Below are 56,460 nucleotides of genomic sequence, written 5' to 3' on the forward strand. Positions count from 1 at the left end.
GGGGCGGCGACGTTCGACTCGCTGAGCTTCAGCGTGGCGACCGGGATGACGTTCCTGCTGATCGGCACGTCGGGGGCGCTGCTGCGGATCGCGCGGCAGGAGGCCAGACAGCTGGTCAGCTCAGCCAGGTGACCAGGCTCCTCCAGGCGGGGGCGGAGAACGCGAGAACGTCGCCTCCGGCGTTCTTGGAGTCGCGGACCAACGCGTCGTGGGCCAATGACACCTCGACGCACTCGCCGTTGCCGTCACCGTTGCTGTAGGTGCTCTTGCGCCAGGTCCGTTCGCGGCTCATGGTGATCCTCTCGCAGTGGGCCGACGTACTCCGCCAGCTTCCTTCGAGATTGTTGCTCATCCAAAGCGACCGCTTCCAGGCGCCGGAAGAGTGTCCTGGTCTGGGCGATGGCAGCGCTGTCCTGGGCGAACACGTTGGCCAGGTCGGACTCGGTGTAGGCCACGGGAGGGGCTTTGTCGAACTCGAACAGCGTGCATTTCGACAGGTGCGCCGCGCCCCTGGCCTCAGCGGGCACGATTCGCAGCACGTGGGTGGTAAAGAGCAGGCGCCGGTACTGGTCCCTCATGACCTGGTCATCGCCCAGTCCCATCCGAAGCGCGAGCTCGTGCACGAAGAAGGTGCACTCCGGCCGGTAGGGCCGCCGCCAGATCACCTGGCGCTCCATCCTCAGCCGGACGAACTCCTCGATCTCCGCCTCGGCGACGCGTCCCGTCTCCGTGAACAATGCGTGGGCGTAGGACCTCGTCTGCACAAGGCCGGGCACGGTCAGGACGTCGTAGGCCGTGATCTTCGTGGCCATCGACTCGGTCATCGCGAGGGTGCGGAGGTTGTTCGAAACCTGCGCGAAGCACATGTCGAAGGCGTGCCGGTAGCGGTTGCGGAAGTCGTCGAGGAAGTCGAAATCCTTGCCGCACGTCGCCAGGTACTGCGCAAGATCGATGTCGGACGCGCGAGCCTTGCCGTTCTCGATGTTCGAGACCTTGCTGGGATCCCACCCGAGCTGGGCGGCCATGGCACGGCCGCCCAGCTTGGTGCAGGTCTCCCGCAGTCTGCGGAGCTCGTCGCCCAGGTCCCTGCTGTAGGCGGTGGAGATGATCGCGGTCATTCCCGCGACGCTAGGTGTAGAAGCGACTCCAACCGACAGCTCGTTCGGGTGAAAACGGCGTTCAGACCGCCTTCAACCCGTCCGGGGTCTGCTCGTGCCGAATGCCGCACTCCGGGCACGACAGGTCGTCCGAGAGCCGCGCCCCGCAGGCGCAGACCCAGCCCTTCACCACGGCCGGGTTGCCCGCCACGAAAGCGTGCGCGGGCACCGAGCGCGTGATCACCGACCCGGCGGCCGCGAAGGCGTGCTCACCGATCTCCGTGCCGCACACCACGACCGCGCCGGCGCCGAGGGTGGCCCCGCGCCGGACGAGGGTGGTCTCCAGGGCGTCGCCGGTCTTCTTGACGTGGGCGCGGGGGCGCAGGTCGTTGGTGAAGAGCACGTTCGGGCCGAGGAACACGTCGTCCTCGCACGTCACGCCGTCGAAGACGAGTGTGCCGTTCTTGACCGTCACGTTGTCGCCCAGCACCGCGCGCGACTCGACGAACGCGCCGTCGCAGATGTTGCAGTCGCGGCCGATGCGCGCGCCCGGCAGGACGTGCGCGAACGCCCACACCCGTGTGCCGTCGCCGACGTCTGAGGACTCGCAGAGGCCGTGCGGGTGCACGCGCACGCCGGTCATCGCAGGGCCTCCGCCAGCGCCTCGACCACGCGGGTCTGCTGCGCCTCGGTGATCTCCGGGAACAGCGGCAGCGACAGGATCTCGTCGGCGGACTGCTCGGCCACCGGGAACGAGCCGGACAACGAGGAGAAGGCGCCGGTCCTGTGCAGCGGCGTCGGGTAGTGGATGCCTGCGCCGATGCCTGCGGCGTGCAGTGAGGAGAGCACGCGGTCGCGGTCCGGGACGCGGACGACGTAGAGGTGCCAGACGGGCAGGTTGCCGTCCAGGACGACCGGAACCCGCACGTCCTCCACGGAAGCGAGCATGTCGCTGTAGCGCTGGGCAGCCGCGCGACGGGCCTGGTTCCAGCCTTCCAACCTGCGCAGCTTCGCGGACAGCACCACGGCCTGCAGCGTGTCGAGGCGGCTGTTGAAGCCCAGGACCGGGTGCTCGTACTTGCGCGGTGAACCGTGCTCGCGCAGCAACCGAACCGACTCGGCGATGGCGTCGGACGTCGTCAGGACCGCGCCGCCGTCGCCGTACGCGCCGAGGTTCTTGCCGGGGTAGAACGAGGTCGCGGCGGCGACACCGAGGCCACCGACGGCGACGCCGTTGCGGCGCGCGCCCTGGGCCTGGGCGGCGTCCTCGACGACCGGCAGGCCATGGGGCAGCAGCTCGACCGGGGCCGCCTGTCCGTAGAGGTGCACGGGCACGATGGCCTTCGTACGCGAAGTGACCACAGAGGACACTTGTGAGGCGTCGATGAGCAGCGTGTCGTCGACGCAGTCCACGAGCACAGGCGTCGCGCCGCAGCGGGCGACGGCCTCGGCCGTGGCGATGAACGTGTTGGCGGGCAGGACGACCTCGTCACCGTGGCCGACGCCCAGTGCGCGCAACGCCAGCTCGATGGCGTCGGTGCCGTTGCCGACACCGATGGCGTGCGGAACCTCCTGGTAGGCAGCGAACTCCGACTCGAAGCGGGCGACCTGGGGGCCGTTGATGAAGGCCGTCGTCTTGAGCACCTCCGCCCAGCCGTCGGCGACCTCCTCGGCCACCTGCTCGTGCTGGGCACGCAGGTCCACCAGCGGAATCTCGATCACGCGCTCTCCCCACGCAACGGGCGGGCCGGCACGCCGGCCCACGTCTGGCCTGCCGGAACGTCCCGCAGGACAACGGCTCCCATGCCGACCACGGCACCGGCGCCGATCTTCACACCCTCGCGCACCAGGGCTCCCTGTCCCAGGTACGCGGACTCCCCCACGACCACTCCCCCGCCGAGCGAGGCGCGGCCGGCGAACGTGACGCCGTCCGACACCTCGTCGTCGTGGGTGATCAGCACGTGCGGCATCGCCACGACGTGCCTGCCGACCGAAAGCGGGGTCGTGATCACGACGCCCGCGAGCAGAACCGTGCCGGCGCCGATGGTCGCGCCGGACGTGACGGCCGCCGGATGCACGATGGTCGCCCACCGCTCGTCCGGCAGCCCGAGCTTCGACACGAGGTTCAAGCGGGACAACGGCCGCCGCGCGTTGGCGATGCACGCCACGACGGCCGCGTCCGGGTGGTCACCGAGGCCGTCGAGCCCGCCCAGCACGGGCACCCCGTCGATCAGGGTGCCGTGCAGGGCGGCGGAGTCGTCGAGAGCCCCGATCGGGTTCCAGACGTCCGGGAGGAGGCGGACCGCCGCGATCACCTCGCGGGCGAGTCCCCCTGCTCCGATCAGCAGCAACGGCCTTGTCACTGGAAGACCACGTCCACCCAGTAGTTGCCACCGTTGTAGGACGACGTCGGGAACCCGGACCCGGCGGTGAACACACCGGCCGAGGCAGTGGCTGCCAGCGGCGGTGAGGTCACGGAGCCGAAGTAGCCCGCGTTCACGGCGTAGTGACCCGTGGTGGTCGTGTACGAGGCCACGTACGTGGTCCCGGCCGTGATCGACACCGGCGTCGTGAACACCAGCGTCTGCCAGCCCGACTCCGTCTCGTTCTGGAACGTGCCGGTCGCGACGCGCTGCCCGTCCGCGGACCAGAGCGACCCGGTGTGGGTGCCGGTGTTGCCGGCTCCCTTGTAGAACTTCACGCCGGTGACCTGGCCGTTCGTGCTCGACGTGAACTTCACGCCCAGCTCGTACGGGCTGGTCTCGTCGGACGAGGTCGTCGTCGGCACCGTCGCCGCGCTGAACAGCGAGCACGGGCACGTCTGCGTCGTCGCCGACGTGAACGACCACGTCTGCGGGTTCGCCATCATGTTTCCGAACGTGTCCGAGATCCTGACGCTCACCGAGTAGACGGTGGACGCCGCGAACCTCGCCGCCGGTGTGAACGTGACCATCCGCGAGTCCGGTGAGAGCGCCAGCGTGCCGGCGATCTTCGCGCCACCGGGGTCGGTGACGGTGAACTGCGCGTCGCTCAGGTCGACCGCCTCGTCGAACGACGCGGTGACCACCGAGGTCAGGTCCACTTCGGACGCTCCGGGCAGCGGGGTGCGGCCCTGGAGGACGGGAGCGTCGTTGTCGGCGTTGGGCTGGTAGACGACGTCGACCCAGTAGTTGCCGGAGCCGTACGTCATCGTCGGGAACCCGTTGCCCGGCCTGAAGACGCCGTTCTGCTCCTGCGGTGCCGTCAACGGTCCCGAGTTCACCGGCCCTGTCGAGAAGTACCCGCCGTTCGCCGCGTAGTGGCCGGTGGTGGTCGTGTACGAGGCGGTGTAGGTCTGCCCGGCGCTGACGACCAGGGGCTGCGAGAACGTCAGCGTCTGCCAGCCGGTCGCGGTCTCGTTGCCGAACGTGCCGGTCGCGAGCCGCTGACCGGAGGCGTTCCACACCGAACCCGTGTGCGTGCCGGTGTTGCCCGTGCCCTTGTAGAAGCGGACACCGGTGATCTGGCCGGACTGCGTCGGGCTGAACCGCACGCCCAGCTCGTACGCGCCGCTGTCGTCGGAGGAGGTCTCCGCCGGCACGGTGGCCGTGCTGAACAGCGAACACGGGCAGGTCGGCGTGGTCGTGGTGGTGAAGCTCCACTCCGCGGCCGCCGGCATCGCGATGCCGTTGACGTCCGCGATGCCCACGTGCGCCTTGTACTGCGTGCCGACCACGAGCTTGCCGGACGGCGTCCACGTGACCGTCTTCTGGTCGCCGGACAGCGACACCGAGCCGGAGAGCTTGGCGCCCTTCGGGTCCGTCAGCCAGATCTGCGCCGACGCGGGGTCGACCGGTTCGCTGAACGTCGCGGTCAGCGCGCTCTGCAGGCCCACGTTCGTCGCGTTCACGGACGGCGTGCGGCTCGTGATCGCCGGCGGCGTGGTGTCACCGTTGAGGCCGTTGCGGTAGATGACGTCGACCCAGTAGTTGGTGGCGTTGTACGAGTTGTCCGGGAAACCCGAGCCGTACTTGTAGATGCCGTTGCCGCCGTCGGCACCGTTCTGCAGGGCGTGCAGCGACTGGTAGCTCGCCTCCTGGCCGTTGAAGTGGCCGGACGAGACCGAGTACCGGCCGTTGGGCGCGTTGTACGAGACGACGTACGTCGTGTTCGCCTGCACCTGGACCGGCGAGGTGAACATCAGCTTCTGCCAGCCGGACGTGGTCTCGGCGTTGAACGTCCCGGTCGCGAGGAGCAGGCCGTTGGACGTCCACAGCGAACCGGTGTGCGTGCCGGTGTTGCCCGTGCCCTTGTAGAAGCGGACGCCGAGCACCTCGCCCTTGCCGTCGAAGCGGACCTTGGTGCCCACCTCGACCTGGCTCGTGTCCCCCGCGTCGAGGACGGCGGGCGCCGCGAAGTCGTCCCAGATCGTGCACGGGCAGGCGGCCGGTCTCGGCGAGCCCGTCGTGAACGTCCAGTTCGCCTGCGAGGACAGGTTGCCCGTCGCGTCCGCCGCCCTCATCGTGACGGTGTAGGCGGAGGCGGCCACCAGCGGCGCGGACGGCGTGAAGGTGATCGTGCGGGCGTCGTTCGAGATCGTCTTGGTGCCGGTGACGGCGCCGGACGGACCGGTCACCGTGACCTGCGCCGAGCTCAGCGTCACGTTCTCGTCGAACGTGCCGGACACCGCGGTGCTCAGTGCGACGGAACCGGCGTTGGACACCGGGGACATCGCGGACTGGACCGGTGCGCGGGTGTCGGGACCGGGGTCGGTCGCCCAGACGACGTCGACCCAGTAGTTGGTGTGGTCGAACGTGTTGTTCGGGAAGCCGGCGCCGAAGCGGAACACGCCGTTCGGTCCGTCCACACCGGACTTGAGGCCGGTGACGGGTTCCATGTACGCCTGCTGCTGGTAGAACCCGCCGGTGTCGTAGGAGAAGTGCCCTGTCGGCGTGTAGTACGAGACGACGTAGGTCGTGTTCGCGTTCACGGCGATCGGGGACGGGAACAGCAGCGTCTGCCAGCCGGTCGTGCTCTCGTTGATGAACGTGCCGGTGGCGAGCAGGTCGCCGGTGGAGGACCAGAGCGAACCGGTGTGCGTGCCGGTGTTGCCCGTGCCCTTGTAGAACTTCACGCCGCGGACGTAGCCGTTGCTCGCGGCCTTCCACTTGACGCCGAGCTCGAGCTTCGAGCTGTCGTCAGCAGAAGCGACCTTCGGGACCTCCTGGCCGGAGAACATGCCGCACGGGCAGGTGCGGGTGCCGACGCCGGGCGTCGCCGTCACGGGCGTGGAGAGGTTCAGCGAGTCGTCGACCGCGCGGACCCTGAGCGACGCGGTGCCGGACTGCGACGGCGTGTAGGTGTAGCTCCACGTCGTCTGACCGGCCTGCCAGGTGGCGTAGTGCCAGCGCGTGCCGCCGTCGGTGGAGACCTCGACGCCGGCCACCTTGCCCGCGGCGTCGATCACGGTGCCGCCGAAGGTGTAGGGCTGGCCGACCGTCGACTGCGACGGCAGGCTCGTGATCTGCACGCCGGGTGCGGCGTTGTCGCTGATGGTGCCGGAGATCGTGAGCTGGTCGGGTCCCCACAGCTGGTAGGGCTGCACGCCCATGTCGGCGAGGAAGTTGACCGTCGCCTGCTTGATCCGCTTGTCCGACGTCGGGGTGTTCGTGAGGAACGCGTGTTCGTCGTCGACGCCCCAGGCCCACTGGACCGTGCCCGCACCGAACACCAGCGCACCGGACGGGGCGCGGTAGTAGGTGATGGCGTGGGTCTCGGGACCGCCGCCGTACTCGTCGCCGTAGTTCTTGAGGCCGTAATAGCCTTCGAGGTTCACCGTCGTGCGCGACATCTGGGCGACGCCGGCGGGCTGGAAACCGTTGTCGTACACGGTGTTCCACTCGTAGCCCAGCGTGCCGGGCTGGAACGTGTACGTGGTGCCGGAGGCCATGCCCTGCAGGTCGGTGTTGCGCCAGAGCCGCATCTTGCCGTACGCGGCCGGCACCTGCAGCGCGTCGTCACGCCGGCCGTTGACCGTGAACATGTTGCCCAGCAACGCGTTCTCGGGTCTTCCGCCGTCCTGCGGCGGACTGTAGCGCGGGTCGCGCCACGTGCCGGTCCAGGTGTTCTCGTTGTCGTTCTGGGTGCCCTTCGTCTCCTTGAAGCAGACGATGGTGCGCCAGTCGGTCTGGGAGGAGTCGGTGCTCTTCTCCCACTTCGTCTTCCAGAAGATCTCGTTGCCGGTCAGGAACGCCATGTGCACGCCCGCGTCACGGGCGGCCATCACGTTGTTCCACTGCTCGTTCGACCAGTACTCGTCGTGGCCGACGGCCATGAAGACCTTGTGGTTCTTGATCAGGTTTCCGCGCCGGGCGGAGTCCACGTCGGTCGTGTAGCTGAGGTCGTACCCGTTGCGCTCCAGGAACCTCAGCATCGGGTACTCGGCGTTGAAGATGAAGTTCTCGTCGCCGTCACCACCGGTGTACGGACGGTTGTAGCTGACCTTGTAGGAGCTGCCTCCCTGACCGGGGCCGTCACCGAAGTAGAGGCTGTTGCCGCCGTAGCGGTTGTAGGCGACCCAGGTGGCGTCGGAGGTCTGGAAGAAGACCTTCGAGGTGGAGCTGTCGTCGCGGACGACGAACGCCATCTCGTTCTCGGCGCCGGTGTCGTTGCGCGTCATGCGCACGTAGTAGAGGCCGGAGACCGCGGTGGACGGGATGTTCCACGTCAGCGACACGGCCCAGTTGCCGCAGTCGATCAGCGCGGTCGGCCCGTCCCTCAGACAGGGTGGCTGGTTCTGCGGTGTGTTGCGCTGGACCGTGCCCATGTACCGGGCACCCTTGCCGTTGTACCAACCCATCCGGTAGATGTCGAGCTTGTACGACGACGCGGACGTCAGCATCTTGAAGCTGACGGTCTGCCCGACGTTGTAGCTGATGTCCGTCGTGTACCCGAGGATCGTGTCGTCCCGGTACTGGGCCTGCCAGTCGTCGGCGCCGGTTTCCGTGTTCTCACACGCGACCTTGTTGGTGACGGGGAAGGAGCACGGGGCCGCGCTGGCGCTCGGGGCGTTGAAGACCCCGAGCACGAACATCGTCGATGCGATTAACGCCGTGATCACAAGCACCCGCACGAGACGCGACTGCTGAGCCACCATTGGGTTCTACCTCTCGAGCGGAGTTACCGTGTGTGATCCGCGCACTACGCTGGACAGCACAGGGCTGCTACTCCGAACGTCGGCGATCTGGTTGAAGCTGTTACGTGTCAACACAAAAAAGTTCCACCACACGCGGAATCTTTATGTTTCAACCACGCACGGTCAGCTGGGGTGCGTGGAGAGTTTCCGACAACGCTGACACGACCTGGTCCTGTTCGGACTCCGTCATGTCGTGGAACAGCGGAAGGATCAACGTCCGGGCCGTGAAAGCCTCGGTCACGGGCAGCGGGGCGCTGTCGTGGCCGTAGTAGGCGGGTTCGAGGTGTGACGCCATGATTCCGCGCCGTGCGCTCACACCGCGTTCGGCAAGTCCGGAAAGGACTTCCTGGCGGTCCGGCCCGCCTTCCGGCAACCAGATCCAGAACGACTGGTAATTCGTCGTCCCGTGATCGGGGTCGGTCACGGCGGTGACGCCGGTGCCTTTCAGCAACTCGTGGTAACGCGCGGCCAACTCGCGGCGACGGGCGATGATCGCGTCCAGTTTGGACAGCTGCACCAGGCCGACGGCGGCCTGGATGTCGGTCATCCGGTAGTTGAACGCCGTCTCCAGGTACTGCTCGATGACGGCACTTCCGCCGTTGTGGCGGTCCGCGGCCGAGACGCTCATGCCGTGCTCCCGCAGACGCCGGAGCCGGACGGCCCAGTCGGGGTCGTCGGTGGTGACCATGCCGCCCTCACCGGTGGTGAGCAGCTTGCGCGGGTGGAACGACCAGGCGGCCAGCAGCGCGTCGGTGCCGACCGGCTTGCCCTTGTAGGTGGAGCCCGCCGCACAGGCCGCGTCCTCGATCAACGCGATGCCGCGCCGGTCGCACAGGGCCTTGAGCGAGTCGACGTCCGCGGGCACGCCGGCCTGGTGGACGACCATGACCGCGCGGGTGCGTTCGGTCAGCACCGCTTCCACCGTGGACGCGCTGAGGTTCCCGGTCGCGGCCTCGACGTCGGCGAAGACGGGAGTCGCGCCGGTGTAGCGGACGGAGTTGGCCGTGGCGATGAACGACAGCGACGGCACGACGACCTCGTCACCGGGGCCGATGCCGAGCAGGTGCACGGCCAGGTGCAGGCCGGTGGTGCACGACGACACGGCGACACCGTGCTGGGCGCCGACGGACGCCGCGAAGGCCTCCTCGAACTCGCGCACGCGCGGACCCTGCGCCACCCAGCCGGACCGGACGGCCTCGGCGGCAGCGAGCGCCTCTTCTTCACCGAGCAACGGCCGCATAACCGGAATCACAGCTCTACCTCTTCGCTGGCGTGACGAACGTGCGTACTTGCAGGTGCGGCCGCGACGCCGCTGACCTGGGGGTGTCGGCGGCGGCGCGGCCGCGGCTTCGGGGTGGGGCCGACGGCTATGAACGAGCCGTCCGGCTTTCCACGGCTGTCAGGCGTTCTCGGCTGCGGTCTTCTCGGCCGCGGCCTTCTCGGCACGCCACCACGCGACGAGGTCGCGCAGACCGCCGTCCATCTCGATCTCGGGCTTCCACCCGAGCTCGGTGGCCGCGAGGCTGATGTCGGCGAGGCGGCGCGTCACGCCGTTCACCTTGCGCTCGGGGCCGTGTTCCAGTGGCAGGTCGGAGTCCATCGCGGCGAGCAGCGCGAGGGCGAGCTCCTTGAGCGAGGTCTCCTGGGAGGACGCGATGTTGTAGACGGTGTCCGTGACCGGCGCCTTGGCGGCGAGGATGTTCGCGCGGGCGATGTCATGCACGTGCACGAAGTCCATCGTCTGCGCGCCGTCGCCGAAGATGAGCGGCGACTTGCCGTCGACGATGCGTTCCATCCAGCGGATGAGCACCTCGGTGTACAGGCCGTGGACGTCCATCCGCGGGCCGTACACGTTGAAGTAGCGCAGCGCCACGTAGTCGAGGTCGTACATCGCCTTGAAGCTGCGCAGCATGCCCTCGTTGAACGCCTTCGCGGCGCCGTAGAAGGTGTCGTTGTTGTACGGGTGGTGCCGTTCGTTCGTGGGGAACGACTCCGCGAGGCCGTAGATCGACGCCGACGACGACGCGATGACCTTCTTCACGCCGGCCGCCGCGGCGGCCTCGATCACCGTGAACGTGCCGTCGACCAGGCACTCCAGCGCCAGGCGCGGTTCCTCCGCGCACTGCGTGATGCGGATGGCGGCGAGGTGGAAGACGAGGTCCATGCCCTCGGTCAGCTCACCGACCAGGGCCTTGTCGTTGATGTCGCCCTCGACGACGCGGACGACGCCGGATGCCAGGGCGGAGGCCAGGTTCTCCCGGCGGCCGCGCACGAAGTTGTCCAGCACGACGATTTCGGCCGCGCCGGCCTCGACGAGCTGGTCCACCACCGCGGAGCCGATCGTGCCGGCACCGCCGGTGACGAGAGCGCGCTGCCCGGTGATCGGCTGCGCGAGCTCCTTCTGGCCCAAGTCCTTCTGGCCGGTCATCAGGAGATCCTGCTTTCCACTTGGTGAACGGGGACGAACAGCCCGCCGGAGCGCAACGACTCCGACGCGGCCTCCAGCACGGCCAGCACGCGCAGACCCGCGCGGCCGTCGGTCAGGGGCGGGCGCTTCTCGATGATGGACGCCGCGAACTCGGCCATCATCGTGCGCAGCGCCTCGCGTTCCACCAGCGCCGGCGCCACCATGTCGCCGGTGCGGTAGGAGATCTTCTGCTGCTCCACGGAACGGTCGACCCCACGGTCGTAAATGGACAGTCGCTGCGCCGGGTTGTTGTCGTCCCACACCACCGTGCGCTGCGAACCGCCGATGACCATCGTGCGGATCTTCGTCGGCGACAGCCAGTTCACGTGCACGTGCGTGATGGCGCCGTTCGACAGGCGGACCGTCAGGTGCCCGACGCACGCGACGCCCGCGCCGATCGGGTCGGAGCCGTGCGCCGCGACCTCCACCGGGCGGACGTCGTCGGGCAGGATCGCCTCGAAGATCGACAGGTCGTGCGGGGCGAGGTCCCACAGCACGTCCACGTCCGGCTGCACCAGACCGAGGTTGATGCGCACCGAGTCGATGTACTGGATTTCGCCGAGCTCGCCGGCGCGGATGATCTGGCGCAGGTGCTGCACGGACGACGTGTAGGCGAACGTGTGGTCCAGCATCAGCGTGAGGCCGCGCTGTTCGGCGGTCTCCACGAGCTTGAGGCCGTCCTCCAGGGTGGCCGCGAGCGGCTTCTCCACCAGGACGTGCTTGCCGGCCTCCAGCGCCGCCAGTGCGACGGGCAGGTGCGTGGCGGCGGGTGTCGCGATGGCCACCGCGTGCACCTCGGGGTCGGCGAGCACCTCGTCGAGCGACGCCGTGGCGCGCACCGTCGAGTACTCCCCCAGCACGCGCCGGGCCTTGTCGACGTCGAGGTCGCAGAGGTACCTCAGGCGCAGCGAGGGCGTCGCCTGTGCGTTGCGGACGAGGTTCGGGCCCCAGTACCCCGCACCGATGACAGCGATTCCAACCACAGGAGAGGTCCCCATCAGTAAGCCCCCTGGCCGCCGAAGACGGCGCGGAAGGTCTTCCACATGATCACGAGGTCGAGTGCGAGCGACCAGTCCTCGACGTAGCGCAGGTCGAGCCGGATCGACTCCTCCAGCGAGAGGTCACTCCGTCCGCTCACCTGCCACAGACCGGTCAGGCCGGGCTTCACCAGCAGGCGGCGCCGCACGTCCGAGGAGTACTTCGCGGTCTCCTCCGGCAGCGGCGGGCGCGGGCCGACGAGCGACATGCTGCCCGCGAGGACGTTGAACAGCTGGGGCAGCTCGTCGATCGAGTAGCGGCGCAGGAACGTGCCGACCTTGGTGATGCGCGGGTCCTTCTTCATCTTGAACAGCAGACCGTTGCCCTCGTCGGACGAGGCGAGCCTGGCGCGCAACGCGTCGGCGTTGGTCACCATGGTGCGGAACTTGATGATCGTGAACGGCACGCCGCTCTTGCCGACCCGCTTCTGGCGGTAGAAGACGGGGCCGCGGCTGTCGATCATCACGAAGGCGGCGACGGCGAACATGAGCGGTGCCAGCAGGAGCAGGAGGGCGAACGCGCCGACGCGGTCGACGACGTCCTTGACCAGACGCCGGAACCCGCTCAGTGCCGGTTCGCTCACGCGCAGCAGCGGCATGCCGAGCACAGCGCTCATGTGCAGGCGCGGGCCGGCGACCTCCATCAGGCCGGGCGAGACGACCATCTCGGCACCGGTACCCTCCAGCGCCCACGCGAGCTGCTGGAGACGGCGAGGTGTCCAGTAGGCGTCGGGGGTGACGGCGACGATGCGGTACCCGCCGCGGCGGACGTGATCGGCGAGCTCGCGCAGCTGGCCGACGACGGGCACGCCGCCGACCTCGGTACCGGAACGGCCGCGACCGTCGATCGTGCAGATCGCGTCCACGCGCCAGCCCAGGTGGGCGACGCGGCGCGTGCGGTGGATGAGGTCCTCGACCGTGTCCAGGTTGCCGGCGGCGAGGACGGAGAGCAGGAAGCGCCCTTCACTGCGCCCGCGGTGCAGCGGGCGGCGCAGGAGGTAGCGCAGGGGGAACGCGACCAGGGCGATCGCGGGGACCACGACGAAGACCCACAGGCGGGCGCCGGGGATGTCGACGGCGAGCGCTCCGAGACCGAGCGCCACGACGGCACCGAACAAACCCCGGCCGAGTCTTCGGAACTCCTCGGCTCCCTGACCGAGGACCGTCGGCGTCCACACGCGGTTGATCGCGAGCGAACCGACGACGACGACCACTGTGAGTATGTCCAGCAGTGCAAGGGAAAGCGGGCCGAAGGCCGTGTGGCGCATGCTCATGACAGCACCGGTGGCGATGACGACCAGGGCGACGGCCAGCACATCGGCCGTGATCACGGCATAGCGGTAGCGACTTTCCCAGCGGGCGACCGGTGGGTGCGTCTGTCTGTGATCGGACAGCGGATTGAGCGTGGAGCGCGGGCCGTCGACATCCCGGGCAGCGCGGACCTGCTCACTCATCGTTCTGATCTCCCCGGCTCAGCGGCGATTCCGGACATGCACGTGCGCAGGTCACCCCGAGGACCCGTGAAGTCAGATCTCCGGCATGTCCGCAGATGGATCGGACGCCGAAGCTCGCAACCGGTGATTCGCCCCGTCAGGCATCGGCGTTACAGACCCCGGAAAAAACTTTCCCGAAGTCCCAATACCGGAGGTGACCCAGGTCTCATCACGTGGAAAACCGTGGCCGCACAAGACGATTCCCCATGTCCAAAAGGGACGTGAAAGGTGGGTGTGCGACGCGGAATTCACCGCAGGACAGGCCTTCGGACCCTAGACCGATCGACTGCGATTGTGCATGTACTTACCGCTGAACGGAGTAGTGTGCTACGACCGAACGGAAATGCGTACCTCGTCACCGTTGACAACCACCACGTCGCCCCCGCGCAGCTGTGCGCCTCGACGCAGCTCCACAGCGCCGTTGACGTGGACTTCCCCGTCCTCGATGAGCTCCTTCGCGTGCCCGCCGTCCTCGGCGAACGCCGCCAGCTTGAGGAACTGCCCTAGCCTGATCGGCTCTTCGGAGATCTCCACCGTCCGCATGAGTCCCATCATCCCAGTAGGGCGCACCCCACCGCGCGCTCGGGTGCACTCCCCAGCGCGATCGAGTGAAACCGTTGACAGGCTCGGAGCATGAAAACTTCGTGGGGGTACACCGCCTGGTTGGCGGTGTCGGGATTGGTCTGCGTAGCCATAACGATCTTCGCGGCGAGCGCGTACGTCACGCTGGACATCGACCAGGCACGGCCGCCGCTGCACGGAGCCGTGCATTACGGGCTCCTGGTCGCGCACATATTCACCGGAACGGTCGCGATCCTCACGGGTGTATCGCAGTTCTGGCCGGGTCTGCGCGCACGCCACCCGAGGGTGCACAGGGTGATGGGCCGCGTCTACTTCGCGGCGGTGCTGCCGTCGTCGGTCCTCGGCGTCGTGTGCGCGCAGCTCTCACTGGCCGGGCTCGCGTCGTCGGCGCCGTTGACGGTGCTGTCGGTGCTCTGGTTCGTCACCGCGGTGTTCGGCCTGCGAACGGCCAGACGGCGCCGGTTCGGCGCGCACCGCGTCTGGATGATCCGCGGTTTCGCGCTGACGGGCGCCGCCGTGACCGGCCGGCTGTGGGGCCTGCTCCTCGGCGGACTGCTGCCGGAAGCCGACGGCCTCCTGGTCTTCGCCACCGCGAACTGGCTGTCGTTCGCGGTGAACCTGCTGGTCGCCGAGTGGTGGGTCCAGTCGCGGGGTTACACCCGCGCCTTGCCCTCCGCCGCGTTGAGCCCCAGCATCTCGAGCAGGTCTGCGCAGTCCAGCACGTCCGTGGCGTGACAGGCCACGGTGCGTGCCGCCTTGCTGTTCTGGATCGTGCTGTGCTCCTTCTCCAAGGCCTTGGCCTCGGCAAAGGTGCCGGTTTCGGGCTCGGCGATCGCGGGACGCGCCCAAGTCATGTCGTGCCTGCTTCCGCATCGGGGGATGAAGCCATCATGACAACCGGATCACCGAAACACCAGAACTTGTGCTTACCGTAATCGATCACCCACGCAGAGTGTAAACGAAGAAAATATTCTTCCCGGCACCGGACCTTGATCGTCTGCCGCCGAAAATCGATTTCACCGCCCGTACCGCAGCACGGACTCCACTTCGGTCACGAATGCGACCAGCCGTTCGTCGTCCACATCGTCCGGAGTGGGGCCGTCCACCGCGAGTCGTTGCAGCGCAACGGAAGTGGTGGCGCTCTCCCGCGCCAGGCGGCGGAACCCGAAGGTGGCCTCGTAGAGCGACACCGCGGTGCCCAGAGCGGCCAGAGTCGTCGCGGCGAAACCCCACAACGCCCTGCGCGGCCCGTCCGCCATCCCCACGGCCGCGGCCGCCGCCGCCGCGATGAAGAGGGCGGCAGCGATGGCGACGGTCCACGTCCGCGCGGCGGAGTACCGCTTGCGGGCGCGTTCGAAGTGGTCGAGCCGGTCGGAGAAGCGGTGGCGCAGGTAGGCCTCGACGAACTGGGCCTGGCGCTGCTTGTCGCTCATGTCCTGACCACCTCGTGCTTGCGGTCGCTGACCGCGGCCTCCAGGTCCGCCACCTTGTCCTGGCGCTCTTCCTCCGTGCCCGGTGACGGCGACGCGAGGTGCGCGAAGTACAGCGCCCGCAGGCGCTCCGCGCGGTAGCGGGCGGCCAGGTACTTGTCGAGCGACTCCCGCTTGCGCGCCACGATCGTGATGGCCGCCGCGAACGCACCGCCCGCCACCACGAGGACGCCCGGCCACGGCGTGTCCTTGAGCCACGTCTGCAAAGCGCCGAACACCGTCGTCGTGAGACCGCCGGCGATCGCCAGCACGGCCGTCATCCGGTAGCGGTTCTGCTCGACGTCGGCCTGCGCGTCGAGCTCCTGGAACGCCGGTGCGACGACCTGGTTGGCGTCGTGGATGGCATCGGCGAGCATCGGGTAGGCGACGACGAAGCCGGGGTCGACGAGCGGGCGCGCCTCCGGTGCCCGGTAGCGGACCTTGGGCCAGATCCTGGGCGGGCGGACGGGCATCTCCTTGCCCAGCAACCGTTCCAGCGCCGTGACGACCTTGCCCGCGCCCTCGTCGACGTGGACGATGAAGATCTTGCCGCTGCGCACCAGCACCGCGAGGTCGCCGGTCAGGTCGCCGGTCGCGATGCGGTCCGCGAGGCCACCGGTGCCGGCGAGCACCAGCAACGGGTTGTCACCGCTGAGGTGGTCGACGACCTCCTTCTCGCTCTCGCCTCCGACGACGAGGGCGACGACCGGCTTCTTGTGCCGGACGGCGTCGATCGTGCGGAACAGCACCGGCGTCGCGTCCGTCCACTCCGAACCGGGGACGATGACGGCGACGCTGTGGTGGGGTTCCAGCGGGATCTGACCGTTGGTGGAGGTTTCGGTGAGGTCGTGCACCTTGCTGCTCGGCGCGACACCGACGACGACGGGCCAGCGCTGCTCGCACGCCTGCAAAGCCATGCCCAGCAGGTGGACGACGCCTCGGTCGGTGCCTTCGGTGACGAACACGGCGTCGTTGCGCGCCGCGGTCGTGACGACGGATCTGAGCACCGGCAACAACTTCGCCGCGAGATCCGTCTCGATGTCTTGTGTGGAGCCGAAGACCGAGATCACCGTGCGTCCCCGGGGCAAGCCGAGGGCCTTGGGTTTGATGTCGGCGTCGGGCTCGGACAGCCGTCTGACTGTCGGGCCACCTGCTGTGGGCATGCCGCGCACCATAACGCCGTGATCGTTCGAGGGCCAGAGCCCGTTAGACCCCATCCTCCTCGTCCGCGAGCACTTCCTGGCGCTGCTCGTACACGTCGGCCTCGTTCGCCTCCAACGGCGACTCGAACGGCTCGGCCTGCTCGCTCGGCACGACCTCCCGCTGCTGCTCCTGGACGTCCGCGTCGGGTGCTTCGGGGTTCATGCCGGGTGGTTTCCCCCGACGGCGGCCCTCCACACCTGCCTGGTCAGCTCGCCGAGGTCGCTCAGGTCGTCGAGGACGACCCCGGCACCGGCCCGCCTGAGATCCTCCGCGGTGCTGCGCCCGGTGGCCACGGCGACCAGCCGCACACCCGCCTTCGTCGCCGCGTGGACGTCGTGCGGGGTGTCGCCGATGAGCACGACCTCGTCGTCGGCGAACAGCCGGAGGTGCCGTGCGCGCTCGCGGGCGATGGTCACGAGCTCGGCGCGGTCGAGGTGCTCGTCGCCGAACGCGCTCACGTCCCAGTCGACGAGGTGCGCGAGCCCGAACGCCTCCAGCTTGATCAGCGCGACGCTCTTGAGGTTCGCCGTCAGCACGCCCTGGTGCACCCGCGGGTCGTTCGCGAAGTGCTCCAGTGCCTGGAGGGCGCCGGGCAGCACCTCGGCGTGGCCGGGGAAGTCCTCGCGGCGGGTGTGGAACGAGTTCGCGAGCGCGTCGGCGAGCAGCCGGGAGGTCTCGTCCGTGTGCTCGACGCCCTGTTGGCGCAAGACCTCGGCGATGACGTCCAGCTCGGTGCGTCCTCCGAGGTCGACGGGGCCGTCGAGCTCCCTGCCGAACGCGTCCAGGAACGCCTGGCGGTACATCATTCTGCCGAAGCCGCGCGCCGTGATCAGCGTGTTGTCGACGTCCCACAGCACCAGCAGTTCGGGCCCGGTCACCGGACCACCACCCCTCAACCCGTAAAATGCCTGCTCATGACCTCGATCGACCCCGCAGAGCTGGAAGTCTGCCTGCGCGTGCTTGCCCAGGTCGAGGACCTGCCCGCCGAGCACGACGACGCGGTGCGCGTCCGCCGGGCCACCGCGAAGATCTTCAAGGCCGCGAAGAAGTTCCGGAAGTCCGAGCGCAAGGCCGCCGTCACGGCCAACGACCGGGCCGTGACGGCACTCACCGCGACCGGGTCGCCGGACCGCATCGACGACGAGACCCAGGGTCTCCCCCTCGTGTCGAACGCGCAGGGCGCCACGGCGGGCACCCTGCTGCGCGCGCGTTCCTGCTACACGTGCCGCAAGCGGTTCGTCGAGGTGGACGCCTTCTACCACAATCTCTGCCCCGACTGCGCCGCGTTCAACCACGGCAAACGCGACGCGCGCACCGACCTCACCGGCCGCAACGCGTTGCTGACCGGCGGCCGCGCGAAGATCGGCATGTACATCGCACTGCGCCTGCTTCGTGACGGCGCGCACACCACGATCACCACCCGCTTCCCCAAGGACGCCGCGCGCCGGTTCGCCTCGATGCCCGACGCCGCCGACTGGATCGACCGGCTCAAGATCGTGGGCATCGACCTGCGCGACCCGGCCCAGGTGCTCGCGCTGGCCGACGAGGTGGCCGCGCACGGCCCGTTGGACGTGCTGATCAACAACGCCGCGCAGACCGTCCGCCGCTCCCCCGGCGCCTACGCCCCGCTCGCGGCCTCCGAGCACGAGGCCCTGACCGGTGACGCCCGCCGGCCGGAGCTGATCTCGTTCGGCGGCCACGGCCAGCTCGCGCTGCCCGGCACCGCGGTCCCCGAGGCCCATTCCGTCACGACGCTGGCGCTGATGGCCGGGTCCAAGGAGATCGACGCGGGCGGCCTCGTGCCGGACACCGCCGAGACGAACTCGTGGATCCAGAACGTCCACGAGGTCGACCCGGTGGAGCTGCTGGAAGTGCAGCTGTGCAACTCGACGGCACCGTTCCTGCTGATCTCGCGGCTGCGCGCGTCGATGGCGAAGTCGTCCCACCGCCGCAAGTACGTGGTGAACGTGTCCGCGATGGAGGGTCAGTTCTCCCGCGCCTACAAGGGTTCCGGCCACCCGCACACGAACATGGCCAAGGTGGCGCTGAACATGTTGACGCGCACGAGCGCCGAGGAGATGCTGCAGTCCGACGGCATCCTGATGACCGCCGTCGACACGGGCTGGATCACCGACGAGCGCCCGCACCCGTTGAAGATGCGCCTGGCCGACGAGGGCTTCCACGCCCCGCTGGACCTGGTCGACGGCGCGGCGCGCGTGTACGACCCGATCGTGCGCGGCGAGGCGGGCGAGGACCTGTACGGCTGCTTCCTGAAGGACTACGCGCCCGCCGCTTGGTGACCCGCGAGCGCTTTTCTCGCGGGTCACCAAGCGGCGACTGGCTTCCAGGAATGTCACAGCCCTGGTGATTTTGGGGCGACACACGTGTCCGAGGTACCCGTCGGACGCACCCGAACGAGCCCTTTCGTCACGGAACAAGCGTATTTGAACACTTGTTCGAGTACTCATTTGTCATGAGGACTGTGTGGCGGGGAGCACTTCGGTTCGGGATGTCGACGATGACGGTGCGGCTGGTGTCGGCCGCCACCGAACACCGCAGCAGGGTGCACCTGGTGCACCGCGAGGACAGCGGCCGCGTGCGGCACCAGCAGGTGTGCGGCGAGTGCTCGCTGCGCCTGACGCCGGACGACATCGGGCGCGGCTACGAGCTCGACGACGGCCGCATCGTGCAGATCGACCCCGGCGACCTGCCGGCGCCGGAGGACGGCGTGATCGACGTGCAGCAGTTCGCGCCGCAGGTGGACCTGGACCCGGTGGCGCTGCACCGGCCGTACTACGTCGAGCCGGACGACCTGTCGGTCCGCTCCTACGTCCTGTTGCGGGAGACGTTGGAGCGCACGAAGGTCGCGGCGATCGTGAAGTTCGCTCTGCGGGGTCGTGAGACTCTCGCGGCCATCCGTCCACAGCATGGTGTTCTGGTGCTGCACACGCTTTTGTGGCCCGATGAGGTTCGGGAGCCGCACTTCGCCTTCCTGCACCGGGACACCGAGGTCCGGACCGGTGAGCTCGCTGCCGCCGCGGCTCTGGTGCGGGCGCAGACGCGTCCGTTCAAGCCGCACGACTACCCGGACACGCACCAGGAGGCCTTGCTGCACCTCGTCGAGGCCAACGTGTAGGTGCCCGTGGCGGCACTGGTGGACGACCCGCGTCTCGGGGATGAACGCGGGTCGTCCTCCCGTGCCGCCAGGGGTTCCGCGCTGAGGCTGGCTAGCATCACTTCCCATGCTCGCCAGCCCGTCGGACCTCGTCGACCTGCTCGAATGCGAGCACCGCAGCTACCTGGCGCGTGACGAACGACGTGGCGACCCGTCTGAGCTGCGCCGACGAGCCGCTCAGACGGCCGCCGACATGCGCGCGGGCAGGGATCTGGTCGAGGACGCGGTGTTCTTCGACGGCGTGTTCCACTGCTCGGCCCAGACGCTGGTCCGCACCGCCGACGGCTACGAGCCGTGCGACGAGGTGCCGGAAGCCACCCCGCTCGCCGTGTTGTCGCTGGTCGCGGCGGCTCAGGCGGTGGGTTCTGAGCGCGCGCATCTGATCGTTGACGGGCATCGGACGTCGTTCCGGATCGCTGACTTCACGCCGTTGCTCGGGCGTCTTCAGACGCGGCTCGCGAAGCCCCCACCTGCGCCGAAGCGGTCCTGGGGTGATGTCAGGGCCGCGTGCACCGGGTGCCGGTTCGCCCGTCACTGCGCTTCGGGCCGCGAAGAGGCCCGTGACCTGTCGCTCGTGGCCGGGCTGCGGACCGACCAGCGGAGGAAGCTGGTTTCAGCCGGCATTGACACGATCGACGCGCTCGCAGCCACCGAGGAACGGCCGGCCACCCTCTCCCCGGCGAGCTTCACCGCGCTGACCGCTCAGGCGCGGTTGCAGGTGCAGCAGGAACGCACCGGCGTCATCAGCTACGAGGTCGTGGCGCCCGAGGCGTTGGCCACCTTGCCCGAGCCACAGGAGGACGACGTGTTCCTCGAGGTCGACGGCGACACGTTCCGCACGCCGGGCTGGCAGGGGACGTTCGCGGAGTTCGTCGACCGCACGCCGACGGGCACGGTGTACCACTTCACACCGCACGACCTCGCCGGGCGGGCCGCGCGCACGGCCACCAAGGAGTCCGAAGTGGACGAGCTGGTGCGGCGGTGCGTCGACCTCGGGGCGTTGACGCGGCGGGTGCTGAGGGTGTCCACGCGGGAGTACACCTTGCAGGCGCTGAAGCCGTTGCTGGGAGACGAGAACCCGACGCGGGGCGTCCGGGACCTGCTGGTGGGGGTGAAGCGCGAGCACGAGATCGAGACCGCGCCGCCGCAGGAACGGGACGAGGCCGCGCTGGAGAAGGCGGCGGAGCGGGCGCGGCGGATGGCGGCGCTGACCGAGCCGTTGCTGGCCGAGGGGCACTCGTTGTTCGCGGCGACGGTCGGTTATCACCGGCGGGAGGCAAGTCCCGCGTGGGGTGACTTCTTCCGGCAGGCCAGCGCGCCCATCTCCGACCTGGAGACGGACTCCCACTGCGCCGTGCCGATCACGCTCAGGGCCGAGGACTGGGTGCCGCCGAGCGGGCGGGTCAGGACGCACAAGCGGCAGGTGAAGGCGCGGATCGACCCGGAGCGGCCGCACCCGTTCGGCAAGGACGAGCAGGTCCGGCTGCTGTACCCCGGCAACGTCACGCGCAGCGCCGTGGTGGCCGACGACAACCCGTACGAGCTGGTGCTGACCGAGAGCAACTCGCAGGAGCACTCCGACCTGCCGATCGCCGTGCTGCCGGGCAGCCCGGTGCCCGCGTCGCCCAAGGACGAGGCCGTCGCGGAACTGGCGGAGCAGGCCGTTCACCTGTTGCCGCTGCTCCCCCGCAACCCCGGCATCGACCTGCTGCTCCGCACGCCGCCCGTGCAGCCGTTGCCGCAGCACCCCGACGTGGTGCAGGCCGTGATCAAGGCCGTCGACCAGCTCGACGGCGGCACGCTGGCGGTGCAGGGACCGCCCGGCGCCGGCAAGACGTACCTCGCGACCAAGCTCGTGAGGCACCTGATCGACCAGGGCAGGACGGTCGCGGTGACGTCGACGTCGCACAAGGCCGTGGAGAACGTCCTGTCGAGCGTCGACCCGGACATCCCGATGGCCAAACGACCCAAGGGGAAGAAACCGGAGGAGGACCTGCCCTGGGACCAGCCGAAGGACAACGGCGCGCTGGCACGGTGGCGCGAGGAGCACCCGCAGGGCCACCTGGTCGGCGGCACGGCCTGGACGTTCTCCAACGCCGTGATCAAGGCGCAGCCGTTCGACGTGATGATCATCGACGAAGCCGGGCAGTTCGCGCTGGCCGACGCGGTGGCGGTGGCGACGGCGGCCAGGAACCTCGTCCTGCTGGGAGACCCGCAGCAGCTGCCGCAGGTCGTCCAGGGCGTGCACCCACCCGGCAGTGACGCCTCGGCGCTCGGGCACCTGCTCGGCGACGCGGACGTCATCCCCGAGCACCTCGGCTACTTCCTCGCCGAGACGCGGCGGATGCACCCGGCGGTCTGCAAGCCGGTGTCGGAGCTCTCCTACGCCGGACTGCTCCACTCGCACGAGTCCGCGGCGAACCGGTGGATCGACGGCATCGAACCCGGCATCTACCTGCGAGAAGTCGATCACCGGCACAACATCACGTCGTCGGCCGAGGAGGCGGACGCGGTGGTCGACACGGTGCGGCAGATCGTCGGTCGTACTTGGACGGACAACGGCACAACGCGCGAACTGACCGATGCGGACGTCCTGGTGGTCGCGCCGTACAACCTCCAGGTCCGGGTCATCCGCAGAAGGCTCGCCGATGCGGGGTTCGACGAAGCTCGCGTGGGCACTGTGGACAGGTTCCAGGGGCAGGAGGCACCCGCCGTCATCATGTCCATGACGTCGTCGTCCACCGTGGACCTGCCGCGTGGCCTGGACTTTCTTTTGTCACGCAACAGGTTGAACGTGGCGCTCTCCCGCGCCCAGGCGCTCGCCGTGATGATCTGCTCGCCCCGCTTGCTGGACGCCGACGTCCGAGGCGTGGACCAGATGCGGTTGGTGGCCGGGGTCATCGGCCTAACAGAAAACATGTCGATCTATCCGTGGTGACACCGCACTGTTGCCATACGGTGACCTTCCGCGCGCCGTGTGTTGCTAGCGTGACCCGGTTCACCCGGTCGGGTGATTCAGGTATTCACCACGTTTGAACCGCCAACGCACCAATGCAGAGCAGGAGTTTCCATGGCAAGCAGAGTTCTCGGCGCGTTCGCGGTAGCGGCGACCGCGACCCTCGCTTCGCTGGCACTGGCCACCCCGGCCAGCGCGCACACCCCGGTGTCGTCAGCGGAGTGCGTCAAGGACAAGGCTGTGCTGAAGGTCAAGCTGACCCAGTACGCGGGCGGCAACAAGAACACCGTGCTGATCAAGGACAACGACAAGGTCCTGGTCGACGAGAAGTTCGGCCAGAACTGGGGCGAGCAGGTCGGCAACAAGCTGGAGCCGAAGACGTTCGTGGCGGAGGACAGCACCATCAAGCACACCTTCTACATCAAGGTGACTGCGTCCGACGGCTCGAACTACAACTACGAGAAGACGCATGAGCCTCTGACGTGCGCCAAGCCGGTCGAGACCACCAAGCCGACCAAGTCGTCGGAGACGAAGCCCGCCGTGCCGAGCAGCTCGGCTCCGGAGGTGCCCTCGTCCTCCGTGGCTCCGTCGTCCACTCCGGCTGCTCCGGCCCCCGGTGGCAGCACGCCGGAACCGCCGCTCGCGGCGACCGGTGCTTCCCCGATGTGGCTGCTGCTCTCGGGTCTGGGTCTGGTGGGCGCCGGTGCCGGCACCCTGCTGTTCCTGCGTCGTCGTCGCACGGCGTGAAGTAGCTGAGTGAGGAACGGGGGCGGCCTCGCGGCCGCCCCCGTTTTCGCTTGCTAGAGGTCCAATGCGTCCTTCGGGCCGTCGCCGGCGTAGATGAACCACTCGGTGCCGAACGCCAGGGCGAACGTCTCCTCGTCCAGCGTCAGGAAGAACGAGTCCTCGGTGATCTGCGAGGGGTGCGCGCGCATCGCCTTGCGCTTCACGGCCAGGTACTGCCCGACGTCGACGCCGACGGTGATCTCCGACTCCGGCACGGCGCCTTCCATCTCGTCCGGCACCTCCATGCCGGCGCGCCGGAACGCCTCGCGGAACTCCGACTCGCGCACCATCGCCTCGTAGACCTTGGGCGTCCCGGCGATCTCCGCGGCGCGCTTGCCCACGCGGTGCACCTGGATGTGGTCGGGGTGGCCGTAGCCGCCGAAGCTGTCGTACGTGGTGAGCACGTCGGCGTTCTCCTCGACGAGGATGGCCGCGAGCTTGCGGGCCGCCTCCTCGACGTCCGCGGTCCAGAACGACCCCGGCCGCGAGTTGAGCTCGTCGCCCATCATCCCGGAGTCGTGGTAGCCCAGGAACTCCACGCGCGCCACACCGAGCAGGTCGGCCGCCGCGTGCGTCTCGACGACGCGGCGCTGCCACAGCTCCTCGTTCTCCTCCAGGAAGTCCGGGACCTCACCGGCCTCTCCCCTCGTCGCGACGACGAGCACGACCCGGTGTCCTTCCTCGAACGCTTTGCGCATCACGCCACCCGTCACGATGCACTCGTCGTCGGGATGCGCGTGGAACGTCACCAGTGTTGCCATGACTGCGACGTTACCTGGGACGGAACTCCCCAGCCCGTGAAAGGGCGGCGCCTTCCCTGGACTGGGAGGAAGGCGCCGCCCCTCGGCGAACTCGTGGAGCTATCGCAGGGTCAGGTTCCAGGAGATTATGTACCCGGTGTCACCGGAGTACACGTCCTGGACCCGCAGCTTCCACGTGCCCGCCGCCACCTCGGACGAGGCGTTGACCGTGTAGGTCGCCACCACGTTGTCGGCACTGTCCGAAGAGGACGAGTTCTTCAGCCGGTAGGCGGTGCCGTCCGGCGCGACCAGGTCGATCACCAGGTCGCCGCGGTAGGTGTGGACGATGTCCACGCCGACCTTGGTGGTGGAGGAGGCGTTGCCCGTCACGGTCGAGGTGATCGAGGACGTGACGGCCGTGCCGTTGTCCGGGATGGCGACGTCGGTCGTGTTCTCCAGACCTCCGGAGGGCGGAGTCGTGTCGACGGCGTTCACGGTCTTGGTGGCGTCGGCCAGACCGGCCCCGCAGCCGCCGGAGCACGTGCCGGGCAGCGGGCGGGCGTTGGTCTTGATCAGGTCCTTGACCTGGGCCGGGGTCAGCGACGGCTTCTTCGCCACCAGCAGCGCCGCGAGGCCCGCGATGTGCGGGGCGGCCATCGACGTGCCCTGGTACGGCTTGTAGTTCTCGGCACCGGGGACGGTGGCGCCGGCGTTCAGCGTCGACCAGATGCCGTTCTCCGGCGTGGTGATGGTGCCGGGGGTGTCGGTGCCGCGACGGGTCTCGCCGCCGGGCGCCGCGATGTCGATGCGGGTGCCGTAGTTCGAGTAGAACGCCTTGTCGCCCCCACGGCCGGTGGCGGCGACGGTGATCACGCCGCTGCAGTTGGCCGGGGTGAAGTTCGCGACGTTCATGTTCGAGTTGCCCGCCGCGACGACGACCGAGGTGCCGCGGTTGACGGCGCCGTTGATGGCGTTCTGGTAGGTCGTCGAGCAGGACGACTGGCCGCCCAGCGACATGTTGACGACCTTGGCGGGCGTGGCGTTCGCGGGGACGCCGCTCACCGTGCCGCCGGACGCCCAGGTGATCGCGTCGGCGATGTCGGAGGTCGCGCCACCGCACTTCGCCAGCACGCGCAACGGCTGGATCTTGGCGTCGTGGGCGATGCCCGCGATGCCCTTGGCGTTGTTCGTGGCGGCGGCGATGGTGCCGGCCACGTGCGTGCCGTGCCAGGACGACGCCTGGTCCGCGGCGGGCACCGGCTGACCGGAGGCGTCGGTGCCGCACTCGCCGCGCGCCACCCAGTCGCCCTCGTCGGCCGGGTTGGAGTCGCGGCCGTTGTTGTCACGGGCGCGCGCCGAGTCGGAGACGAAGTCGTACCCCGCGACGACCTTGCCCGCCAGGTCGCTGTGCGCGACGTAGCCGGTGTCGATCACGGCGACGGTCACGCCCGCGCCGGTGCTGCTGCTCCAGGCGCCGGGCACGTTCATGCCGGCGGTGGCCTCGAACAGGTCCCACTGCCGGGAGTACTCGGTGTCGTTCGGGTCGGCGAACGGCTGCATCAGCAGGTCCGGCTCGACGTACGCGACGTCGGGGTCGTTCTTGAACGCCTGGATCGCCGAGTCCGCGTCGGCGGTCTTCGCGCCCAGGTCGACGACGACGGCGCCGCTCGACATGCGGCGGTGCACGGACTTGCCCTTGGCGCGCACGTCGTCCGAGGCAGCGGAGTCGGATGAGGCTTCGGCGGTGCCGGGCTTGTAGCCGACGATCAACCGCTCGAACGGGCGGTTCACCTGGGTCGAGTCCGGCTGGGACTGGATCTGGGCGGGAGCGGCCCAGGCAGGGGTGACGATGCTGAACACGGCGGCGGAAACTGCCGCGGCGCACACGCTCGTGCGTCGCAATCCGTTCACGTGAGGTCCTTCCACGCAGGGCCTCCGCGTGCCGTTGAGGGCGTCAGGGTTCTGAACCGGCTGCGGAGGTGACGAGGACCGTAAGTCGCGTCACACCTGCGAAAACAGGTCTGAGGAAGGCCGAATGGCGACACTGACGTGAACACGCCAGTGTCGCTGGGCCGAATGGCGCACAATGTGGCCGTGTTCGGACACTTGGGCGTCTCCCCGGAGCTGACGGCGGTCTACGAGCTCCTGGTGACAGGAGGCAGCCGCACCACGGACGAGATCGGCGTCTCCCCCGCGCTGCTGGCGGAGCTGCGGGAGCTCGGCATGGTCCGGCACCTTCCCGGCGACGTGTGGCAGGCCGTCGCGCCCGACCTCGCCGTCGAGGCGCTGATCGCGGCCCGCGAGGAGCAGAACCGCAGGGCACGAGCGGACGTCGGCCCGTTGATGGAGCTGTACCTGCGCAACCGCGACGAGGAGCTGGCTGACAACGCGTTCGTCGAGGTGGTGTCCGGAAAGGACGCGGTGCGCGACCTGTGGCGGACGCTCCTCGGCGGCGCGCGCGAGGAGGTCTGCGTCCTCGACCAGCCGCCGTACCTGTCACCGCAGGAGGAGCACGCCGAGCTGGAGGACTCGACACGGCAACGCGACGTGCAGTGGCGCGTGGTCTACGACAGGTCGGCCGTGGACCTCCCCGGCCGGGTCACGGAGATCATCGAACTGGTCGCGGCGGGCGAACGGGCCCGCGTCACGCCCACGCTGCCGTTCAAGCTCGCCGTGGTCGACGCGCACGCCGCCGTGCTGCCGGTCATCTCCGGCGACGTGATCGACAAGGTGCTGCTGATCCGCCCGTCCGCCCTGCTGGACGTGCTGCGGTCGACGTTCGAGCTGTACTGGGACAAGGGGATCCCGTTCAGCCCCGGCGGGATCTACGCGGCGGCGGCCGACGTGGACCCGAACCTGCTCGGGCTGCTCGCGGCGGGGCTGACCGACGAGTCGATCGCGCGGCAGCTGGGGCTGGCGCCGCGGACGGTGCAGCGGCGGGTGCGGCAGCTGATGGACCGGTGCGGGGCGCAGACCCGGTTCCAGGCGGGGGTGCAGGCGATGCGGCGGGGCTGGCTCTGACACCGGCGTGCAACCTCTTCTGATCTTGAGGCGTCTTCTCCAGTGCACGCACACAATCACTAGGGGGATTCATGCGCATGCACAAGGTGATGACGGCTGCCCTGACGGGCCTGGCACTGCTCGGTCTCGCGGGCACGGCGTCCGCTCAGCCCGGCCTGACGTGGCCGCCGAAGGACGTCACGCCGGTCCACAAGACCAAGGCGGAGCTGCAGGAGCAGGCGGACGGGTTCTCCGCACGCCAGCAGCAGACCTACCCGCGGGTGTTCCGCGGCGCGGAGAACGTCTCGACCGGCAACTGGGGCGGCGAGGCCGAAGGCGTGTTCGACGACATGCAGTACATGGGAAACCTGGTGTCGTTCACCTACAACGGACAGCGTGTCCAGACCTACACGCAGGTGAACGCGCCGGGTTTCCACGCCTGGTCGCCGAAGGAGTACTGCGAGGAGCACGCGAAGTGCACCGCGACGGTCAGCGACCACCGGGGTGGCGTGACGGTCCTCTCCGAGAACGAGCAGTTCGGCATCACGGAGGCCCGCAACTTCCGCTCGAACGGTGAGGTCGTCTGGGTCCAGAGCTGGACGCCGGGCACCGAGGCTCAGCTGGCGGTTCTGGCCACCGACCGCGCCTTCACGTTCACGAAGTAGTGCGCAGAGCGGGCGCTTCCGGTCGTGGTGCCACCGGAAGCGCCCGCTCTTCTCAGCTGGTGACCTTGCGCGCGGCCACCAGCCGTCCTCCCGCGAAGCCCTCGACGCGCACCTCGGTGCCGGTCGTGGTCACCGTCGCGGTGTGCGCGCCGTCGGTCACGTCCAGCGAGGTGGCGGGGCGTCCGTCGACGTAGACGTCCACCCGGTCGAGGTTCACGGTGTCCAGCGAGACGGTCGTTCCCTCGACCGCCACTCCCAGCCTGCGCAGGGGCTGCTCTTCCAGCAGCTCCCCCGCCCGCGCCAGCAGGTCCACGTTGCCCTGCAACAGGTCCGCGCGCGTCACCTTGTGCTGGTGCGTGGGCCGCACGCCCAGGTCCTCCACGGGCGTCCCGGCGAGCTTGCCGACGCGCAACGTGCGGCGGATCGACACGCGCATGTTCGCCTTGTTGGGCAACGGCTTGTACGGCGACTCGGCGTCGCCCGGCGCCGGGATCTTCAGCAGCGTCGACAGGAGCCCGTGCGTCCACACGTTCGCGCCGCCCGCACCGGTGTTGTCGTCCACGCCCAGGATCGGGCCCAGCTCGTGGTCGGCCCAGCCCGCGGCGAAGATGTCGGTCGCCGAGTAGCAGCGCGCGTCGGTGATCAGCACGACGGGACCGTGGTAGGTCTGGCCCACGGCGTTCGCGCCGTCGACCGGCGTGATGGTGTGCGAGCAGGAGAACGCCTGGCCCGTCTCGGTCGACGAGTCGAGCGACGGGAACCACGGGCCGAGGTTGATCTGACCGGTCGGGTCGTCCGCGTGGCGGCGGCAGATCCGCAGGTTCAGCGGCGTGCTGAGGAACTGCACGGGTTCCGGGTCGATGCGGCGCGGCGTCATCGTCTGCAGCAGGAACTCCGAGGCGAAGATGTGGCCGCCGCCGTTGTCGCGCACGTCGACGATGAGCCCGTTCTGCGGCAGCAGGGCCGCGAGCCGGACGAACTCGGCGAGGAACGCGTCGGGGTCGTCGACGCTGAACGAGAAGATCCGCAGGTGCCCGAACGTGCCCGACGGCGTGACGACCGGACGCGCCCGGAACACGCCGGGCATCGTCGTCGGGACGTCCTGCTCCGCCATCGCCACAGCGCCGCCGGAGGCTTCCGCCTGCACGACCTTGGGCGCGTGCAACAGCTTCTTGGCGCGGGCCTTCTCGTCGGAGTCGAGGTCGACGCCCTGCGCGGCGGCAGCCGGTGAGAGCGAGTCGACGTCGGTCATCGGCGGCAGGTTCTCGGTCACCCGCCAGTCGACGCGGAGGTCCTCGGCCGCACCGGACTCGGTGCGGTAGCTCACGACGACCCAGTCCTCGTCGGGCGGGAGCTGGATCACCAAGGGGCGCAACGTGAGCGACTCGAGGCCGCGGGCGAGGTTCGCGGCGGTGTTGCTGCCGGCGAAGACGGCGCCGTTCAGCGCGACGGCGCGGGCGATCGGCGTGCCGTTCCAGTGCGTCACCTCGGCGCCGGCGGCGAGGCCTTCGAAGCCGACGACCGTGCGGGTGACGAGGTACTGCTCGGTGCCGTCGGCGGCGAAGCAGCGCTCCAGCTGGAACGGCAGGTAGGCGATCTTGCCCGCGAACGGCGCGGGCAGCAGGTAGTTCGTGTGCAGGTCGCGCACCGAGTGGAAGGTGCTCGACAGTTCGCGGTGGAACTGCCACTCGGGCTCGGCCGTGGCGTCGGTCTGCCGTTCGAGTCTCGCTCTCAGCACCCGGAGTCTTTGCACGGGGTTCACCGCGTGCATGGCGACTTTGAGGGGCAGGTGCGCGTAGTTCTGTTCCAGCAGGATCAGCGCCTGGTCGACGATGAGCTTGCGCTGCGCCAGGGTGAGCGTGCCCGCGGTCGCGAGGAACTCGGCGAGTCCGACGGAGTTTGCGACGTTCGGGTGAGCGGTTGTGGTCATGGTGGTGCCTCCTTGCCAAGTAGAGGCTTCGCACGGCGGCTGGATACACCCTTTTCACCCGTTCGGCCGCTGAGTGGAGCAGTTTTCGCGACGACAACTGGAGTAAAGGGGAGGCGACGATGAGTCCACGCGTCCTGGAGCTGCGCATCCACGGGGTCAACAACACACCCCCGAACGCGATGCTGGCGCTTCCCGACCACGCGGTCGAGCAGTTCCGCGGCGACAGGTTCGGCAGCTTCTGGCGGCCGGACCCCGGCAAGCTCGCGGACCTGCCGCCGGACCACGCCGGCCGGATGCCCGCGGACGTGCGGCGCGAGGCGTACTCGTGGGGCGGCATGGCGCGCAGCAGCCCCGGTGTTCCCGGCAGCGGGGTGCCGTCGGTGCTCGCGAACGTGCTGGGGCGCATCGGCTGGGCGTTGCTGCTGCCGTTCGGGCTCGCGAACGTCGCCTACTGGTCACGCAGGCTCCCGGACGACTCCGTCCCGACGACGAAGCGGAGGGTGTGGTGGAACGCCGGGCGCGGCGCCGCCTCGACGCGGTTGTTCGGGCTGGGGCTGACGATCCTGCTGGTGCTCGCGGTGTGCGAGGTGGCGATCGACGTCTACGCCGTCCAGTGCTCGTCGCCGGGCACCACCTGCAAGCGGCTGCCTGAGTTCCTCGACCTGCTCGGTGATCCGCCGCAGCACGTCCGGGTGCTCGCCGCGTCCGCCGTGCCGGTGTTGCTGCTGCTCGGCCTGATGGCGCTGACCTCGTTGTCGCGCAGCAGGTACGAGAGGACGACGATGCGGCGCACACCCGTGCGGCGGGCCGGGGTGATGCTCAGCCGGGCGTCGATGTGGGAGGGCAGCCCGCGGATCCGGCGGCTCACGCGCCTGCACATCGCGGCCGGGTGCTGCGTGGTGGTGCTGACGACGAGCGCTCAGTTGTGGCAGCACGTGGTCTTCCTGGTGCTCACCGTGCTCGCGGGCGGGGTGCTGGCGGTGGTGGCGGCGCGGGTCGTGGTGACCGCGACGGACTGTCCTGACGTGCCCCTGACCGAGAAGGGCGGGCTGTGGTCGTGGCTGCTGATGGTCTCCGCGGTGATCGTGCTGGTGGCGCACGGGTTCGCGCTGTACGCGAGTTCGCCGGTCTTCGACGGTCCGCTGTGGCTGACGACGTGGGGACCGCCGGTGGTGACCGTGGCACTGCTCGGGTCGGTGCTCGCGGCGTGGTCGTGGCGGCGCAACGACGCCAGGGGACCGTTGGTCCTGCTGGTGCTGTTCGCGGCGTTCATGGTTGCCACGCACCGGGTTCCGCAGGCCTGGGTCGGTGCGGCGGTGTTCGGCGGGGTGCTGGCGTGGCGGGCCCGGCCGCGCGAAGGTGACGAGTGGCAGGCGTGGCACGGCGCCGGGCCCGGTGTGCTGCTGGGGCTGTCCCTGGTCGCCTCGGTGATGTCGTCGACCGTGCTGGTGCTGACGTTCCGGGGCTGGGTCGGGACCGGGCTGGTGGCGCCGTCGTTCTACTCGTGGTTCAGCGCGGCGTTCGCCTGCGCGCTGGTTCCGCTGGTGGTGCTGGTCCTCGCGCAGGCCGTGGTGTTGCTGGCACGGCTGGCGGCGCCCGCCGTGCTCGACGACGAAGCCCCGGTGCTCGTCGTGCGGGCGCGGCACGTCGTCGCCGTGACGCACCGGTCGGAGACCGTCGTGGGCGTGCTGTCCACGTCGGGCGTTCTGGGGCTGGTGCTGACGTGCTACCTGACGTTCGCCTCGCCGTCGTGGTCGCAGTGGCAGGGCGTCACGTGGGTGGTCGGCAAGGGCGACTGGGTCACGGGCCTCGCCGGGGTCGCGGTGATCGGGTCGTTCGTCGGCGCGGGGATGCTGACCAACCGCCGGCCGCTGGGCCTGCTGTGGGACCTGATGTGCTTCCTGCCGAGGACCGCCCACCCGTTCGCGCCGCCGTGCTACGCCGAGCGCGCGGTGCCGGAGATCGCCGACCGGACAAGGGAGTTCCTCGACGAGTCGCCGTCGAACCGCGTGGTCCTGTCCGCGCACAGCCTGGGCGCCGTGCTGGCCGTGGCCGCGGTGTACGCGTTGCCCGCCGGGTACCTGGAACGGGTGCAGCTGCTGACGTACGGCGTGCAGCTGCGGCCGTACTTCGGGCGGATCTTCCCCGACCTGCTCGGGCCGGCCGTGCTCGGCACGCCGCCGGTGCGCGCGGGCGCGCTGTTCTCGTGCGATCCGTGGTGCCGCGATCCCGGTACCGCCCCTGACCGCGGGCTGGCGGTGTTGCTGGGCGAGAACTGGGTCAACCTGTGGCGCCGCACGGACTACCTGGGTTTCCCGGTGCACGGCTGGGTTCCGAACCCCGTGGACCGGCGCGCCGACGAGACGGGCGGGTCGCCGGACGACGTGGCGACCCACGGCGACTACCACCTCTGCGCCGCCTACCACGACGCGTTCGCGGACCTCGTCGGGCGCGAGGTGAGCCAGTCACCCGATCGTGGACGTGGAGGGGATGGGAACCTGGAACGCAGCTGACTCAAGGAGAACCATGCGCACCACCGCAGCGGCCCTCGCGGGTGCCGCTCTGCTCACGCTGACCGCCTGCTCGGGCACGGTTCCCGGCTCCGGCCCGGCGCAGGAGACCTCTTCCGCCGCCAAGCCGGTGGCGGAGGCGTCCGTGGCCGCTCCCGCCGCGTCCGGCGACCAGCCGAAGGGCATCACCTACGACGTCGCCCGCATCCCGTCGGGCGCGAAGCTCTCCACCGGGTCATCCGTCGCGAATGGACGGACGGCGGTGGAGTTGAAGGTCTCCGGACTGCTGCCCGACACGAAGTACGGCTCGCACGTGCACACCAAGCCGTGCGGCGCCAAGCCCGCCGACTCGGGTCCGCACTACCAGAACGAGAAGGACCCGGTCACGCCGAGCGTCGACCCGAAGTACGCCAACGCCCAGAACGAGATCTGGCTCGACTTCACCACCGACGCCCAGGGCTCCGCGTCCGCCGAGGCGACCGTGGGGTGGGAGTTCCGCCAGGGCGAGGCGAACGCGGTCGTCGTCCACGCCGCGCACACCAGCACCGAGCACGGCAAGGCGGGCACGGCCGGTGACCGCCTCGCGTGCCTCACCGCGGCGTTCTAGTGTCCTGGGCCTTCACATCGTTTCAGTGGGCACGGGCTGGTATGCCTTCTCCGACAGCCGCCAGATCGCGGACACGGTCGGGGTGTCGCGGCCGACGGTGACGAAGTGGCGCAACCGGTTCGGCCGACCGGCTGGACGAGCCGCGGCCGGGCCGGCCCCGCACGATCACCGACGCGGACGTCGAGTGGGTGATCACCACCACCTCGGAGACGACGCCCGAGGACGCCACGCGCGGATGGCTTCACACGGAGTTGGGGCCGGACCGCGCGGTCATTTCGACCCGAGTGGCAAACGCACCGTGGACGACTTCCGCACTCCGCCCACCGCAGAGCGGATCGTCACGAATGTCGGACGAGGTTCGCCCGCAGGACCTCTTCGAGGTTCAGCTCCACCTCGCGCGTGTGAGCCCCGGCCGCGAGCGCTGCCCGGGCAAGCTCTCCAGACGCGGGGGTGAACGTCTCCCCGAGCAGGCGGTCTTCCGCGCGCAGTGCGTCCTCGAGGGTGCCGTCGGCCGCGTCGATCGCTTTGGTGGCCGCGGCGCGGACACCGTCGGGCAGAGTCGCGATGGTCAGTGCGACCCGCTCAACGAATTCGTCCAGTTCCGCGGCGGGCAGAGCTCGGTTCACCCATCCCCAGCGCTCGGCGGTCGCCGCGTCGACCAGACCGCCTGTCAGCACGATCTCGAGGGCGCGAGCGCGACCCACGAGGCGGGGGAGGTGGGCGGTCGCACCAGCTCCGGGGACGATGCCCATCAATGTCTCGAACTGGCCGAACGCCGCGGTCTCGAGGGCCGCGAACCGCAGATCCAGGCTGGAAGCCAGCTCGGAACCACCGCCGCGGGCGAGTCCCGTGATCTTGGCGATGGTGGTCTGAGGCAGACGCCGCCAGCGTTCGTGGAGCCGCATCATCGGGCCGGTCCCGACAAGCGTCTCCTCCGCGATCGGGAGGGCGGCGTACGTCGCGGGGTCCTCCACGAAGGACAGGTCACCGTGTGCCAGGAAGAACTCCGGGTTGGAGCTCTGGACCACGATGACGTGCAGGTCGGGATCGTTCTCGGCCGATGCCGCGACGGCGTCCAGGTCGAGCATGAGCTGGGCCGTCATCAGGTTGACGGGCGGAACATCGATCGAGACCCACAGCACTCCGTCCTGGCGCTTGACATGGAGGCTGGGCAGGGACTGCTCGGTCATGAGATTCCTTTGGATTGGCGGTATCTCTGATATACCAGGTGCATGAAAGGTACTTCAAAGAAACCTGGTATCCGCGAAGATCCGGCTGACCCCGAGACCATCGTCGGCCCGCAGCGCGAACTCCTGGATCAGCTCCTGGACAAGTGGGGTCACCTGCTGCTGGCCGCGTTGTGCCGGCAGCCGCGACGCTTCAACGAACTCAAGAGGGAGTTCGACGGGATCACTCAAAAATCGCTGACGCAGGCACTGCGACGGTTGGAACGCAACGGCCTCGTCGAGCGCCGGGTGCTGAAGCAACGCCCCGTTGCCGTGGAGTACCGGATCACGCCGCTGGGTCGCACGCTCGAAGAGCCCTTCTTGATCCTGCGCGCCTGGACGGCCGATCACCTCGCCGAGGTCGAACGACACAGGGAGGCATATGACGGGGCCGCCGGCACCACCCCGTAGCCACTGAAAACGAGGTGAAGACCCAGGACACCAGAACCCTGTCAGCGCAACGGCCACACGCGCAGCGCCATCACGCCGTGCGCGGCCACATCGCCGCCGAGTGGTCCGGGTGTGGTGGGCTGCTCGCCGTTCCAGAGGTCGAGCACGCGGTACGACCCGGCGGCCGGGAGGCCGACCTCCGACGCCGCCGCGGTCACGGAGGCGGCCTCGTCACCGCGGTTGAGCAGGGCGACCGCGACCGAGCCGTCGGACATGCCCTTCACCCACACCTCGGTGTCGCCGTCGTCACGCAGCCGGCGGCCCTGTCCCCCGCCGAAGTCGCGCTGCACGTCGAGCAGGGCGCGGTTGAGCAGCGCCCCGGAGGTGATCCGGTCCATCGCGGTGAGGTCGTTGCCCGCCATCAACGGCGCGTTGAGCAGGCACCACGTCGTCATGTGGAACTGGTTCTCGTCCTCGTTCAGGCCGTTGCCGACCTGCAGCATGTCCGGGTCGTTCCAGCCGCCGGGCCGCGCGTACCGCTCCAGTCCCACCTGCTGGTCGAGGATGCCGGTGATGTTCGGCCAGTTCGGCTTGATGTCCCTGGTGGTGCGCCACATCGTGCCACCCGCGTCGTGCGCCCACTCCCACGGCTTCTCGTCGCCCCACTCGACGACCGAGAGGACGATCGGCCGCCCGCTCGCGCGCAGGGCCTCGCCCATCTTCCGGTAGCGGTCACGAGCCGGCAGCCCCGTGGGACGGTCGCCGGCTTTGGACTCGCAGTAGTCGTACTTCAGGAAGTCCACGCCCCACTCGGCGAACGTCCGCGCGTCCACCTCCTCGTGGTCGCGGGAGGCCGGCCGCCCCTCACAGGTCCGCGAGCCGGCGGACGAGTAGATGCCGAACTTCAGCCCCTGCGCGTGGATGTGGTCACCCAGCGCCTTCATGCCGGACGGGAACGTCCCGGGATCGGCCTGGAGCCTGCCGCCGGCGTCGCGCTCGTCCGCCATCCAGCAGTCGTCGACCACCACGTAGGTGTAGCCGGCGTCGCGCATGCCGGAGGCCACCAGCGCGTCGGCCTGGCCGCGGATCAACTGCTCGTCGATGTCGCACCCGAACCGGTTCCAGCTGTTCCAGCCCATCGGCGGACCGGCTTCGTCCTGCCCCGCCCTGGCCTGCCCTGCTCTGGCCTGCCCTGCTCTGGCCAGCTCTGCCCGGTCGGGACGCACGAACCAGGCGGTCACCCCGATCAGCAGCACGAGCACGGCCGACAGGAACCACCACCTGCGCGAGGTCATGGCTCGATGATCCCGCACAACCGCTTGCGGCACCTGTTACTAGCAGGGCCAGGTCAGGGCCACACCTCCGGCGAAGTGCGGCTCCGACACCGGTTCCAGCGCCGCAGCGCGCACGAGGTTGAGCACCTCGTACCGGCCTCCGGTGTCGCGCACCAGCCCGCGGACGCTCAGCTCGCGCAGGTCCTCGCGGCCGCCGTGCTCGATGACGTCCGCCAGCTTGCGCCGCTGCTCATCGTCCAATGTGGACAGTGAGCGGCGCAGCGCGTCGCGCAGGTGGGCCGAGGTCGGGTCCATCGGGTTGGAGCGGAGGCGTTCCAGCAGGTGCTGCGGCGAGTAGACCATGAACCAGCCGGCGGCGAACTCCAGCGCCGACGGCAGCCCGTCCAGCTCGTGGACGAGCCCGATCAGCGCCGCCTGGTTCGCGGGCTCCGGCCGGAACCCCGGCCGCACCCGGTGCACGTGCGTGAGGAGCAGCCGCACCGCCGCGTCGTCGGGCAGCGGGGCCAGCGGGAAGACGTGCTCGCCGGCCAGTCCCGTCGGCGCCAGCGCGGTCACCAGGACCCGCAGGCGCGGGTGGGCGGCCAGCAGGCGCGGGTCGGGGCGCCGGTCGGTGACGAGGACGGTGTCCTGGTCGTCGTCGATCGACGGGACCGACGTCAGCTGCCACAGCACGGACCAGCCGTGCCGGAAGTGCAGCTCGCCCGCGGCCTCGAGCGCCAGGCGGGTCTTGCCGACACCGCTGACGCCGGTGACGGTGACGAGCCGGGGACCGCCGAGGCCGAACCGGGCCTGCTCGGTCCCGCACCCGCTCACCAGCAGCGCCACCAGCGCCGCGGTCTCCGCCTCCCTCCCCATGATCGACGAGGACGGCGCCGGCGGGGCCACCCCCGCCTTCGCCGACGGCCGCCCACCGGCCTGCGCCAGCTCCGCGCGGCTGCTGTCGTCCAGCCGCAGACCGTCCGCGAGCAGGCGCACCGTCTCGGTCCGCGGTGTCCGCGTCCGGCCGCTCTCCAGGTCTCGGATGGCCCGCACGCTCACCATCGCGAAGTCCGCCAGCTGTTGCTGGGTGAGACCCACGCGGATGCGGTGCGTGCGCAGTAGTTCGCCGAACTCCCTCATTCCCGTCCCCTCCTCGCAGACCGAGTCTCGGGCCGGACGCGTCTCGAAACATGGGTGGCAGCCCCCCATATTCACCTCCACGCGCAAATCTGGGGGGTTCGTCCCCATGTGCGGGTGTGCGGACGCGTGCCACGTTCTCCGGCGTGACCTCAGCGGCCGACACGAGCACCGGCGAGAGCTGGAGAGCGGCCTTCGCGCACGCGCTGCGGCCGCTGGTCGACGCCGCGCGCACGGAGATCGCGCCACCGTTCGACGCCGTGTTCGCCGAGCAGCTCGGACGCCGGCTGGTGGCCATCGCGGCGCGGACGCTGGTGCTGGAGCTGCACAAGGCGCGCCGGCACCTCGTGAGCCCGACGAGTGCCGAGCGGTTCACCGAGTTCACCCGCACCCTGGACCTGCCGGACCTCTTCCACCGCTACCCGGTGCTCGCACGGTTGCTCGGCCAGGCCTGTGAGCAGGCCGTCTCCGCGCACCGCGAGCTGACGGACCGGTTCGCCAGGGACCGGCACAAGATCGTCGACGGGGTGTTCGACGGACGGGATCCCGGCGCGCTCGTGTCCATCCGGACGGGCTTGGGCGATCCGCACCAGCAGGGGCGGACCGTGGCGGTCCTGACCTTCGACTCCGGCGCCGGACTCGTCCACAGGCCGCGACCGGTCGGGCTGCACGCCCGGTTCGCGACTCAGCTGGAGTGGTTTTCCACGCGAACTGGAATCGACTTCCGGACGCCGCGCCTCCTCGACGGCCACGGGTACGGGTGGCTTGAGTACATCGAGCACGAACCGTGCGCGGACGTGGCCGGTGTCGCCGAGTTCTACCGTCGGCTGGGCGCGCTGATCGCCCTGCTCTACGCACTCGACGGCACGGACATGCACTACGAGAACCTGATCGCGTGCGGCGACCAGCCGGTGCTCGTGGACGTCGAGACGCTGTTCCACCCGACGCTCGCACCGGACACCGACCCCGCCACGCTGGCGCTGGTCAGGTCGGTGCACCGGACGGCTCTTCTCCCCCACGTGCTGCTGGGCGACAACGGGGCCGCGGACGTGTCCGGTGTCGGAGGCGACCACGGCGTGCCGTCACCGCTGGACGTCGTCGACTGGGCCGACGCCGGAACGGACCGCATGCGCCTGGTCAGGCGACCCCGCGAGTCGTCAGGCGCCCGCAACCGGCCGGTGCTGGGCGGTCAGCACGCCGAACCCGCCGACTACCAGGACTCGCTGCTGGCGGGGTTCCGCGCGGGCTACGACGCGATCGTGGCGCACCGGGACGAGCTGCTGCGACTCGTCCGCACGGCGGCGGACGACGAGGTGCGTTTCATCCCGCGCGCGACGCGGCAGTACGCGCGGCTGCTCGACGAGTCGACGCACCCGTCCGTCCTGGTCGACGCGCTGGACCGCGACCTGGCGTTCGGCGTGCTGGTGGTCGACGACCCGCTGCTCGACCGGCTGGTGCCGTTCGAGGTGTCCGACCTGTGGCGCGGTGACGTGCCGCTGTTCACGTGCCGGCCGGGGTCGCGGGACCTGTGGACCGCGTCCGGGCTCCGGCTGCCGGGGATGCTGCCGGAGCCCGGACTGCACTCCGTCGAACGCAAGATCGCGGCGATGAGCGAGGTCGACCGGCACGACCAGCAGTGGGTGATCACGGCGCTGCTGGCGTCACGGCCGCGGCCGGTCTCGCACCACTCCGGCGCGTCGTTGCCGGGTCACGTCGCCGCGGTCGACCCCGACCCGGCGCGGCTGCTGGTCGCCGCGTGCGGGATCGCCGACCAGATCCTCGCGCACGCCGTCACGGGCAAGGACCGCGTGAACTGGATCGGGCTGGAGCTCGTCGACGACCGGCACTGGACGGTGCAGCCCCTCGGAGCCGGGTTGTCCAACGGCTACACGGGTGTGGCGCTCTTCCTGGCGGAGCTCGGGGCGCTGACCGGTGCCGCGCGGTACGTCGACTTCGCCCGTGACGCGGTGCGGCCGTTGCCGTCGTTGCTGGAGATGTTCGCCGGGGAACCGGGGCTGGCCGCGGTGGCGGGCGGCGGCCTGCACGGGCTGGGCGGCATCTGCCACGGCCTGGCGCGCCTCACCTCGTTGCTGGACCTCGATCCCTCGCTGCTGGCGACGGCCGTGTCGGTGATGCCGCGCGAGGACAGGGCGATGGGCGTCGTGGACGGTGTCGCCGGGTCGCTGGCCGCGATGCTGTCCGTGGGAACGCCCGCCTCGCTCGCGCTGGCCGGCCACTACGCGTCCGTCCTGCGCGGCGCGACCGACCCGGTGAACGGGTTCGCCCGGGGCAACGCCGGAATCGGATGGGCTCTGCGGCGTTACGCGGAGGCGGTCCGCGACGAGATATCGGACGTGGCCGCGACGGCATTCCTGGAAAGCGACGCGATCGACCCGACGGACATCGGCTGGTGCACCGGGCTGGCCGGTGCCGCCGCTGCCCGTGACGACGAACGGCTGTCAGGCCTGCTCGCGTCACGGGAACCGTTGCGCGACATGAGTCTCTGCCACGGCGAGCTGGGCGTCGTCGAGGCCCTGTCCGCGCACCACCCCGACGCCGCCGCCCGCCGCACGGCGCTGGTGCTGGGAGCACTGGACGAGCACGGCGCGCGGTGCGCCACACCGGGCGGCGTCCCGTCGCCCGGCCTGCTCACAGGACTGTCCGGCATCGGCCTCGGTCTCCTGCGCCAGGGTTTCCCGGTGCCGTCGGTCCTGCTGTTCGAACCACCACACCAACCGGAGGAGCGCACCACATGAACGAGTCCCTGCACCGCTCGGACGCCCAGCCCGACCCGGCCGAGCACGTGATCGGGGAGATGGAGCTCGCCCCGACGATCCTCGCGGGAGCGAGGGCGCGCGCACTCATGGGCCTGACCCTCGCCGTGAGCGCGTTCGCCTCGATCACACCCGCGCTGTCGGACACGACCGTCAGTGACGCGTAGGTCGTAGGCGCTTCGACGTCGAATACGCCTGTGCAGCCGATAGGGAGAGCTTCACAGGAACGTTAGGGTCCAGACATGCAGACCCGAGCGCCCCACGTGGTCGGCCGCGATCGAGAGGTCGCGGCCATCACGGAGGCACTCGCGCACACGCGTGAATGCCGTGGTGGGGCCGTCTTCCTCACCGGTGAGGCCGGCATCGGCAAGTCCCGGCTCGCGCGGTACGCGGCCGGTCACGCCTACGACGAGGGCATGCGGGTCCTCAAGGGCCGCGGCACGACGATCGGGCCGATGGTGCCGTTCCGCCCGCTCGCCGAAGCACTCCTGGGACTGTTCCGCGGCGACCCGCCCGACGACTCCGCTCTCGGGCCCTACAAACCCGTGCTGGGCACGCTGATCCCCGACTGGCACGACCACAGGTCCACGACGGAGTCCGTCGTCGTGCTCGCGGAGGCGGTGCTGCGGCTGCTCGCGTCCGTCGCGCGCAAGACTCCGCTGCTGCTGGTCCTCGAGGACCTGCACGAGGCCGACGCCGAGACGCTCGCCGTCATCGAGTACCTGGCGGACAACCTGGAGGACCAGCCGGTCCTGCTGCTCGCCACCATCCGCACCGAACCGGGCCGCGCGCTGGAGCTCGTCCACACGATGGTGCAGCGGGGTTCCGGGAGCCTGCTGGAGCTGCGCCGGCTGTCGCGGGACGAGGTCGTGCGGATGGCGGCCGCGTGCCTGGAGAGCGCCCCGGTCCCCGACGAGCTGACCGACCGGCTGTGGACGGACAGCGCCGGTAACCCGTTCGTCGTCGAGGAACTGCTGCACGGCATGGTGAGCGGCGGGCTGCTCGTGTCCGGGGCGGACGGCTGGCAGGTGCTCGGCGAGCTGAAGATGCCGGTGCCGGCGGCGTTCGTGCGCAGCGTCGCGCACCGCACGGACAGGCTGGGGCCGCAGGGCCGTGAGGTGCTGTCCATCGCGGCCGTGCTGGGTCACCGGTTCCCGCTCTCGGTGGTGCAGCGGGTGACGGGCACCGACGACCGGCGGCTGCTGAGCCACCTGCACGCGGGTGTCGCCGCCCAGCTCGTGACGCCGGACGAGCCCGCCCCCGACTGGTACGCGTTCCGGCACCCGCTCACCGCGGATGCGTTGCTCTCCCAGCTCACGCCCGCCGAACGCGCGGACCTGTCCACGCGCACCGCCGACGCGATCGAGGACCTGCACCCCGGGCTGCCGGGCGACTGGTGCCCGCTCGTCGCGAAGCTGCGGTTCGACGGCGGGTCACCGGCGCTGGCGGGCCGGTTGTTCGCGGAGGCGGGCCGGCGGGCGCTGGCGGGTGGCGCGGCGGGGTCGGCGGTCACGCTGCTCGACCGCGCGCAGGGCCTGCTGGCCGACGAGGTCGCCGAGCGCGCCGACGTCCTGGACACGCTGCTGCCCGCGCTGGCCGAGACGGGCGACTTCGAACGCGCTTTCACCCTGGGCCTCGCGGAGCTGCACGGCCTCGACACCGCGCGCCGCGCGAAGCTCCACACGCGACTGTCCCGTGTGGCCTATCTGGCGGGACGGTTCACCGAAGGCGTGGAACAGGTCCGCGTCGCCCGCACGTTGCTCGGCCCGGACGCGCCGGACGAGCTGACCGCGCAGCTGGACGTCAACTCGGCGTACCTGGCGCTGAACATCCCGAGCGCGGACCGGATCGACTCGGCCGCCGGGCTCGCGAGGCAGGCCGCGCTGGCGGCGGACAGGGCCGGGCTGCCGACGGTGGCGTGCGAGGCGTGGCAGCTGCTCGGGATCATCGCGCGGGAGCAGGACCTGGGCGAGGCCAGCACGTGCTTCGGCAAGGCGCTCGCGCTGGCGGACGCCCACCACATGCCGATCCAGCACATCTACGCCCTGGTCCGCCTGGCGGGCAACGAATGGCTCGCGCACGGCACCACCGCCGCGCTGGACCGCACGCACGCCGAGGCGTACCAGGCGGGCGCGATCACGGTGGCGTACAACGTGGACGCCATCCTCGCGCTCCAGTTCGTGCTCACCGGCCAGTACCCGCGGGCCGCCGAGCAGATCGACCGGTGCCTGCAGGCCACGGGACGGCTGAAGTTCCACGCGCTGACCCGGTACCTGCTGATGGTGAAGGCGACCCTGGCCGCGCACCGCGGCGACCGGGCGGGAACCGAGGACGCCATCGGGGAGTTCGAGTCGGTGGCCAAGCGCGGGGCGCAGGAGTTCCCGCTCTGCTACGGGCTCGCGCGGGCGTTCTGCGCGCTGCTGGAGGAGAACCACGCGCTGGCCGTCCAGGAGATCGACCACGCGCTCGTCCTGGAGTCGCAGAACCCCACCACGTTCCACCTCTCCGGCACGCACGGCGCGCGCCTGCTGCTCGGCGTGCTCGACGGCCGCCTCGGCTGGGCCGACCACCGCGCGCTGATCTCCACCTCCCCCGCCGGGATGCGCTGGAACCGGCAGTTCATCGAGCTCGCGCACGCCGTGCTCCTCGGCCGTGCGGGCCGGTGCGGGGAGGCAGCAGAGGCCTTCCAGCGCGCCCAGGAGGCCGCGGCTCCCTACCCGATGGCGTGGCACCTCGGCCTGCGGCTCGTCGCGCCCGAGGCCGGCGGGTGGGGCGACCCGGTGGGCTGGCTGCGCACGGCCGAGGAGCACTTCCACCAGGCGGGGATCCCGGCGGTGGCGTCGGCGTGCCGGGGACTGCTGAGACAGGCCGGCGTGCCCGTGCAGCAACGCCGCAGCGGCACGGAGCAGGTGCCGCGGCAGCTGCGGGGGCACGGCGTCACGGTCCGCGAGTTCGAGGTGTTCGTGCTGCTGGCCGACCGGATGGGCAACAAGGCGATCGGGACGCGCCTGCACATCTCCCCGCGCACGGTCGAGAAGCACGTCGCCTCGCTGATCGCCAAGACCGGTCAGCCCGACCGCGAGTCCCTGTCCGCGTACGCCGCCGCGCTGAGCCGCTGACGTTCGCGCTTGAGCCGCGCCTCGTGCTCGTGGCGCTTGCCGTCGCCCAGTGCGTCGCGAGCGTCGCGGGTCACCTCGCGGAAGACGTCGTAGAACGTGTCGTCGTACTGCTCCACGACCTCGAACGTCCACTTGCCCGGCAGCACGTCGCGGCCGAGCAGCTCCCGTTGCACCCGGTCCGCGTGCTCGTGGTGGCCCGCCTCGCGCAACGACGAGATGGCGTCGTCGAGCAGGAAGTCGGCCGAGCCGGTGAGCTGGTGGAACGCGTAGAGGTGACCGCGCGCCTGTTCCACGGTCTCGAGCGCCTTGCCGAGCTTGCCGAGGGCCTCGATCGTCTTGTCGTCGTCCATGCCGACACGAATACCCAGGGCGGGTTTGCCTCTACCCCCGCCGGGTAGTCGTCGATCGACCACGTTCAAGACCAAACTTTCGAGGTGAGTTCGATGGTCGACGTAGGAACCCGCACGCGGGTCCAGCAGGCCGCCCTGGCCGTCGCGGCCGTGTTCGCCCTGGTCGGTGTGCTGGGCTTCATCCCCGGTGTCACGACCGACTACGACAAGATGAGTTTCGCCGGCCACGAGTCCGGCGCGATGCTGCTCGGAATCTTCATGGTGTCGATCCTGCACAACATCGTGCACCTGCTGTTCGGCGTCGCCGGTTTCCTGATGGCGCGCACGGCGGCGGGCGCGCGGGCGTACCTGATCGGCGGCGGTGCCATCTACCTCGTGCTGTGGCTGTACGGGCTCGTGATCGACAAGATGAGCGATGCGAACTTCGTACCGCTGAACACCGCTGACGACTGGCTGCACTTCGTCCTCGGTGTGGCAATGATCGGATTGGGAGTCCTGCTTGGCAAACGAGCCGCAGTGCGCTGACACAGTCGGCGTAGAAGAAGAGTTCCTGCTCGTCGACACGGCGTCCGGACGCACCGCGGTGCGTGCGGACGCCGTGCTGGCGCGCGTCCGGAACACCGAGCTGACCAAGTTCCACGCCGAGCTCGCCGGCACGCAGGTGGAGGCGGCGACGGGTCCGTGCACCTCCGTGACCGACCTCGGAGAGGCGCTGCGGCATGCCCGCAAGACGCTCGCCGAGGCGGCTGCGGAGCTCGGGCTCGGGATGATCTCGCGCGGCACGCCGCCGAAGCCGTCGAAACAGCCGATCGTGAGCCGCGCCAACCCCCGGTTCCGCCGTGTTCTCGACACCTATGCGGGTGTCGTCGAGCACTACGAGGCCAGCGGGTGCCACGTGCACGTCGGGGTGCCGGACCGCGAGACCGGTGTCCGCGTCCTGAACCACGTCCGGCCGTGGGTGCCCACGCTGCTCGCGCTGGCGGCGAACTCACCGGACAACGGCTACGCGAGCTGGCGGATGGTCGAGCAGTCCCGGTTCCCCGGCTCCGGGGTGGCGCCGGTGTTCTCGGGCCCGGCCGACTACGACGCCCAGGTCGCGAGGATGGTGGCGTGCGGGACGCTCGTGGACGGCGCCCAGACGTTCTGGCTCGTCCGGCTCTCCCCGAAGCTGCCGACCGTCGAGTTCCGCTGCGCCGACGCCGCCGAGACGGTCGAGGACGCGGTGCTGCAAGCGGCCCTGAGCCGCGCGCTGGTGCACACGGCGTACCGGGGCGGCGCGGTGCCACCGGTGCGCGACGACGTGTGCGCAGCGGCCGTCTGGGCGGCATCCCGGTACGGTCTGGACGGCGCGGGCGTCGACCCGTGGCGCGAGTGCCGGGTGCCGGCGACGGCCCTGCTCGAACGCCTGCTGGAGCACGTGGCGCCGGCGCTGGAGGAACGCGGGGAGCTCGCTCTGGTGCATGACCTCGTCGAACGACGGGTATGACCCCGTGGTGAAGCTTCCCTCTCCGCGCGGGCCGTTGTCCGAGGCCGTCGTCGACACGCTGAGCCGGGACCGCACCGGCCGTCCCATCCCGTTCGCCGCCGCAGACCCGTTCGGCGAGGACCTGACCATCGCCCTGCACACGATGTACGAGCTGCACTACGGCGGCTTCGACGGCGTGGACCCCTCCTGGGAGTGGGACCCGGAGCTGCTGAGGCTGCGCGGCCAGGTCGAACAGGCGTTCCTGGGCGCGCTCCGGTCCCGGGTGGACGGCGGCGACGACCTGGAGTCCGAGCTCGACGCGTTGCTGGTCGAGCACGTGCCCGGTTCCGGGGTCTCACACCACCTGCGCGACAGCGGGACCTGGGACGAGATGCGCGAGTACTTCGCGCACAGGTCGGTGTACCACCACAAGGAGGCCGACCCGCACGCGTGGGTGATCCCCCGGTTGCGGGGCAAGGCGAAGGCCGCGCTGGTGGCGGTGGAGTTCGACGAGTTCGGCGGCGGCAAGGCCGACCGGATGCACTCGCGCCTCTACGCGGACCTGCTCGAAGGCGCCGGGATGTCCCCGGACTACCTGGCGTACCTGGACGACGTGCCCGCGCCGGCCATCGCGATCGTGAACATGATGTCGCTGTTCGGCCTGCACCGGTCGTTGCGGGGCGCACTGGTCGGGCACTTCGCCGCGGCCGAGATCACCACGGCGCCCAGCGCGTACCGCATGGCGCAGGCGCTGGGCCGGCTGGAGGCCGACCCGCGCTGCGTCGAGTTCTTCACCGAGCACATCGAAGCCGATGCCGTGCACGAGCAGATCATGCGTCGTGACGTCATCGGCTCGTTGCTGGAGCAGGACCCCTCGTTGCGTCCGGACGTGGTGTTCGGGATCCAGGCGACCGAGTTCCTCGAGGCGAGGCTGGCGGATCACCTGCTGTCGTCGTGGCGGGCCGGTGAGTCGTCGCTGCGCACGCGCTTGCGGTGGCTGGTGTCGCAGAACGGGTAGCGCTTGCTGCGGCGGCAGGCGCACACCGCGACCACGAACCGGTCGCTGGTGTGCGTCTCGCCGTCCTCGGTGGTGAGCGTCACCGGTCCCTCAACGAGCACCGGCCCGTTCGGCACCACCGTCACCTCGCGGGCGTTCCGGCCTGTCACCTCTGATCACCACCAGTTCCTCGTGCCGTTGCCCGGGTTCGATCAGGCCGTGCTGTTCCAGGAAGCCGATCCGGCCGCGCATGACCGGTCCGAACGGGATCGAGCGGCGCTGCACGACCGAGGCCTTCAACCCGGTGTCGCGCAGTTGCCGCAACGTCGTGTCCACTCCGCACAGCACGGAATGCACCATCAGCAGCACCCCGCCGGGCGCCAGGAGTTCGACCATCCTGGCGCACAGGGGGTCGAGCAGCTGACGGCCGTCCAGACCCGCGTCCCACGCCCTGGCCGGACCCGTTGCGGCGCAAGCGTTTGCAGCCGGTACGTACGGCGGGTTGGACAGCACCAGGTCGAAGCGCTCGTCCGCCACGACCTCCAGCGCGTTGCCGAGCTTGACCCGCAACGGAAGTCGTTGCAGTGCGGCGTTGACCCGTGCGGTCCACACCGCACGCCGTGAAATGTCCACACCGGTCACCTCGGCGGCCCCCGCCCGGATCGCCGCGATGGCGAGCGCTCCGGTGCCGGTGCCGATGTCGAGGACACGGGCGCCCGCGGGGATCGCGGCCGCGTGCATCGCCTCGACGAGGAGGTCGGTGTCGTCCTGTGGCGCGTACACGCCAGGTGCTCTGAGCAGCCTCACCACGGTGGAATCCCCCACGCGAATGCCTTGAAACAAGGGTTTTCTCGGAAATATCGCGGGTACACGAGGATGTGCTGATCACCGTATTCCGTCTGCTGGCCAAGGCGCGACACGCCCGTGCGGTGCATCCGCGAGGTGTGCAGACCACCGGTGAACTGCGCGGCTTCGCGGCCCCGTTCCCGCAGCAGGCCACTGTGGCCGTGCGACTGTCCAAAGGGGCGGGCACCGGGCAGGGCCTGCCGGACGTGCTCGGTCTGGCGTTGCGCGTCCCCACCGAGTCGGGTGACTGGGACCTGCTGCTGTCCAGCACGGGCACCGGCCGGTGGACGCGGCTGGTGCCGAAGTTCGTGCGGAGGTGGCGCGACGCCCGGCTCGGCACGATCGCGCCGTACCGGTACCGCGGTGAGCTGGTGTGGTTCATGGCCGTCCCGGACGACGGCGAACTGCCGAAGAGGTTCGCCGTTCACATCTCGGGGAAGGACGCCGGCTGGCGCCGCATCGCCGAGGTGGCGGTGAACCCCGGCGACAGCACGGAGGCACCGGAGGCGTTCGACCCGGTGCTCACCCTGCCGCCGGAACTGGAAATGGCGCCGCGCTGGCTGGCCGTGGTTCGCGCGAAGGCGTACGAGGGCAGCAGGCGCGGCCGCCGGGAATCATGACTTCAGCTTGTCGTAAACCAGGTTCAGCGTGTCGGACGCGGCGACGGCCGTGAGGGCGGTCGCCACCAGCCGGGTCATCCGCGGGGCGAAGACCAGGCCCGCGGTGAGACCGCTCGCGATCCACACGCCCGCGCAGAACGGGCACGTCACGAGCTCCCCGATCGCGTGCTGCGCCGGGTGGTCCTTGCGGGGCGACTCCTTGAGTTCCGCGTGCCCGGCCGCTTCCTCGTAGCGGGTGAACGGGGCCCTCAGCGGGCTGGTCACCGCCTCCTTGGTGAGCAGCCGGCTCGCCTTGTGCGTCGCGATGGACACCAGTGCGGTGTCGCCCAGGGAGAACCGTTCGGGCAGCTGGACGCCGGCGAGGCGTCCGGCTGCCGACACGACGCCGACGAGAACCGCGTAGCTGCCCATGGCCATCAGGTAGCCGGGGAGCGGCCTGCCCTCTCCGTAGGCCTTCCAGATGTGCTTCACCCGTCCAAGACCTCCGCGGTCACCGCGTCCGGGCCGTGCTGGCGTCTCGGCGGCTTCTCCACCGCTGTGGGAAGGTCCTCCCCCGCTCTGTTGTCGCGGGTCTTGCTCGTGGACCTGGGGGTTCGGTCGGTTCATGGAGCGCGAGTACCCGTCAGGAGTCGCCCGAACCCGGCTCGGTCATCTGTCGCATCATCTTCGCCTTGACGGGGTCGGGCGCGACCCTGCCGACAACCGCCTGGACCTTGTTCCTGAGCGAGCCGGCCACCACGTGGTCGTCGCCCTTCATCAGCGCCTCGAAGCCCTGCCTGGCCACCTCGGCCGGGTCGTCCTTGTCGCCCGTGGCGACCTTGGTGTCCTGCATGCCCGCGCGGTCGAAGAACCCGGTGTCCGTCGGGCCCGGCATCAGGGTGGTCACGGAGACGCCCGTGTCGCGCAGCTCCTCGCGCAGGCTCTGCGCGAACGACGCCACGAACGCCTTGGAGGCGGCGTAGACGGAGTGGAACGGACCAGGCCCGGTCGCGGCGATGGAGGAGGTGAAGAGGATCCTGCCTTCCTTGCGGTCCACCATGTCGCCCAGCAGGCGGTGCGTCAGGTGCACGGCCGAGCGGACGTTCAGGTCGACGATCTCCAGGTTGTCGTCGAGCGAGGTGTCGCGCGCGAAGTCGCCGCCGACGCCGACGCCCGCGTTCACCGCGAGCACGTCGACCGGCCTGCCCTTCGCCCGCACGCCGCGGACCACCGCCTCGACGCCCTCGTAGGAGGTGAGGTCGGCACGCAACGGCTCGACCCGCACTCCTCCGCACTGCAACGCGATCTGGGAGGCCGTGTCCTCGATCCTCTCGTCCTCCGCCACCACGACGAGATCGAAGCCGTTGTCCCCGAGTACTTTCGCGAGTTCGTAACCGATTCCGCTGGACGCGCCGGTTACGACGGCAAACGCATTCACAGGTGTTCTCCTTCCGGTCGACGACCGGATACCCGTGGCCACGCGGTCGATGCGACATCGGCCGAAAGTCCGATGCAACCTCCACGGTTGATCGGGTGTCCTTATCGGTAGGTTGGTCGAAACGACATGGGGGACATTCGTGCGCAAAATTCTTCTCGCGCCGCTGTGCGCGCTGGTCACGATAGGCGTGGCTGCGTGCAGTCCGTCAGGTCCGGACCAGCCGAATCCGGAGCTGGCGCCGCGCGGCACGACGATGACCAAGGTCAAGCCCACCAAGCAGGACCTGACCACCAAGCTCAGCATCTCGGGCAAAGTCGAAATGAACCCGACGTTCGGGCTCGTCGCGCCGGTGGCGGGGCAGGTGCGGTACTTCGACGTCCAGACGCCGAACGGCACGCCGACCAAGCCCGTCAGGGTCGCGACGGTGTGGAAGGACGGCGCCCCGAACTACGTGGAGGCCCCGGCGGGCTCGACGTTCGGCGGCAGGCTGGTCGACGACAAGGCGACGGTGACCGCGGGCATGCCCATCGCGTCGGCCAAGCACGTGGGGTACGCGCTGGTCGCGGACATCGACGGCACGCAGGCCTACAAGATCAGCGGTGCGCTCACGGACGTGACGGCGCAGATCAAGAACGGGCCCGGGCCGTTCCCGTGCACCGTGCTCGGCACGATCGCCGCGCTGCCGCAGGGCACCGTCCCGGAGAAGCCCGTGCAGACGCCGGACGCCAAGACCGCCGGCACGGGCGCGCCCCAGGCACCGCAGACGCCGAAGAACGAGGGCCAGCCGCAGCAGCCGAGCTCGTCCACCGGCCTGCGCATCGTGTGCACCGCGCCCGGTGACGTGCAGATGATCAACGGCGCCGCGGCGTCGATCGAGGTCACCACCGGCAAGGCCGCGCAGGCGCTGGTCGTCCCGGTCGAGGCCGTCGCCGGGCAGCAGGGCAGGGGCAAGGTCGACGTGCTGCAGCCCGACGGCTCGCGCCGCACCGTGGACGTGACGCTCGGCCTCACCGACGGCAAGGTCATCGAGGTCAAGTCGGGCCTCACCGGAGACGAGGAGCTCGCGGTGCCCGGCCCGAACCTGCCGGAACCGCAGCAGGGCGGCGACCAGTCCAAGCCGACGGGACCGTGATGACCGAGACCACGCAGCCCCAGGCCACCGTGACGACACCGCTGCTGCAGCTCAACGGCATCACGAAGGTGCTGAAGGGGCAGGAGGAGCCGCGCACCATCCTGTCGGGCGTGGACCTGACCGTCCACCCCGGACAGAGCGTGGCGATCCTCGGCCGTTCCGGCTCCGGCAAGTCGACGCTGCTGTCGCTCATCGGACTCTTCGACCGCGCCGACGAGGGCCGGTACTTCTTGCACGGCAACGACATCACGAAGGTCCCCGAGCGCAGGGCCGCGGCGTTGCGCAGCGCGGAGTTCGGGTTCGTGTTCCAGCGCTTCTTCCTGCTCAAGCACCTCACCGCGGCGCAGAACGTGGCGATGGCGCTGGTGAACGGCCAGGGCTGGTCCGCACGGCGCAAGCGCAGGCAGCAGGTGATGGAGGCGCTGGAGCAGGTCGGCATCGCGCACCTCGCGAAGTCCAAGCCCACCAGGCTTTCCGGCGGTGAGCAGCAGCGCGTCGCGATCGCCCGCGCGCTGGTCCGCCAGCCGCGCGTGATCCTCGCCGACGAACCGACGGGCGCGCTCGACACCGAGACGGGCAACCTCGTCGTCGAGGTGCTGCTCAACGCGACCAGGCAGGGCTGCGGCCTGGTGCTGGTCACGCACGACCACGACCACGCGCGCAAGATGGGCCGCGTGCTGGAGCTGCGCGACGGGCGGTTCAACTGATGTTCTCCGGCAAGCTGCGGTCCGCCCTCGTCATCGGCGGACAGGGCATCCGCGCCCGAAAGCTGCGCACGTTCCTGTCGATGGTGTCGCTGTTCCTCGGCGTGCTCGCGGTCGTGGCGGTGCAGGCGGGTTCCGAGATCGCCGAACGCGCGATGCTCACCGACGTCGACCTGCAGTCGGGCAAGGACGGCACGCTGATGGCCTACATCCCCGGCGAGAAGGGCGCGCCGGGAATCGTCGAGGGCACCCTGAAGGGCCGTACCGACGCGGTGGCGATGATCAGCTCGAAGGCGGTCATCGGCGAGCCGGGCGTGCGGCCGATCAACGAGGGCGGCAGGCCCTTCAAGTACGTGAACGACGGCGGTGACTACTACGGCGGCCCCACGGTGTACTGCGACGCCAGTGGCAGGTGCCAGGAGCAGAAGCCGCAGGAGAAGAAGCCAGCCGGTCAGGCCATCGAGGTCGGCATGGTCGCGCTGACCGGCGACATCCGCCCGTTCAAGCCGTACCGCCCGGTCACCGGCAGCTGGCTCGACTTCACGACCGCGCCGTCGCTCGCCCCCAGGATCGTGCTGAACGAGGAGGCGGCTGTCGGCCTGGAGAAGTACAAGGTCCCAGGCGAGATGATGATCGAAGGCGCGTCGCACCACGTGACGCCGCAGATCGTCGGAGTGGTGCAGGACGGCTACTCCCAGCCGCGGATCTACATGCGCCTCGACGAGCTGCGCACGTGGATGCCGGCGGCGACCGAGATGGGCGCCGACGACCCCAGCCGGTTCCGCGGCGGCGGCACCAGCCTCGAGGTCTACATGCAGCCGGGCTCGACCGACCTGCAGAAGCTGCTGACGGCCAAGCTGGTCGGCGCGGGCATGTCGCAGAACGATCTGCACTTCACCACGGTGAACTCCAAGGAGCGCATGGAGTCCCAGCTGAAGATCATTCGGCTGATCTTCCTGGGCATGGCGTTCCTGGTGCTGCTGATCGGCGTCGCGGGCATCCTGAACGTCGGCCTCGCCACCGTCGGCGAACGGGTCGAGGAGTTCGCACTGCGCCGCGCGGTGGGCATGTCGCGCATGCTGCTGGCGGGCATCGTGCTCGCCGAGACGTTGCTGACCGGTCTGCTGACCGCCGCGCTGGCGATCGGCGCGGGAGCGGCGGGCCTGCACGTCGCGCTGCTGATGTTCGGCAGCCGCTTCCCGTCGTTGCAGGGCACCACCTTCCCGTGGGAGGCAGGGGTGGCGGGCGTGATCGCGGGCCTCATCGCCGGTGTGCTGGGCGGGCTCATCCCGGCCATCCGGGCGGCACGGATCCCGATCGCCACAGTCATGCGAGCCTGAGCCCTTAGGGTTCGTCGCCGACAAAGCCCCGGGCCGCCGGAGAGGCGGGCCGGGGCTTCGTGCGTTATCGCGACTAGTCGAGCTCGTCCGGGTTCGGGCCGATGCGGCCACCGCGGTCCAGAGTGGACAGAGCGGCGACCTCGGTGTCCGACAGCTCGAAGTCGAACACGGCGATGTTCTCCCGGATCCGCGACGGCGTCACGGACTTCGGGATCACCACGTTGCCGAGCTGCACGTGCCAGCGCAGCACGACCTGGGCGGCGGAACGGCCGTGCCTCTCGGCGATCTCCGCGACCACCGGGTCCTTCAGCAGCTCGCCGCCCTGGCCGAGCGGCGACCACGCCTCGGTCAGGATGCCGTGCTCGGCGTGGAACGCGCGCAGTTCGCTCTGCTGGAAGTACGGGTGCAGCTCGATCTGGTTGACCGCGGGCACGACGCCGGTCTCGTCCGCCAGGCGCCGCAGGTGCGCGGGCTGGAAGTTGGAGACGCCGATCGCGCGGACGCGGCCCTCCTCCTGCAGCTTGACGAACGCCTTCCACGTGTCGACGTAGAGGTCGCGGGCGGGCGTCGGCCAGTGGATCAGGTACAGGTCGAGGACGTCGAGCCCGAGCTTCTTCATCGACTCGTCGAACGCGCGCAACGCGGAGTCGTAGCCGTGGCCGGAGTTCCAGAGCTTGGTGGTGACGAAGAGCTCGTCGCGGTCCACATCGGACTGGGCGATGGCCGCGCCGACGCCGCTCTCGTTGCCGTAGGCGGCAGCGGTGTCGATGCTGCGGTAGCCCGCCTTCAACGCCTCCGCGACGACGGACGTGGCCTCCTCGTCCGGCACCTGCCAGACGCCGAAGCCGAGCTGGGGCATGGTGACACCGTTGGTGAGCTTCAGAGTGTTCAAGACCGTTTCCTTACCAGTTCTCAGGGGATCAGCGTCGGAGCGGTGCCGCCGTCGACGCGCAACGCGGCTCCGGTCGTCGCGGACGACAGGTCCGACGCGACGTAGGTGATGAGGTTCGCGACCTCGTGCGGGCGGATCAGGCGGCCCAGCAGCAGGGTCGGGCGTTCGGTGCGGACGAACTCCGCCTCGCCGCCCTCCCCCACGCGGTCGCGGATGAACTCCTCGACGCCCGGCGTGAGCGTCGGGCCGGGCAGCACCGAGTTCACCGTGACGCCGGTGCCCTTGACCTCCTGGGCCATGCCGCGGGAGATCGCGAGCTGCGCGGTCTTCGTCATGCCGTAATGGACCATCTCGGTGGGTGTGAAGACGGACGACTCGCTGCTCACGAAGATCACCCGGCCCCAGCCGCGCCCGACCATGCGGGGCGTGTAGTGCCGGGCGAGGCGCACGCCGGACATGACGTTGGTGTCGAAGAACCGCTGCCACTCGGCGTCGTCGATCTCGAAGACCGGCTTCGCGCCGTAGATGCCGAGGTTGTTGACGAGCACGTCCACGTCGGGCACCTGCGCGATCAGCTCGGCCACGCCCTCGGCGTTCGAGATGTCGGCCGCGACGCCGCGCACGTCGCCGTGGCCGCCGAGCTTGCCGACCGCCTCGGCCACGCGCTCCTCGCTGCGACCGCTGACGACCACGGCCGCACCCGCCTTGAGCAGGCCTTCCGCCGTCGCGAACCCGATGCCGGCGGTGGAGCCCGTCACAAGTGCCGTGCGTCCCGACAGATCCATGTCTCTCCTCGGTAGACTTGCTGAAGACGATTACAAGCGTACGCAATAGTTGCAGACGCTGTCTATTCGAGAAGGGTTGACCTATGTCACTGGACGACGACGCCGTCCAGGCGCGCGCGCAGGGCTGGCGCACGCTCGCGGCGTTGCACGCGCGGATCGAGGACCGCCTCGAGAGAGCGCTGCAGAAGGCCCACGAGCTTTCGGTCAGCGAGTACACCGTTCTCGACGTGCTCAACCGCCAGGACGGGTTCCACCTTCGGATGAACCAGCTCTCCAACGCCGTGGTGCTCAGCCAGTCGGCCACGACGCGCCTGGTCACGCGCCTGGAGGACCGCGGCCTGCTGGCGCGCTACCTCTGCCCCACCGACCGGCGCGGCATCTACACCGAGGTCACCGGGAAGGGCCACGCCCTCCTGGCGCTCGCCCGCCCGACGCACGACGAGGTCCTCTCCGCGTCGCTGGAGGAGGCTTCCGGCATCCCGGAGCTCAAGCCGCTCGTCGAGGCGCTCGCCAAGCTGTAGCCGGATGCACCGCACCGGGTTTCTGAAGTTAGGGTGCCTGCATGCCCGACACGCAGTACGAAGACCTGCTCCGCCACGTCCTGGAAGAGGGCGTGCGCAAGGAGGACCGCACCGGCACCGGCACGCGGTCGATCTTCGGCCACCAGCTGCGCTATCCCCTCAGCCAGGGCTTTCCGCTGATCACGACGAAGAAGGTCCACTTCAGGTCGATCGCGTACGAGCTGCTGTGGTTCCTGCGCGGCGACAGCAACGTGAAGTGGCTGCAGGAGAACGGCGTGTCCATCTGGGACGAGTGGGCGTCCCCCGAGGGTGAGCTCGGCCCGGTCTACGGCGTGCAGTGGCGTTCGTGGCCGACGCCGGACGGCGGGCACGTCGACCAGATCGCCGAGGTGCTCAAGACGTTGAGGACGAACCCGGACTCGCGCCGGATCATCGTCTCCGCCTGGAACGTCGGCGAGATCGCGCAGATGGCACTGCCGCCGTGCCACGCGTTCTTCCAGTTCTACGTCGCCGACGGCAAGCTGTCGTGCCAGCTCTACCAGCGCAGCGCGGACCTGTTCCTCGGCGTGCCGTTCAACATCGCGTCCTACGCCCTGCTGACGCACATGATCGCCGCGCAGACCGGGCTCGGCGTCGGTGACTTCATCTGGACCGGCGGCGACTGCCACATCTACGACAACCACGTCGAGCAGGTCGAGCTGCAGCTCAGCCGGGACACGCGGGAGTTCCCGTCGCTGAAGATGGCCCAGGTGGACTCGTTGTTCGACTACGCCTACGAGGACTTCGAGATCGTCGGCTACGACCCGCACCCCGGCATCAAGGCGCCGGTGGCGGTGTGATCGGGCTGGTCTGGGCGCAGGCCTCGAACGGCGTGATCGGGCGCGGCAACGCCATCCCGTGGCACGTCCCCGAGGACATGAGGCACTTCCGGGAGATCACCGCCGGCTCGGCCGTCCTGATGGGCCGACGCACGTGGGAGTCGCTGCCGCCGCGGTTCCGCCCGCTGCCGGGGCGCCGCAACCTGGTGCTGTCGCGCACACCGCAGGAAGGCGCCGAGACGTTCGACTCGCTGGAGGTGGCGTTGAAGGACGTCACCGGCGACCTGTGGGTGATCGGCGGGTCGGCGGTCTACGCGGCGACGCTGCCGTTCGCGGACCGCGTCGAGGTGACCGAGATCCGCGAGGCGTTCGAGGGCGACACCTACGCGCCGGTCGTGGACCGGGAGCCGGTGGAGGTCGGCGACTGGCAGGAGTCGGGCTCGGGGCTGCACTACCGGTTCGTCCGCTACTGATCGACAGCCCAGACTGTTCAGTCTAGGCTGTCTATCGTGACCGAACCCGCCGTGCTCAACCAGCGCCTGCGCGTCTTCGTGCAACGGCTGCGGCGCAAGCTGCAGGACGAGTCGTCGGTGCACGACCTGAGCGCGCCCCAGTCCTCCGCGCTGGCCAGGCTGTCGCTGCTGGGCGAACCGTCGACCGCCAGCCAGCTGGCGGGTGCCGAGCGCGTGAAGCCGCAGTCCATGGCCAAGACGCTCGCCACCCTGCACGAGCAGGGCCTCATCGCACGCTCCGCCGACCCGGACGACGGGCGACGCACGCTGATCACGCTCACCGAAGCCGGCCGTGCGGCCGCTCGAGGCGCACGGGCCCAGCGGCTCGAATGGCTGACGGAGGCCCTCGCGCAGCGGTTCACCGAGTCCGAGCGGCGGGTGATCGAGGAGGCCGTCACGCTGCTGGAGCGCGTGGTGGACGAGTGAGCGGGTTCGACCGCCGCCTGATCACCCCGCTGGTCGCGGGCGCGGTGCTGAACCCGATCAACTCGACGATCCTGTCGGTCGCGCTGGTGCCGATCGGCCTCGCCCTCGGCGAGCCCCCGTCGGCGACCGCCTGGCTGGTCACCGCGCTCTACGTCACCACGGCGATCGGCCAGCCGGTAGCGGGACGCCTGATCGACACCTACGGCCCGCGCAGGCTCTTCCTGCCCGCGACGGCGCTGGTCGGGATCGCGGGAGTGCTCGGCACCGTCGCACCGAACCTGGCCGTGCTGGTGGTCGCCCGCGTGCTGCTCGGCATCGGCACGTGCGCCGGCTACCCCGCCGCGATGCGCCTGCTCCGCGACGAGGCCGACCGCACCGGCGAGGACAGTCCCGGCGGCGTGCTCACGATCCTGGCGATCTCGACCCAGACCGTCGCGGTGATCGGCCCGCCGCTCGGTGGCCTGCTGATCGACCTCGGCGGCTGGCGCACGACCCTCGCGATCAACATCCCGCTCGCCGCGGTCGCGTTCGCGCTGGGGTGGCGCTACTTCCCGCGCGACGAGCCCCACCGCGCGGAGCGCGCACCGTTGTTCGACCTGCGCGGCCTCAACGCACCACTGCTCATCACCTACGTGCGCGCACTGCTCGCGAACATTGTGTCGTACGGGTTCATCTACGGGTTCACCCAGTGGTTGCAGGCCAGCCGCGGCCTGTCCCCGAGCCAGGCGGGACTCCTGCTGCTGCCGCTGTTCGCCACCGCCATCGGCGTGGCGGCGGTGACCGGGCGCAGCCAGGCGTTGCGCGCCAAGCTGGTCGTCGCCTCC

General features: G+C 69.9%; 53 protein-coding genes (1 of these 53 only partly in view). 25 read left to right on the forward strand and 28 right to left on the reverse strand.

What is annotated here, in order from left to right:
- Positions 1–115: 115 nt before the first annotated feature.
- The 11 genes from VM306_RS39480 to VM306_RS39530 all read right to left on the reverse strand — a co-directional run bounded on the left by VM306_RS39480 (position 116) and on the right by VM306_RS39530 (position 13,811).
- Positions 116–292, reverse strand: coding sequence for a DUF397 domain-containing protein (locus VM306_RS39480; protein ID WP_325524387.1), 177 nt, complete (start codon positions 290–292; stop codon positions 116–118).
- Positions 246–1,118, reverse strand: a complete 873-nt coding sequence (locus VM306_RS39485; RefSeq protein ID WP_325524389.1) for a helix-turn-helix transcriptional regulator — start codon at positions 1,116–1,118, stop codon at positions 246–248. The genes VM306_RS39480 and VM306_RS39485 overlap by 47 nt, the downstream gene beginning before the upstream one ends.
- Before the next feature lie 61 nt (positions 1,119–1,179).
- A complete protein-coding gene (locus tag VM306_RS39490) occupies positions 1,180–1,740 on the reverse strand; it encodes an acyltransferase (RefSeq protein ID WP_325524391.1) in 561 nt (186 codons plus the stop codon).
- A complete protein-coding gene (locus VM306_RS39495) occupies positions 1,737–2,819 on the reverse strand; it encodes a DegT/DnrJ/EryC1/StrS family aminotransferase (RefSeq protein ID WP_325524393.1) in 1,083 nt (360 codons plus the stop codon). Before VM306_RS39495 ends, VM306_RS39490 begins: the two co-directional genes overlap by 4 nt.
- Positions 2,816–3,460 carry an acetyltransferase gene (locus VM306_RS39500; RefSeq protein ID WP_325524395.1) on the reverse strand — a complete coding sequence of 215 codons (645 nt, stop codon included), beginning with the start codon at positions 3,458–3,460 and terminating at the stop codon, positions 2,816–2,818. The genes VM306_RS39495 and VM306_RS39500 overlap by 4 nt, the downstream gene beginning before the upstream one ends.
- Complete coding sequence (locus tag VM306_RS39505; protein WP_325524398.1) at positions 3,457–8,169, reverse strand: DUF4082 domain-containing protein; 4,713 nt, start codon at positions 8,167–8,169, stop codon at positions 3,457–3,459. The genes VM306_RS39500 and VM306_RS39505 overlap by 4 nt, the downstream gene beginning before the upstream one ends.
- 211 nt (positions 8,170–8,380) lie before the next feature.
- Complete coding sequence (locus tag VM306_RS39510; RefSeq protein WP_325524400.1) at positions 8,381–9,511, reverse strand: DegT/DnrJ/EryC1/StrS family aminotransferase; 1,131 nt, start codon at positions 9,509–9,511, stop codon at positions 8,381–8,383.
- Between the two features lie 159 nt (positions 9,512–9,670).
- Positions 9,671–10,699 carry an NAD-dependent epimerase/dehydratase family protein gene (locus tag VM306_RS39515; protein ID WP_325524402.1) on the reverse strand — a complete coding sequence of 343 codons (1,029 nt, stop codon included), beginning with the start codon at positions 10,697–10,699 and terminating at the stop codon, positions 9,671–9,673.
- Positions 10,699–11,721 (reverse strand): Gfo/Idh/MocA family oxidoreductase, encoded by a 1,023-nt coding sequence (locus VM306_RS39520; RefSeq protein ID WP_325524405.1) that lies wholly within the window; start codon positions 11,719–11,721, stop codon positions 10,699–10,701. Before VM306_RS39520 ends, VM306_RS39515 begins: the two co-directional genes overlap by 1 nt.
- A 14-nt stretch (positions 11,722–11,735) precedes the next feature.
- The gene (locus VM306_RS39525) at positions 11,736–13,229 is read right to left on the reverse strand and encodes a sugar transferase (protein ID WP_325524408.1); all 1,494 of its coding nucleotides are present in this window, start codon (positions 13,227–13,229) and stop codon (positions 11,736–11,738) included.
- 366 nt (positions 13,230–13,595) lie between these two features.
- Positions 13,596–13,811, reverse strand: a complete 216-nt coding sequence (locus tag VM306_RS39530) for an RNA-binding S4 domain-containing protein (protein ID WP_325524411.1) — start codon at positions 13,809–13,811, stop codon at positions 13,596–13,598.
- A 90-nt stretch (positions 13,812–13,901) separates the two neighbouring features.
- Between VM306_RS39530 and VM306_RS39535 the strand changes: the two genes are divergently transcribed.
- Positions 13,902–14,585, forward strand: a complete 684-nt coding sequence (locus VM306_RS39535; protein WP_325524413.1) for a DUF2306 domain-containing protein — start codon at positions 13,902–13,904, stop codon at positions 14,583–14,585.
- 281 nt (positions 14,586–14,866) lie between these two features.
- Here VM306_RS39535 and VM306_RS39540 read toward each other — a convergent pair whose 3' ends face one another.
- The 4 genes from VM306_RS39540 to VM306_RS39555 are packed head-to-tail and all read right to left on the reverse strand — an operon-like array spanning position 14,867 to position 17,400.
- Entirely contained in the window at positions 14,867–15,283 is a 417-nt protein-coding gene (locus tag VM306_RS39540; RefSeq protein WP_325524417.1) for an SLATT domain-containing protein, read from the reverse strand.
- Positions 15,280–16,482, reverse strand: a complete 1,203-nt coding sequence (locus VM306_RS39545) for a hypothetical protein (RefSeq protein ID WP_325524420.1) — start codon at positions 16,480–16,482, stop codon at positions 15,280–15,282. Before VM306_RS39545 ends, VM306_RS39540 begins: the two co-directional genes overlap by 4 nt.
- 43 nt (positions 16,483–16,525) lie before the next feature.
- Positions 16,526–16,684 carry a hypothetical protein gene (locus tag VM306_RS39550; RefSeq protein ID WP_325524423.1) on the reverse strand — a complete coding sequence of 53 codons (159 nt, stop codon included), beginning with the start codon at positions 16,682–16,684 and terminating at the stop codon, positions 16,526–16,528.
- Complete coding sequence (locus VM306_RS39555; protein ID WP_325524425.1) at positions 16,681–17,400, reverse strand: HAD family hydrolase; 720 nt, start codon at positions 17,398–17,400, stop codon at positions 16,681–16,683. The genes VM306_RS39550 and VM306_RS39555 overlap by 4 nt, the downstream gene beginning before the upstream one ends.
- 36 nt (positions 17,401–17,436) lie before the next feature.
- On the opposite strand from VM306_RS39555, the gene VM306_RS39560 reads away from it, so the two are divergent.
- From VM306_RS39560 to VM306_RS39575, 4 genes are all read left to right on the forward strand, one after another.
- Positions 17,437–18,822 (forward strand): SDR family NAD(P)-dependent oxidoreductase, encoded by a 1,386-nt coding sequence (locus VM306_RS39560; RefSeq protein WP_325524428.1) that lies wholly within the window; start codon positions 17,437–17,439, stop codon positions 18,820–18,822.
- A gap of 173 nt (positions 18,823–18,995) precedes the next feature.
- Complete coding sequence (locus tag VM306_RS39565) at positions 18,996–19,658, forward strand: Ku protein (RefSeq protein WP_325524430.1); 663 nt, start codon at positions 18,996–18,998, stop codon at positions 19,656–19,658.
- Between the two features lie 106 nt (positions 19,659–19,764).
- Positions 19,765–22,635 (forward strand): bifunctional RecB family nuclease/DEAD/DEAH box helicase, encoded by a 2,871-nt coding sequence (locus VM306_RS39570; protein WP_325524434.1) that lies wholly within the window; start codon positions 19,765–19,767, stop codon positions 22,633–22,635.
- Positions 22,636–22,767: 132 nt separating this feature from the next.
- Positions 22,768–23,400 carry an LPXTG cell wall anchor domain-containing protein gene (locus VM306_RS39575; RefSeq protein ID WP_325524437.1) on the forward strand — a complete coding sequence of 211 codons (633 nt, stop codon included), beginning with the start codon at positions 22,768–22,770 and terminating at the stop codon, positions 23,398–23,400.
- 53 nt (positions 23,401–23,453) lie between these two features.
- Here the strand turns inward: VM306_RS39575 and VM306_RS39580 are convergent, their stop codons facing one another.
- A complete protein-coding gene (locus VM306_RS39580) occupies positions 23,454–24,200 on the reverse strand; it encodes a PIG-L family deacetylase (RefSeq protein WP_325524439.1) in 747 nt (248 codons plus the stop codon).
- A 99-nt stretch (positions 24,201–24,299) separates the two neighbouring features.
- Positions 24,300–26,090: a S8 family serine peptidase gene (locus tag VM306_RS39585; protein WP_325524443.1), complete on the reverse strand. Its 1,791-nt coding sequence runs from the start codon at positions 26,088–26,090 to the stop codon at positions 24,300–24,302.
- Positions 26,091–26,273: 183 nt separating this feature from the next.
- Between VM306_RS39585 and VM306_RS39590 the strand changes: the two genes are divergently transcribed.
- Both VM306_RS39590 and VM306_RS39595 read left to right on the forward strand, forming a co-directional pair.
- Positions 26,274–27,200, forward strand: a complete 927-nt coding sequence (locus VM306_RS39590) for a LuxR C-terminal-related transcriptional regulator (RefSeq protein WP_325524446.1) — start codon at positions 26,274–26,276, stop codon at positions 27,198–27,200.
- Positions 27,201–27,271: 71 nt separating this feature from the next.
- The gene (locus VM306_RS39595) at positions 27,272–27,844 is read left to right on the forward strand and encodes a hypothetical protein (protein WP_325524449.1); all 573 of its coding nucleotides are present in this window, start codon (positions 27,272–27,274) and stop codon (positions 27,842–27,844) included.
- A gap of 52 nt (positions 27,845–27,896) precedes the next feature.
- Here VM306_RS39595 and VM306_RS39600 read toward each other — a convergent pair whose 3' ends face one another.
- Positions 27,897–29,774 carry a S41 family peptidase gene (locus tag VM306_RS39600; protein ID WP_325524452.1) on the reverse strand — a complete coding sequence of 626 codons (1,878 nt, stop codon included), beginning with the start codon at positions 29,772–29,774 and terminating at the stop codon, positions 27,897–27,899.
- A gap of 119 nt (positions 29,775–29,893) precedes the next feature.
- On the opposite strand from VM306_RS39600, the gene VM306_RS39605 reads away from it, so the two are divergent.
- Together VM306_RS39605 and VM306_RS39610 are read left to right on the forward strand one after the other, a co-directional pair.
- Positions 29,894–32,287, forward strand: coding sequence for a hypothetical protein (locus tag VM306_RS39605; protein WP_325524455.1), 2,394 nt, complete (start codon positions 29,894–29,896; stop codon positions 32,285–32,287).
- Between the two features lie 13 nt (positions 32,288–32,300).
- Positions 32,301–32,891 (forward strand): superoxide dismutase family protein, encoded by a 591-nt coding sequence (locus VM306_RS39610; RefSeq protein WP_325524459.1) that lies wholly within the window; start codon positions 32,301–32,303, stop codon positions 32,889–32,891.
- Between the two features lie 338 nt (positions 32,892–33,229).
- Here the strand turns inward: VM306_RS39610 and VM306_RS39620 are convergent, their stop codons facing one another.
- A complete protein-coding gene (locus VM306_RS39620) occupies positions 33,230–34,081 on the reverse strand; it encodes an enoyl-CoA hydratase/isomerase family protein (RefSeq protein ID WP_325524462.1) in 852 nt (283 codons plus the stop codon).
- Between the two features lie 42 nt (positions 34,082–34,123).
- Here VM306_RS39620 and VM306_RS39625 point away from each other — a divergent pair, with 42 nt between their 5' ends.
- Positions 34,124–34,528, forward strand: coding sequence for a helix-turn-helix domain-containing protein (locus VM306_RS39625; RefSeq protein ID WP_325524464.1), 405 nt, complete (start codon positions 34,124–34,126; stop codon positions 34,526–34,528).
- Between the two features lie 41 nt (positions 34,529–34,569).
- On the opposite strand, the gene VM306_RS39630 is transcribed toward VM306_RS39625, so the two are convergent.
- Positions 34,570–35,802 carry a glycoside hydrolase family 27 protein gene (locus tag VM306_RS39630; protein ID WP_325524466.1) on the reverse strand — a complete coding sequence of 411 codons (1,233 nt, stop codon included), beginning with the start codon at positions 35,800–35,802 and terminating at the stop codon, positions 34,570–34,572.
- A 39-nt stretch (positions 35,803–35,841) separates the two neighbouring features.
- Complete coding sequence (locus VM306_RS39635) at positions 35,842–36,921, reverse strand: helix-turn-helix domain-containing protein (RefSeq protein ID WP_325524468.1); 1,080 nt, start codon at positions 36,919–36,921, stop codon at positions 35,842–35,844.
- 143 nt (positions 36,922–37,064) lie between these two features.
- On the opposite strand from VM306_RS39635, the gene VM306_RS39640 reads away from it, so the two are divergent.
- The 3 genes from VM306_RS39640 to VM306_RS39650 all read left to right on the forward strand — a co-directional run bounded on the left by VM306_RS39640 (position 37,065) and on the right by VM306_RS39650 (position 42,811).
- Positions 37,065–39,674, forward strand: a complete 2,610-nt coding sequence (locus VM306_RS39640; protein ID WP_325524471.1) for a type 2 lanthipeptide synthetase LanM family protein — start codon at positions 37,065–37,067, stop codon at positions 39,672–39,674.
- The gene (locus VM306_RS39645) at positions 39,671–39,859 is read left to right on the forward strand and encodes a hypothetical protein (RefSeq protein WP_325524473.1); all 189 of its coding nucleotides are present in this window, start codon (positions 39,671–39,673) and stop codon (positions 39,857–39,859) included. The genes VM306_RS39640 and VM306_RS39645 overlap by 4 nt, the downstream gene beginning before the upstream one ends.
- 75 nt (positions 39,860–39,934) lie before the next feature.
- A complete protein-coding gene (locus VM306_RS39650; protein ID WP_325524475.1) occupies positions 39,935–42,811 on the forward strand; it encodes a helix-turn-helix transcriptional regulator in 2,877 nt (958 codons plus the stop codon).
- Here VM306_RS39650 and VM306_RS39655 read toward each other — a convergent pair.
- A complete protein-coding gene (locus tag VM306_RS39655) occupies positions 42,760–43,161 on the reverse strand; it encodes a hypothetical protein (protein ID WP_325524477.1) in 402 nt (133 codons plus the stop codon). The genes VM306_RS39650 and VM306_RS39655 overlap by 52 nt on opposite strands.
- Before the next feature lie 93 nt (positions 43,162–43,254).
- On the opposite strand from VM306_RS39655, the gene VM306_RS39660 reads away from it, so the two are divergent.
- Genes VM306_RS39660 through VM306_RS39670 form a run of 3 tightly spaced genes read left to right on the forward strand, consistent with a single transcriptional unit; the run spans position 43,255 to position 45,644 of the window.
- Positions 43,255–43,686 (forward strand): DUF4383 domain-containing protein, encoded by a 432-nt coding sequence (locus tag VM306_RS39660; protein ID WP_325524481.1) that lies wholly within the window; start codon positions 43,255–43,257, stop codon positions 43,684–43,686.
- A complete protein-coding gene (locus VM306_RS39665) occupies positions 43,661–44,647 on the forward strand; it encodes a carboxylate-amine ligase (RefSeq protein ID WP_325524483.1) in 987 nt (328 codons plus the stop codon). The genes VM306_RS39660 and VM306_RS39665 overlap by 26 nt, the downstream gene beginning before the upstream one ends.
- Positions 44,622–45,644: an iron-containing redox enzyme family protein gene (locus VM306_RS39670; RefSeq protein WP_325524485.1), complete on the forward strand. Its 1,023-nt coding sequence runs from the start codon at positions 44,622–44,624 to the stop codon at positions 45,642–45,644. Before VM306_RS39665 ends, VM306_RS39670 begins: the two co-directional genes overlap by 26 nt.
- Here the strand turns inward: VM306_RS39670 and VM306_RS39675 are convergent.
- A complete protein-coding gene (locus VM306_RS39675) occupies positions 45,566–45,793 on the reverse strand; it encodes a CDGSH iron-sulfur domain-containing protein (protein ID WP_325524487.1) in 228 nt (75 codons plus the stop codon). The two genes, VM306_RS39670 and VM306_RS39675, sit on opposite strands and share 79 nt — an antisense overlap.
- Positions 45,735–46,430 (reverse strand): HemK2/MTQ2 family protein methyltransferase, encoded by a 696-nt coding sequence (locus tag VM306_RS39680; protein ID WP_325524636.1) that lies wholly within the window; start codon positions 46,428–46,430, stop codon positions 45,735–45,737. Before VM306_RS39680 ends, VM306_RS39675 begins: the two co-directional genes overlap by 59 nt.
- A 71-nt stretch (positions 46,431–46,501) precedes the next feature.
- Between VM306_RS39680 and VM306_RS39685 the strand changes: the two genes are divergently transcribed.
- Entirely contained in the window at positions 46,502–47,089 is a 588-nt protein-coding gene (locus VM306_RS39685) for a hypothetical protein (RefSeq protein WP_325524489.1), read from the forward strand.
- On the opposite strand, the gene VM306_RS39690 is transcribed toward VM306_RS39685, so the two are convergent.
- Both VM306_RS39690 and VM306_RS39695 read right to left on the reverse strand, forming a co-directional pair.
- A complete protein-coding gene (locus tag VM306_RS39690; protein ID WP_325524491.1) occupies positions 47,084–47,560 on the reverse strand; it encodes a DUF1360 domain-containing protein in 477 nt (158 codons plus the stop codon). The two genes, VM306_RS39685 and VM306_RS39690, sit on opposite strands and share 6 nt — an antisense overlap.
- A 151-nt stretch (positions 47,561–47,711) precedes the next feature.
- Positions 47,712–48,506 carry an SDR family NAD(P)-dependent oxidoreductase gene (locus tag VM306_RS39695; RefSeq protein WP_325524493.1) on the reverse strand — a complete coding sequence of 265 codons (795 nt, stop codon included), beginning with the start codon at positions 48,504–48,506 and terminating at the stop codon, positions 47,712–47,714.
- A gap of 139 nt (positions 48,507–48,645) precedes the next feature.
- On the opposite strand from VM306_RS39695, the gene VM306_RS39700 reads away from it, so the two are divergent.
- From VM306_RS39700 to VM306_RS39710, 3 genes are read left to right on the forward strand one after another with little or no spacing between them, the layout of a single operon-like run.
- A complete protein-coding gene (locus tag VM306_RS39700; RefSeq protein WP_325524495.1) occupies positions 48,646–49,638 on the forward strand; it encodes an efflux RND transporter periplasmic adaptor subunit in 993 nt (330 codons plus the stop codon).
- A complete protein-coding gene (locus VM306_RS39705; RefSeq protein ID WP_325524497.1) occupies positions 49,638–50,345 on the forward strand; it encodes an ABC transporter ATP-binding protein in 708 nt (235 codons plus the stop codon). Before VM306_RS39700 ends, VM306_RS39705 begins: the two co-directional genes overlap by 1 nt.
- Positions 50,345–51,682 carry an ABC transporter permease gene (locus VM306_RS39710; RefSeq protein WP_325524499.1) on the forward strand — a complete coding sequence of 446 codons (1,338 nt, stop codon included), beginning with the start codon at positions 50,345–50,347 and terminating at the stop codon, positions 51,680–51,682. The genes VM306_RS39705 and VM306_RS39710 overlap by 1 nt, the downstream gene beginning before the upstream one ends.
- Before the next feature lie 73 nt (positions 51,683–51,755).
- Here VM306_RS39710 and VM306_RS39715 read toward each other — a convergent pair whose 3' ends face one another.
- Entirely contained in the window at positions 51,756–52,541 is a 786-nt protein-coding gene (locus VM306_RS39715) for an aldo/keto reductase (RefSeq protein WP_325524639.1), read from the reverse strand.
- 53 nt (positions 52,542–52,594) lie between these two features.
- Positions 52,595–53,359 (reverse strand): SDR family oxidoreductase, encoded by a 765-nt coding sequence (locus VM306_RS39720; RefSeq protein ID WP_325524502.1) that lies wholly within the window; start codon positions 53,357–53,359, stop codon positions 52,595–52,597.
- A gap of 83 nt (positions 53,360–53,442) precedes the next feature.
- On the opposite strand from VM306_RS39720, the gene VM306_RS39725 reads away from it, so the two are divergent.
- The 5 genes in view from VM306_RS39725 to VM306_RS39745 are tightly spaced (at most 41 nt apart) and all read left to right on the forward strand, a layout consistent with a single transcriptional unit that may run on beyond the window.
- Complete coding sequence (locus VM306_RS39725) at positions 53,443–53,880, forward strand: MarR family winged helix-turn-helix transcriptional regulator (protein ID WP_325524505.1); 438 nt, start codon at positions 53,443–53,445, stop codon at positions 53,878–53,880.
- 41 nt (positions 53,881–53,921) lie between these two features.
- Positions 53,922–54,719, forward strand: coding sequence for a thymidylate synthase (locus VM306_RS39730; protein WP_325524509.1), 798 nt, complete (start codon positions 53,922–53,924; stop codon positions 54,717–54,719).
- Positions 54,716–55,171: a dihydrofolate reductase gene (locus VM306_RS39735; protein WP_325524511.1), complete on the forward strand. Its 456-nt coding sequence runs from the start codon at positions 54,716–54,718 to the stop codon at positions 55,169–55,171. Before VM306_RS39730 ends, VM306_RS39735 begins: the two co-directional genes overlap by 4 nt.
- 36 nt (positions 55,172–55,207) lie before the next feature.
- On the forward strand, positions 55,208–55,636 hold the full coding sequence (locus VM306_RS39740) for a MarR family winged helix-turn-helix transcriptional regulator (RefSeq protein WP_325524513.1): 429 nt from the start codon (positions 55,208–55,210) through the stop codon (positions 55,634–55,636).
- On the forward strand, positions 55,633–56,460 hold the 5' portion of the coding sequence (locus VM306_RS39745) for an MFS transporter (protein ID WP_325524515.1). 354 nt of this gene lie beyond the right edge of the window; only the first 828 of its 1,182 coding nucleotides appear in the window; the start codon lies at positions 55,633–55,635; its stop codon lies beyond the right edge, outside the window. The genes VM306_RS39740 and VM306_RS39745 overlap by 4 nt, the downstream gene beginning before the upstream one ends.

The organism is Lentzea sp. (assembly GCF_035525475.1).
GTDB lineage: Bacteria > Actinomycetota > Actinomycetes > Mycobacteriales > Pseudonocardiaceae > Lentzea.

Excerpts from the sequence above, each read along its gene's own strand:
- VM306_RS39595 (WP_325524449.1), top strand. The coding sequence starts at position 27,272 with ATGCGCATGCACAAGGTGATGACGGCTGCCCTGACGGGCCTGGCACTG.
- VM306_RS39530 (WP_325524411.1), bottom strand. The coding sequence starts at position 13,811 with ATGCGGACGGTGGAGATCTCCGAAGAGCCGATCAGGCTAGGGCAGTTC.
- VM306_RS39515 (WP_325524402.1), bottom strand. The coding sequence starts at position 10,699 with ATGACCGGCCAGAAGGACTTGGGCCAGAAGGAGCTCGCGCAGCCGATC.
- VM306_RS39650 (WP_325524475.1), top strand. The coding sequence starts at position 39,935 with ATGCAGACCCGAGCGCCCCACGTGGTCGGCCGCGATCGAGAGGTCGCG.
- VM306_RS39655 (WP_325524477.1), bottom strand. The coding sequence starts at position 43,161 with ATGGACGACGACAAGACGATCGAGGCCCTCGGCAAGCTCGGCAAGGCG.
- VM306_RS39715 (WP_325524639.1), bottom strand. The coding sequence starts at position 52,541 with ATGCCCCAGCTCGGCTTCGGCGTCTGGCAGGTGCCGGACGAGGAGGCC.
- VM306_RS39485 (WP_325524389.1), bottom strand. The coding sequence starts at position 1,118 with ATGACCGCGATCATCTCCACCGCCTACAGCAGGGACCTGGGCGACGAG.
- VM306_RS39525 (WP_325524408.1), bottom strand. The coding sequence starts at position 13,229 with ATGAGTGAGCAGGTCCGCGCTGCCCGGGATGTCGACGGCCCGCGCTCC.
- VM306_RS39730 (WP_325524509.1), top strand. The coding sequence starts at position 53,922 with ATGCCCGACACGCAGTACGAAGACCTGCTCCGCCACGTCCTGGAAGAG.
- VM306_RS39720 (WP_325524502.1), bottom strand. The coding sequence starts at position 53,359 with ATGGATCTGTCGGGACGCACGGCACTTGTGACGGGCTCCACCGCCGGC.
- VM306_RS39535 (WP_325524413.1), top strand. The coding sequence starts at position 13,902 with ATGAAAACTTCGTGGGGGTACACCGCCTGGTTGGCGGTGTCGGGATTG.
- VM306_RS39490 (WP_325524391.1), bottom strand. The coding sequence starts at position 1,740 with ATGACCGGCGTGCGCGTGCACCCGCACGGCCTCTGCGAGTCCTCAGAC.
- VM306_RS39570 (WP_325524434.1), top strand. The coding sequence starts at position 19,765 with ATGCTCGCCAGCCCGTCGGACCTCGTCGACCTGCTCGAATGCGAGCAC.
- VM306_RS39705 (WP_325524497.1), top strand. The coding sequence starts at position 49,638 with ATGACCGAGACCACGCAGCCCCAGGCCACCGTGACGACACCGCTGCTG.
- VM306_RS39560 (WP_325524428.1), top strand. The coding sequence starts at position 17,437 with ATGACCTCGATCGACCCCGCAGAGCTGGAAGTCTGCCTGCGCGTGCTT.
- VM306_RS39630 (WP_325524466.1), bottom strand. The coding sequence starts at position 35,802 with ATGACCTCGCGCAGGTGGTGGTTCCTGTCGGCCGTGCTCGTGCTGCTG.
- VM306_RS39575 (WP_325524437.1), top strand. The coding sequence starts at position 22,768 with ATGGCAAGCAGAGTTCTCGGCGCGTTCGCGGTAGCGGCGACCGCGACC.
- VM306_RS39540 (WP_325524417.1), bottom strand. The coding sequence starts at position 15,283 with ATGAGCGACAAGCAGCGCCAGGCCCAGTTCGTCGAGGCCTACCTGCGC.
- VM306_RS39565 (WP_325524430.1), top strand. The coding sequence starts at position 18,996 with ATGAGGACTGTGTGGCGGGGAGCACTTCGGTTCGGGATGTCGACGATG.
- VM306_RS39505 (WP_325524398.1), bottom strand. The coding sequence starts at position 8,169 with ATGTTCGTGCTCGGGGTCTTCAACGCCCCGAGCGCCAGCGCGGCCCCG.
- VM306_RS39660 (WP_325524481.1), top strand. The coding sequence starts at position 43,255 with ATGGTCGACGTAGGAACCCGCACGCGGGTCCAGCAGGCCGCCCTGGCC.
- VM306_RS39725 (WP_325524505.1), top strand. The coding sequence starts at position 53,443 with ATGTCACTGGACGACGACGCCGTCCAGGCGCGCGCGCAGGGCTGGCGC.
- VM306_RS39510 (WP_325524400.1), bottom strand. The coding sequence starts at position 9,511 with ATGCGGCCGTTGCTCGGTGAAGAAGAGGCGCTCGCTGCCGCCGAGGCC.
- VM306_RS39580 (WP_325524439.1), bottom strand. The coding sequence starts at position 24,200 with ATGGCAACACTGGTGACGTTCCACGCGCATCCCGACGACGAGTGCATC.
- VM306_RS39480 (WP_325524387.1), bottom strand. The coding sequence starts at position 292 with ATGAGCCGCGAACGGACCTGGCGCAAGAGCACCTACAGCAACGGTGAC.
- VM306_RS39635 (WP_325524468.1), bottom strand. The coding sequence starts at position 36,921 with ATGAGGGAGTTCGGCGAACTACTGCGCACGCACCGCATCCGCGTGGGT.
- VM306_RS39620 (WP_325524462.1), bottom strand. The coding sequence starts at position 34,081 with ATGACCGAGCAGTCCCTGCCCAGCCTCCATGTCAAGCGCCAGGACGGA.
- VM306_RS39610 (WP_325524459.1), top strand. The coding sequence starts at position 32,301 with ATGCGCACCACCGCAGCGGCCCTCGCGGGTGCCGCTCTGCTCACGCTG.
- VM306_RS39605 (WP_325524455.1), top strand. The coding sequence starts at position 29,894 with ATGAGTCCACGCGTCCTGGAGCTGCGCATCCACGGGGTCAACAACACA.
- VM306_RS39645 (WP_325524473.1), top strand. The coding sequence starts at position 39,671 with ATGAACGAGTCCCTGCACCGCTCGGACGCCCAGCCCGACCCGGCCGAG.
- VM306_RS39625 (WP_325524464.1), top strand. The coding sequence starts at position 34,124 with ATGAAAGGTACTTCAAAGAAACCTGGTATCCGCGAAGATCCGGCTGAC.
- VM306_RS39545 (WP_325524420.1), bottom strand. The coding sequence starts at position 16,482 with ATGCCCACAGCAGGTGGCCCGACAGTCAGACGGCTGTCCGAGCCCGAC.
- VM306_RS39710 (WP_325524499.1), top strand. The coding sequence starts at position 50,345 with ATGTTCTCCGGCAAGCTGCGGTCCGCCCTCGTCATCGGCGGACAGGGC.
- VM306_RS39550 (WP_325524423.1), bottom strand. The coding sequence starts at position 16,684 with ATGAACCCCGAAGCACCCGACGCGGACGTCCAGGAGCAGCAGCGGGAG.
- VM306_RS39600 (WP_325524452.1), bottom strand. The coding sequence starts at position 29,774 with ATGACCACAACCGCTCACCCGAACGTCGCAAACTCCGTCGGACTCGCC.
- VM306_RS39670 (WP_325524485.1), top strand. The coding sequence starts at position 44,622 with ATGACCTCGTCGAACGACGGGTATGACCCCGTGGTGAAGCTTCCCTCT.